The sequence below is a fragment of the Pantoea sp. JGM49 genome (assembly GCF_018257655.1).
Taxonomy (GTDB): Bacteria; Pseudomonadota; Gammaproteobacteria; order Enterobacterales; family Enterobacteriaceae; genus Pantoea; species Pantoea communis.
This window is the reverse complement of the sequence record NZ_JAERJM010000001.1, coordinates 514,483-572,153: the sequence shown is the minus strand read 5'-3', so window position 1 is coordinate 572,153 and position 57,671 is coordinate 514,483. Positions and strand designations below refer to the sequence as shown.

The following is a 57,671-nucleotide window of genomic DNA, read 5'->3' as shown; positions in this document are numbered from 1 at the left end:
TCTCGGCCGTTTTTCTTGTACACAATTTTCTGGCTGTCATTTTCGCAGTGACCCACTACCTGGCCGCCCGCTTGATCGGCCTGATCGTTAGGCACGATATCCAGCGTAAAGTCCGATTCGGCCACGCCGTTACTGACGATCTTCTTACTGATATCCGCTTTAACAGTTTCACAGGAAGCCTGCGCCAGCATCGGCAACGCCAGCATTGCCATCAACATCACTGCATTACGTTTTTTCATCACACTCTCCTTGGTTCTGAATTCCCTTGAAAACTATAGCAGCAACAGCGAATTAAGGGGCGATCGTACGGCCGGTACGACGATCAAGGCAGCGCAGAGTGTTCGGTTCCCAATACGCATTGACGTTATAGCTCTTCTCGCAGCTATCACGGGTGTCAAAAGCTTTATCGGTTTTATCGAACTCTTTCTCGACGCGCGTGTTGACCTTATTGCGCAGATTCTTCGTGTCGTTCCACTGTTCTTTGCTTTGACGCGCGGCTTCGTTGCTGGAAGCACTGTTGCCGTTCTCAATGATCAGGCGGTCAGTTTGGGCCGATGCCAGCGGTGCAGTCAGCAGCGCGCCGCAGGTTAACGTCACAGTCAGCAGGAGAGAAAACAGGTTTTTCATTGTGATTTCCTTTAGTTAACACCAGCACAGCCAGAAACCCGGCTGTCACAACCATGAGGGCTAGTATATCATCGCTGCAACTTTGCTCACCAGCGGTGAGCCTTTTGTTTAGGCGAGAGAGAGATTTTCTATGCTGGTGAAAACCACTTTACTGTTTTTTTTGACTGCGATTGCCGAAATTGTCGGCTGTTTTCTGCCGTGGCTGTGGCTGAAGAAGGGAATGACCGCGTGGCTTTTACTGCCTGCAGCGGCGAGTCTGGCGTTGTTTGTCTGGTTGCTGACGCTGCATCCGGCAGCAAGCGGTCGTGTGTACGCGGCTTACGGGGGTGTCTATGTGGTGACGGCGCTAATTTGGCTGCGCGTGGTGGATGGCGTCAAGCTCAGTACATGGGATTGGATTGGCGCGCTTGTAGCGTTTAGCGGCATGTTGATTATTGTCGCTGGTTGGGGCCGGGCGTAAGCGATGGGCGCAACCTGTGCGCCCGTGACAATATTCAGCCTTTATGCACTTTCAGACCCGCAAGCGTCTGGGAGACCGGCATGATTTCCAGCGTATTGATATTGACGTGTTTAGGCAGTGTCGTGACCCAATACACCGCTTCAGTGACATCTTCCGCTGTCAGCGCGGTGGTGCCTTCGTAAACGGCATCCGCACGCCCATCATCGCCTTTGAAGCGCACATTAGAAAACTCGGTGCCACCCACTAAGCCCGGCTCGATATCGGTGACGCGCAGCGCGGTACCGTGCAGATCGGTACGCAGATTGAGGCTGAACTGGCGCACGAATGCTTTGGTCGCGCCATAAACGTTGCCGCCCTGATAAGGCCAGCTGCCCGCGATGGAGCCGATGTTTACGATGTGACCGACATTGCGCTCCACCATGGCGGGCAGCACGGCACGCGTCATGTACACCAAACCTTTGTTGTTGGTGTCGATCATATTTTCCCAGTCTTCAATATTGGCTTTGTGCGCGGGCTCGATCCCTAATGCCAGACCGGCATTATTCACCAGCACGTCGATTTCACGCCACTCTGCGGGCAGCGCAGCGATAGCTTCATCGATAGCGGCGCGATTACGCACATCCAACTGAACGGTATAAAGGTTGGCACCCAACTCCTCTTTCAGCTCTTTCAGACGCTCTGCGCGGCGTCCGCTGGCAATCACTTTATGACCATTAGCGATGAAGCGACGGGTGATGCTTTCACCAAAACCGGCGGTGGCGCCAGTGACAAAAATAATCATCTCACTGTTCCTTAAACAATTGTACGTCAATGTTAACCAATTGATTTTAAATTTAAAAACCAACAATGAAACTCTACGAATTATGGGCGGGGGAAGCGAGATCATTTTGTGAGTGCCTGGTTGAGCAAATTTACCCGGCTGTAATCAGCTCTCCAATCCATAAACCGTATACATCATAAACCATCTATGCAGGCTCATGGTCTTTGTGCGTTGCGATAAATGTGGGATTAGCCGCTGTGGAGGGAATTTAACATGCGCAACAATCTGGCTTTGAGGAGGGCGGAGGCAAGGGCACAGCGCTGCGTAACATGGGTCAATTCATGCTAACAGGTTGCATGCTTTGGTTGATTCAAGACATGCTGCTGCTTTTATGACTTACCGAGCCTGACGTGTGCTATCTGGCTGGCGGTGAGAGGTATTCAATTCATAACCGGATTCGGCCTGCTGTTTGCTCAGCGTTGCGAACGAAAGCGAACCTGGCATCGCGGTTTATCACCACGATACCAGGCGCCTGTTTGGCTCAGTGAATCAGAAAGAACTCCAGTTATCCTCTGGGGAGCTTCCCGCTGTAGCCAGCGCTGTACGCGATTTTAGCGGAGAGAGAACCGGCTTTTTCACTTGGCTTTCAGCTTTGGGTATCACCGCATCAGCGCTCTCCATCAATTTAAACGTACTGACCAGTTCTGCCATTACGGCGGCCTGCTCGGACATGGACTGGGCTGCACTGGCTGACTCTTCAACCAACGCCGCATTCTGCTGCGTGGTGGTATCAATTTGCCCCATCGCGATATTGATTTGACCAATACCATCGCTTTGTTCGCGGCTGGCATGGGCAATTTCTTCAATCAGCTGCGTCATATTGTGGATATCAGACACAATACTGGTCATTCCCTGATCGGCTTTCACAACCAGCTCCCTGCCTGACGTCACGCGTGCAACCGTGTCATCAATCAGTGTTTTGATCTCGCGCGCGGCACCCGCGCTGCGCTGCGCCAGACTACGCACTTCGCTGGCAACCACCGCGAAGCCTCTTCCTGATTCTCCCGCTCGCGCAGCCTCAACAGCGGCATTCAGTGCCAAAATATTGGTCTGGAAAGCAATGCCGTCAATCACCTTAATAATTTCGGACATTTTCTGCGAATCGTTCGAGATTTCCTGTATGCGTGTCGAAACATCGTTCATTACGGCACCGTTGTCTCTGACCGCGGAGGCCACGCCACTAACAAACTGGCGCGCCTGCTCAGTATTACTGGCGGTATTGCTCAGCGTTGAAGTCAGCTCTTCTAACGTGGCGGCCGTTTCCTCCAGGCTTGCTGCCTGTTCATCGGTACGAGAGGCCAGATCATTGTTGCCACCGCTGATTTCACTGGAAGCAAGCGCGATGTTGTTGGCACCTTCACGCACGCGGAGCAGCACGCCCGAGAGTTTTTCAACAAAGCGGTTGAATGCCGCTGATATCTGCGCCAGCTCATCGCCGCCACGCACTTCCAGGCGACGCGTCAGATCACCTTCCCCTGAAGCAACGTCTTCCAGGGCGTCGCGTAAAATGGCGAGGCGACGCAACTGCTGGTTGAACACCAGCCCGGCAATCAGCGCGGTAATAATCAGACTCACCAGGGTGATGAGGATGCTTTCCCGCTGTAATGTCGTCAGCGATGCCGTCACTTCATCACGATCAACGGCGATCACCAGTGACCACGGCGTCCCTTTTACCGGAGAGGCGTAAACGAACTGCTGTTCACCGCCGATGATCAGTTCAGCATGCCCACCCTGACTGGCCAGATTTTGGATAACTTTGAGGTCGAGTGAAGGTGACAACTCAGTGACCGGCTTGAGAATAAGGTCAGACTTCGGCGCGGCAATCAATTTACCGCTGCTGTCCACCAGGAATGCAAAACTCTTCTCCAGTGGATGAATCGCATTCACCGTATTGGAGACGGTATCCAGGTGTAGATCGCTGCCGATCACACCCAATGTTTTTCCGTTATCGACAATCGGCTGAGCAAAAGTAATGGTCAGCTTGCCGGTTGAGGCATCAACATAGGGGTCCAGCAACACCGGATGGCCAGCTTTTACCGTTTCCAGATACCACGGACGCTGGCTGCCATCATAGGTGGCTGGCATAGGATGGACGAACACATGGGAATGAGGCTCAGGATAGACGATATAGGCATCATCAAACTCGCCAGCTTCGATCGCCGCACGCAGAAAAGGGACCGCATCGTCATGACGACCAAAAGCCGTTTTGATCGAACCGGTGATACGTTGTTTTTCTGCTGCCCAGCCAGCCAGTTCAGCCGCATGAACGCGGGAGAGCTGGCCAATGCGCTCATCAATGCTTTCAAGTGTCTTTCCACGCACGGTGGTGTAGGTAAAAGTGGCAAGTGCGATAAGAGATACTGCCGTGATGACCACGCTGATAGCGATTAAACGCGAGCGTATTGTTTTAAACATGTTTACCTTCCACCCAACTGGATCACATTAGAGGTTTGATTTTTCCAGAATGCGTCCTGCGTCACTGAAAATACGGAATACGTTCTCTGTTATCGGTAATCCCATCTAAAACTGTAGGGAACCGATTGCGCGTGGAAGAGTATTAAGGCACTAAAAAGGGAAGGGAGTCAGCGCGCCCGTCGTCCTGATAAAGAGAGACGGGCACACTATACTTAACGAAGCGAGCGCTCAAATGCACTCGCTGATACCGCTTAACTTAACGCGACGAGGGACAGCTGATGCGAGTCGGTATAACGGTCAGTGGCCAATGGCATCGCGTCCTCATCAACCTGGAACTGCGTCACCGACTGCTGCAAATTCACCACCTGCTGTTGCAGTGAGCTGGCAGCGGTTGCCACTTCAGCCACCAGTGAGGCATTCTGTTGTGTTACACCATCCATCTGCTGGATAGCGATGTTGATCTGCGAGATGCCGCGCGTCTGCTCGCCGGAAGCCAGCATCACTTCATCCATGATATCGACCACTTTTTTCACATCGAGCATCACTTCATTCATGGTGACGCCAGCATCTTTAACCAGTCCTGAACCCTGCTCAATATTGCTGAGCGAGTCATTGATCATCAGGCCAATTTCCTTCGCGGCGGTGGCGCTGCGCTGAGCCAGCACTCGAACTTCCGAAGCGACCACAGCAAAACCGCGTCCCGCTTCTCCTGCACGCGCGGCTTCAACTGCTGCGTTCAAGGCCAGCAGGTTAGTCTGGAAGGCAATGCCGTCAATCACACCGACGATGTCGCCGATTTTTGTCGAGCTTTTCTCAATAGAACTCATGGTGGTGACCACTTCAGACACCACTGTTGCACCACGCGAAGCAGAATCTGAAGCCTTCTGCGACAATGCGTTAGCTTTGCGCGTGTTGTCCTCATTGTTTTTCACTGTCGCCATAATCTGCTCCATACTGGATGCCGTCTCATCCAGTGAGGCCGCCTGTTGCTCAGTCCGGCTGGAGAGGTCGATGTTGCCCGTCGCGATTTCTTCAACGCCGGAGCCGATCGCATCGGTGCCACTGCGGACCATCAGCACCATGTTTGCCAGGCCATCGCGCATACGCTGTACCGCGGCAAACAATTGCGCAATTTCATTTTTACCGGAGATATCGATGCGCGCACGTAAGTCACCTTCGGCGATGCGATCAAACACGTTGATCACATGATTGAGCGGCTTAACGATAAGATTGGTCATCACCGACCAGGCCAGCGCGGCCAACACCAGCGCACAGGCGATACAAAAGTACAGCGTAAACGCCATATGCTGAACCCGATCGCTGGAGTCACTGTAGGCGACATCAATACTTTTAATTTTAAAGGCCACCAGCGCTTTAGAGGCTTTATCAAAGGCACCGTACAACGCCGTTGATTTCCCTGCACGCTGGCGGTATTCATCCAGTTTGCCTGCTTCGAGCGCGGCAAAAGCCGGATCGATAAACTCTTTCATCAGCGCATCGCGTGTGGTGGCCATTTCAGCCGCAATTGGCTTCTCCGCTGAGGATTGTGGATATTTCAGATATTCCTGCCATTTCGCACTGGCGTTATCTATTTTACCTCTGGCGCGCTCAAGCGCGACTTTGGCTTTTTCGGCATCGCCACTGCCCACCAGTGATTCATATAAACGCAAATCCAGTCGTCCACGTAATAAAAGTTCTGAGCTTTCATTGAGCGCCACCAGGCCCGGCAAAACTTCGGTATCAACGGTGGCAAAGGATTTATTGCCAGACTGTACGGCAAATAACCCTAAAATACCGACGAACAGCAATAATGCTGTTAATGAAAAAACCATGATGCTGAGGGCGGTGCGGATCTTTATTCTATGAAACATAACTATTCCCTGAGAACGTTTAATTGAAAAAGATGAAGGCGTAGTAACAATGATTTTTTTATTAAATGGGGAAGTCATGAGTGTGACTTCCAGTAAACAGGCGGATTTAACCCAAATACTAAGGCTTAGCGGTCTCGGCTAAGAAGGTCTGCAGTTTTTTATTATAAAACTTTGCTTGCATCATAGTGCCATGACCGCTGGTTTCAGCACTGGCCGGAATGAGCAGTAACTCCGCTTTCTTTATCTTGGGCAATTCACTCTGCAAAATGCCGGTTTCAACCGGATTACGTTCATCATCTGCTGAATTAATGATCAGCATGGGTGCGGTAATACGGCTCAATCCAGGCATGGCATTATAATTTGCCGACGAACCCCAGATATAAATGAAGTCGTTGGCATCCGCGGTGACAGGCGCAGCAAGACGTGCATCCACCAGTTTATCCGCCAGTGCGCGCGTCGGAGCTTTATGTTGATAAGCTAGCGTACCGCCGGTGGTGGCAATACTGAACATGATATTGGCGGTTTTAAGCGTAGGGGGTTGCTGCTGATAGTTGCCTTCAGCCCAGGCAGGATCGCCTTTGATCGATTCAATCAGCATGCGGCGAAGCATCCAGTTGCGGCCCGATAACTCATTCGGCTGCGACGCCATCGGGACCAGTGCATCCATCATGCCGGGATATTTTTCACCCCACAGCCACGTCTGCATCCCGCCCATGGAATAGCCCATCACCAGGCGTAAATGCGAAATGCCCAAACCTTCTTTAATCAGCCGATATTGTGCTGTCACCATATCGTCGTAATCGTAATGCGGGAAGGCCATTCTCAAGCCATCAGAAGGTTTGGATGATTTTCCTGAACCAATGCCTTCCGGGATGATAATAAAATACTTGCTGGCATCCAGCGCCTGTCCCGGGCCAAATAACTCCCCGGCAAATCCCGGTGCCAGTAAGGCACTCAGAGGTTGATTGGTTCCGTGCAGTAATAATACCGCTGGTTTATTCTTATCACCTAAAGTAATGTAGTGAATGCGCACATCTTTTAATTTTTCACCGCTATTAAAGCTAAATTCTTTTGCGATCCAGTCAGCTTCTGTCGGCGTGGGTAATGAACTGGCTGCGTGCGTTAAGGGTGATACAGTTAACAGAATGGCACTGGCCACTCCTGATATCATGCGATTAAACATAAAAGTCGCTCTTAAGTGATGATATTCCCTGGAAGGCTGATATTAGTTTTAATAGAGATAAATCCCAATTAATATCAACGGGGTTCAAGGAAAAGCAGACAATAATCTTCTTTTTTGAGTTTTAACGAGACGATTTTTATGCGGTTTTTCTTATGCTAATACATCCGCATGCCATGATGATGTTTAACATTTCTGTATTAATTCTCTTATTTCATCTGTCTCATCGTATTCCCTCTCATTTGTTTTCACTATCAGCGCTTATTAGCACACCCAAATCCTTCCTCTGCCACACCGGAATCTTCCTGAAGTAAAATCTGTGCACTACAAGCGTGCGGCGCTGCACTTAAATGGTGCGCAGTTCGTGTTGTCATTACGCTTATTTCCTCAGGCATCTCATACCTGACACGCTTTTTATCCCCATGCAATCGGTTGCTTATTTTCGCAACCGATTGCGCATTCGATTGCGGTTCCAAAGGGACATGAAATTGAATGTGTGGTTTTTAAGTTGTTGATATATAGCGATATTTTTATAAATCCTCATTGGCATAGCGTTTGCAATAAACCTTGAAGGCAACTCATTGCACTTTTACTTATCAAGGAACCGTTATGCCTTACGCCTCTGAAACGCTACTGCGCGCCAGCTTTTTTGATTTCACCGCACTGGCTTCTCAGCCCGATGATATCGCTGCGCATGCGCGCTACCTCGAAGACGGCTTGCTAACGTTGCGCGCGGGCAAGGTGGTGTCACTTGAAAGCTGGGAGATTGCAGAAGGGCGCGTTGATGCTGCCACGGTGATTGACCTGCGCGGCAAGCTGATCGTGCCGGGCTTTGTGGATACACATATTCACTATCCGCAAACGGAGATGATTGGCGCATTTGGCGAACAGTTGCTGGAGTGGCTAAACCAATATACTTTTCCGGTTGAGAGCCAATATCACTGCCCGGATCACGCGGCACAGATGTCGGCCTTCTTCCTGCAGCAACTGTTATCCAATGGCACCACCACGGCGCTGGTGTTTGGCACGGTGCACAAACAATCGGTCGATGCGCTGTTTCATGCCGCGCAACAGCTGGATATGCGTCTGATTGCCGGAAAGGTGATGATGGACCGCAACGCCCCCGCGTATCTGACAGAAACGCCGGAAGAGAGCTATCAGGATTCACGTGAACTGATTGAACGCTGGCATCAGCGTGGTCGTCTGAGCTATGCCTTGACGCCACGTTTCGCGCCCACCTCCTCGCCAGAACTGCTGGAGAAAGTCCGTCAACTGCGCAGCGAGTTCCCGGATACCTGGCTGCACACCCATCTGAGCGAAAATCAGCAGGAGATCGCCTGGGTCAAATCGCTGTTCCCGGAGCGGGACGGCTATCTCGATGTTTACCACCATCATCAGCTCACCGGAAAGCGCAGCGTCTTTGCACACTGTCTGCATCTGGAAGAGAACGAGTGGCAATGCCTGCACGACACCGATTCTTCTATCGCATTTTGTCCGACGTCGAACCTGTTTCTTGGCAGTGGCCTGTTCAATATTAAACGCTGCTGGCAGCAGGGCGTGCGCATGGGCATCGGCACCGATGTCGGCGCAGGCACCACCTTTAATATGCTGCAAACGCTGGGTGAAGCGTACAAAGTTGGGCAGTTGCAGCAGTACAAACTCAGCGCCTGCGAAGCCTTTTACCACGCGACGCTGGGCGGTGCGCATGCACTGGACATCGACGATAAAATTGGCAACTTCAATCCCGGTAAAGAAGCGGATTTCGTGGTGATCGACCCGGCGGTTTCGCCGCTGCAAAAGCTGCGTAGCGGTAATAGCAAAGATATCTGGGAGCGCTTGTTTGTGATGATAACGCTGGGAGACGATCGCAACATTGCGCAAACCTGGGTTAGCGGCAAACCGGTGTGGCAGCGCGATCGAGAAGAGGCAACGGTATGATCCAGTTTCTGCTGAATAATCGGTTGGTCACCGAAACGGCCTTAGACCCGAATCTGACCGTGCTTAACTACCTGCGTAGCCATCAACAGCGGCGGGGAACCAAAGAGGGCTGCGCATCAGGTGACTGCGGTGCCTGTACGGTGACGCTGGGAAAAGTGGTGGCGGGGCGAATGCAGTATCAGGCCATCAACAGTTGCCTGACGCTGGTTAGCAGCCTGCAAGGCAAACAGCTGATCACCGTGGAAGATTTGAAACAGGGCCGTGAACTGCACAGCGTGCAGCAGGCGATGGTGGATTGCCACGGCTCGCAATGCGGCTACTGTACGCCGGGCTTTGTCATGTCGCTGTTCACTTTGCAGAAAAATACACAGGGCTGGAATCCGCAGCAGGCTGAACAAGCGCTGGCAGGCAATCTGTGTCGCTGCACGGGCTACCGGCCAATTATGGCCGCCGCACAGCAAGCTTGTGAGCAACCCGCAGAAGATAATTTTACGGCGGATGAGTCGGCACTGGTTCAGCGCTTACAGGCGTTGGATAACCGGGAAGTACAAATTCTCGAAGCCAACGGCAGTCGCTGTTTCGTCCCGAAAACACTGGCACAGCTCGCGGCACTGTATCAGCAGTATCCTGAAGCGCAACTGTTGGCCGGCGGCACCGATCTCACATTGAAAATGACTCAGCAGTATCAACGTTTACCGCTGCTAATTGCGCTGGAACAGATTGAGGCGTTAAGCGTTTGTTCTGAAGATAAAGAGGATATTCATCTGGGCGCTGCTGCACCGCTTCACCATTGCTACCATTTCCTGGCAGCGAGAATTCCTGCATTCAGTGCCACATTAGAGCGCTTTGCATCATTACAGATCCGCAATCAGGGTACGCTCGGCGGCAATATCGGCAATGCTTCACCGATCGGTGATTGTGCGCCCATGTTGCTGGCACTCAATGCGCGATTGGTGTTGCAGCAGGGAGAAAGCCTACGTGAAGTGCCGCTGGACCAGTTCTTCACTGGCTACAGGCAAACCGTGTTGCAGCCAGGGGAATTCATTCACTCAATAGTGATACCGAAAGTGACGGTGTCACCTAATTTCGTGGCATGGAAAGTGGCAAAACGTCTGGATGATGATATTTCGGCGGTGTTTATCGCCATCAACATTCATCTTAAAGAAGGCGTGGTGGTGCAGGCACGACTGGCCTTTGGCGGCATGGCCGCAACGCCCAAACGGGCAACCGCAGCCGAGGCCGCGCTTAATGGTCAGCCACTGAATCAAGCTTCCATTGAGCAAGCCTGCGCGGCGCTCAGCCAGGATTTCCAGCCGTTAAGCGATTTTCGCGCCAGCGCCGACTACCGCTTGCAGGTCGCGCGCAATCTATTGCGTCGTTACTACGCGCAAACCTGTGGCGAACTGACCCTCACCGAGGTGGCGCGCTATGTCTCATAACCGACCCGAACTCAGCGAAACGCTGTTAAAAAGCCAGTTTGCCAGCGACATAAAAACCGGTGTGGGCCGCAGTCAGAAGCATGAAAGCGCCGATAAACACGTCACGGGTGAAGCGATTTATATAGATGATCGGCCGGATCTGCCTGGTCTACTGCATTTGTGCCCACGTCTGAGTGAGCATGCGCATGCGCGGATCACACATATCGATGTGCAGCCTTGCTATGCCGTGCCCGGCGTGGTGAGCGTGCTAACCTGGCGCGATGTGCCGGGTCTGAATGATGTGGGTCCGTTAGAGCCGGGCGATCCGTTACTGGCAATGGATATCGTGGAATATCTGGGGCAGATCGTGATTGCGGTGGCAGCGGATTCACCCGAAGCCGCGCGCGCCGGTGCTGCCGCCGCCATCATCGAATATCAGCCACTGCCGGCGATCCTGGATGTGCGTGAAGCCCTGGAACAGCGTCACTTTGTGCAGCAGCCGCACGTCCATCAACGGGGTAATGCTGAAGCGGCACTGGCGCGTGCGCCGCATCGTATTCAGGGTGAATTTCATATAGGCGGTCAGGAGCACTTCTATCTGGAAACCCAGACCGCGTTAGTGATCCCAGGTGAAGACGACAGCCTGCAGGTTTTCTCATCGACGCAGAACCCGACGGAAGTGCAGAAGCTGGTGGCCGAAGTGATGGATATCACCATGAACAAAGTCACCATTGATATGCGCCGGATGGGCGGCGGGTTTGGCGGTAAAGAGACGCAGGCTGCGAGTGTGGCCTGCTTGTGTGCGATTGCCGCGCGCCAGACGCTGCATCCGGTAAAAATGCGTCTGGCGCGACGCGATGATATGCGTATCACCGGTAAGCGCCATCCCTTCTTTGTGCGTTACGATGTGGGCTTTGATGATGAAGGTCGTTTCTGTGGTGTCAAAATCGATTTGGCGGGAAACTGCGGGTATTCCCTCGATCTGAGCGGATCAATTGTCGATCGTGCGATGTTCCACGCCGATAACGCCTATTACCTCGGCGATGCGCTGATCACCGGTTATCGCTGCCGCACGCACACCGCGTCTAACACCGCCTATCGCGGTTTTGGCGGGCCTCAGGGCATGGTGGCGATTGAGCAGATCATGGACCATATCGCCCGCGAGCGCGGTTTGGACCCGCTCGAACTGCGTAAGCGAAACTATTACGGCAAGCAAGATCGCAACATCACCCATTACCATCAGCAGGTGGAGGATAATCTGCTGATGGAGATAACGGAACAGCTGGAAGCCAGCAGCGATTACGCCACGCGTCGCGCGGACATCACAGCGTTTAACGCCAGTCATCGTTATATGAAACGCGGTCTGGCCTTAACGCCGGTGAAGTTTGGCATCTCCTTTACCTCCAGCTTCCTCAATCAGGCCGGTGCCTTAATTTTGATCTACACCGATGGCACGGTGCAGCTCAATCACGGTGGCACCGAAATGGGTCAGGGACTGAATACCAAGGTGGCGCAGATTGTCGCGGAAGTGCTGCAAATCGATATCAGCCAGATTCAGGTCACGGCGACCGACACCGGAAAAGTGCCGAACACCTCACCCACGGCGGCCTCCAGCGGGGCCGATCTTAACGGCAAAGCGGCGCAGAATGCCGCGCAGATATTGCGCGATCGCATGACGGAAATGCTGTGTCAGCAGCATCACTGCACGGTCGACGCCATCTCCTTTAGCAATGGCATTGTGCGCGTTGGCGAGTTGCACTTTACTTTTGCGCAGGTGGCGCAGCAGGCGTGGCTGAATCAGGTGCCGTTATCCGCCACCGGATTTTACAAAGTGCCCGGCATCCATTACGACCGCAATGCCGGACGCGGCAAACCCTTTTATTACTTCGCTTATGGCGCGGCGTGCTGCGAAGTGCTGGTGGATACCTTAACCGGTGAATATCGTTTGCTGCGCGCGGATATCCTGCATGACGTTGGCGCCTCGCTCAATCCGGCGCTGGATATTGGGCAAGTGGAGGGCGGTTTCGTGCAGGGCATGGGCTGGTTAACCTGCGAAGAGCTGGTGTGGAACGATCAGGGCAAGCTGCTAACAGACGGCCCGGCGAGTTACAAAATCCCCGCCATCAGCGATGTCCCACATGATTTGCGCGTCACGCTGGTAGAGAACCGTAAAAATCCGCAGGACACGGTATTCCATTCGAAAGCCGTGGGTGAGCCGCCGTTTATGCTGGGCATTGCGGTGTGGTGTGCGTTACAGGATGCCGTAGCCAGCGTGGGTAACTACCGCCGCCATCCGCAACTGGATGCACCCGCCACGCCGGAGCGCGTTTTCTGGGGCGTTCAGCGCCTCTCAGGAGCGGATGATGATTTATCATGACTGGATCGCCGTACTGCACAGTTTACGTGAGAAACGTGAGAGCTGCGTTTTAGTCACCGTGCTGAGCCAGCGCGGATCGGTCCCGCGCGATCGCGGCAGTAAAATGGTGGTCAGCGCCAGCGATACTTATCTCACCATCGGCGGCGGTCATCTGGAATATCAGTGCATTGCGCTGGCGCGCGAGATGCTGGAGCAGCGTTGCCAGCAGCCGCGCAGCGAAGAGTTTGCGCTGGCTGCGCGCCTCGGCCAGTGCTGCGGCGGGCATGCCACGCTGCTGTTTGAACCGCTAATGCAGCAGCAACCTGAAATCCAGCTTTACGGCGCAGGCCACGTCGGTCAGGCGCTGGTAAACCTGCTGGCAACGTTACCCTGTCACATTACCTGGATTGATAGCCGCGCCGCCCAGTTTCGCTATGTGCCACCGGGTGTCACGGTGCGTCAGGTAGAGGACCCGATCGATTGCGTCAAAGAGGCCGCGCCCGACAGCTACTTCATTGTGATGACCCACGACCATCCGCTCGATTTGGCGCTAAGCGAAGCCATTTTGCGGCGCGGTGATTTTCGCTATGCCGGCGTTATTGGTTCGGCTACCAAAGCGCAGCGCTTTCGCTATCGGCTGGAAGGCAAAGGGATCGCTGCGGATGCAGTGGCGCGGCTGCGCTGTCCGCTTGGCCTGCCGGATGTGAAAGGCAAACTGCCAGCGGAAATCGCCGTGGCGGTAGCGGGTGAAATCATCAGTGTGTATCAGCGCCAGCAGAGCGGTTGTTGAGTGACGTTGAAACTGCCAGGATAGAAGCATCCCGCCGCACCGGTTGCGGCGTTGCTGATTATCAGGAGCGATAATGACTTCACGAGCCAATCCGTTTTTCACCGTCAGTGCATTGCCCTATCAAACTCCGCCTTTTGACCTGATTCAGGAAGCCGATTTTCTTCCGGCGCTTGAAGCGGGTATTGAAGAGAAGCGTCAGGAAATTGCCGCCATCGCCACTAATCCTGAACCGGCTACTTTTGCCAACACCTATGAAGCTCTGGAGCGCAGTGGACAGTTGTTAAACCGCGTCAATCTGGTATTTGGTGCCATGACGTCAGCCAACACCAGTGATGTGTTGCAGGAAGTTGATGAGCTAATCACGCCTAAACTCACGGCGCTAAATGATGAAATCCATCTCAACAGCCAGCTGTTTGCCCGTCTCGATAACGTTTACCAGCATCGCGGCTCTGCCTGTCCGGATGCGGAATCGATGCGTTTGGTGGAAGTGAGCTGGCAGCATTTCCAGCTGGCTGGGGCCAGCCTGAGCGACGCAGATAAAGAGCGGCTGCGTGCCTGCAATCAGGAACTCGCCACGTTGAGTACCCGTTTTGGCAATAAGCTGCTGGCGGCGACCAAAGCGGGCGCGTATACGGTGAGCAGCGCAGCGGCGCTGGCGGGATTGAGTGAAGAAGAGTTAGCGCATGCCAAAGCCGCAGCGGAGGCGCGTGGATTGCACGGCGAATGGCTGCTGCCGTTACAGAACACCACGCAACAGCCTGCGTTGCAGTCACTGGAAGTGCGCGCCACGCGTGAGGCGCTGTTCAACCAGGCACTCACGCGCAGCGAACAGGGCGACGACAACGACACGCGCGCGATTGTGTTACGTATGGCGCAGCTGCGTGCAGAGCAGGCGAAGCTGTTGGGTTTCAAGACTTATGCGGAATGGAGCATGCAGGATCAGATGGCGAAAACGCCGGATGCTGCCTTTGCGTTTATGCGAAATATCGTCCCGGCGGCGCGGGCACGCGCTGAACGAGAAGCGTCAGACATCCAGCAGATCATTGAACAACAGCACCACACTTTCCCGCTGCGTGCCTGGGACTGGAATTTCTACGCTGAACAAGTGAGAAAAGCCAAATACGCTCTGGATGAGAGCCAAATTCGCCCGTACTTTGAGCTGAATAATGTATTGGAAAAAGGCGTGTTCTGGTCTGCCAGCCAACTGTTTGGCATCCGCTTCCAGCAGCGTCACGATCTGCCGGTGTATCATCCGGACGTCAACGTTTATGAAATCTTTGATGCTGACGATACGCCGCTGGCGCTGTTCTATACCGACCTATACAAGCGGGATAACAAAAGCGGCGGCGCCTGGATGAGCAACTTTGTTGACCAGAGCACGTTGCTGGGCACCAAGCCGGTGATCTACAACGTCTGCAACTACACCAAACCGCAGGCGGGACAACCCGCGTTACTCAGCTGGGATGAGGTGATTACCCTTTTCCACGAATTCGGTCATGCGCTGCACGGTCTGTTTGCCACCCAACGTTATCCAAGCCTGTCCGGTACCGCTACGCCACGCGATTTCGTCGAGTTTCCTTCGCAGATTAACGAGCACTGGGCCAGCGATGAAAAGGTGTTTGCCAACTATGCCCGTCATTATCAGAGCGGTGAGGCGATGCCCGTGGAACTGCGCGAGAAGATGGTGCGCGCATCTAAGTTCAACAAGGGCTACGACATGACCGAACTGCTGGCGGCGGCTTTGCTGGATCTGCAATGGCATTCGCTGACCACGCATGACAACCCGCAGGATGTCAGTCACTTTGAATTACAGGCGCTGGCGGCGGAAAACATCGCGTTAACCACGGTGCCGCCACGTTATCGCTCCACCTACTTCCGTCATATCTGGGGCGGCGGTTACGCGGCTGGTTATTACGCCTATATCTGGACGCAAATGTTAGCCGATGATGGTTATCAGGCTTTCGTTGAACGTGGTGGGTTGAGTCGTGAGAATGGTCAGCAATTCCGCGATCATATCCTTTCACGCGGTAACAGTAGCGATCTGCAACATCTGTGGCTGGCATGGCGTGGAAAAGCACCGGAGATTGGTCCGATGCTGAAGAATCGCGGTTTAGAAGAGGCGTGATAAGCAGGGCGCACGGCGTGCGCCCTGGCATTAACCCAACGGGCCACCTTCAATGGTGTCGCACATGCCGGCCAGCACTCGCTCGCCGGTTTCGTTTTTCAAATCGGCGTACCACGCAGCGGTGATTTCGGCATCTTTGGCATGCGTCACGTCGCAGCGTTTACGTGCTTTCAACACCAAATCTTTGGTGCGTTCCACGCGGCGCGCCTCGTAGCGCTGCAATCCATCTTCGATACCCAGCGAATGCGAGGCCAGCGTCTGCGCCAGCACCACCGCATCTTCCATCGCGGCGCAACCGCCCTGGCCGATATCTGGCGTGGTGCTGTGGGCGGCATCGCCGAGCAAGGCCACACGACCTTTGACGAAACGGCTAAAGGGTTCGATATCGTGGATTTCGACCCGGTTGGTGGTGTCGGGATTAATGCTGTCGATCAGGCGCTGCACCGGATCGGCCCAGCCGGTAAAGTAATTCTTCAGATCCTGGCGCAGGGTGGAACGATCTTCTGCTAAGCCTTTGGGCAAAGGTACGTCGAAGAAGAAGTAAAAGCGGTTGCAGCTCACTGGCATCAGGGAGACGCGCTTGCCTTCACCGACAAAGGTTGTCCACTGATCGGCTGGGGCGATGCTTTCATCTATGGTCACTAAGCCGTTCCAGTTAACGTAACCGGCGTAGCGTCGTTCTACATTTTCACCTAGCACATAGTGGCGGATCACGGAATGCGTACCGTCGGCGGCGACCAGGAAATCGCCTTCAGCCTGACTACCATCATCAAACCAGGCGGTGACGCCGGTGGTGCTTTGCTCGACGTGGGTCACGCGTTTACCGAACTGAATGCGTGAGCGACCATAGGTATCGATCAGCATCCCCTGTAACTCGGCGCGAGCGACCGGATAAGGGTATTCGCCCACCTGCTGCACCAGGGGTGACAGGCTAAAGCGGGTCAGGGTGCTGCCACTGTGCGCATCGTTATAGGCCATAAACGCCATATTGCCGCCCAGTGCCTGCAGTTGCTGTTTCATGCCAAGTGCGTTCAGGCACTTTACGCCGTTGGGCCAGATCGAGATCGCCGCACCGACTGGCTTCATCTCTTTGACCGCTTCAAAAACGGCAGTCTCGAAACCCGCTCTCTCCAGCGCAATCGCCGCGCTCATGCCGCCAATGCCCGCTCCAATCACAATCGCTTTCATCACTGTCTCCTTTGTCTACCTGATTAACCCTGCAACTTTCGTACCATCAGGTTTGTTGTGAACTATTTCTTCGTAAGGAATTGATTATTAATGGGTGTTTTTAATGGTCTGATGCGTGCATTGCACCGTTAGTGCGCAACGCTTTGCACAACAAGAGGGCGGTGAAAGCAGGGCTTGAATCAAATGTTCCAATATGGCGTTTGGCAGAGAAGAGGCCATACTGTTTAGAACCTTTTCGCGAGGAATTTCCCATGAAGTGGATAATGGTGTTGATGATGCTGTTCAGTGCGGGTGCAATGGCGCAAACCCAGTGGCAACCGGAAAGAAAAGCGCCCGTGGTGCAACTGACGCCGGTGGCGGCCAAATGCGATCTCTCGTCCTGCCAGCAAAACTGTTATGTACAGCAATCGCAATGCAAAAATGACAACGGCGGCGGCTGTGGATCGCTCGCACAAATTTGCGTACAAAACTGTTCGAACGAGTGCCGATGAATGAAATAAATCTGTCATAACAGGGTGCTAGCGTGTTTCCCCGGCAAGGTAATATTCTGATAACAGGGGAAAATAATGAAAACCCGCTACACACTGATTGCAACGGTTTTACTGCTCGCTCAACAGGCCCATGCGACAACACTGCCGCAGGCGGCCGCACTGGCTGCACAAACGTCTACCGGTTCAACCCCAGGCTATACGCAGCTGGAGCAACAGTCGTTGCAGGCTCAGCGCACCTGGCTGCAAGGCGACAGTGCGTCACTGAAACGTGAGCAACTGGAAAAAGCCAAACAGACCAGCACGCAGGCAGACAAAGCCTGGCTGAAAAGCAGTGGCTATGATTTCAACGTGAAGCAAAATCAGCAGGCTGGCATCGCGCTGTTATCAGGTTTCAGCACATTGCCAGACAGCGTATTGACGGCTAACCGCGCCACCGTGACTGATATCAACCTGAATGCCACGCAGAACGTGCGTCATCAGGCGTTGCAGGATGCGGAAGCGATCGGCTCGCTGTATTTCCTGTCTGATGCCATGGGACCGCGTCTGGGTAAAGCCTTCATCGCGGCTTATGACAAAGGCGAACTGAGCAAAGCTGCTGCGCTGATTAAGGCCAGTGAAGTCAGCACCAGCGCTGCCAAAAAACACTTTAACTATCCGCGCCCGTTCCTGCATGAAGGCAATACCATCCATCTGGTACCCGATGATGTGGTGGTGAAAGACAATGTGCGCTATACCGCGGACGGCGGATCGTTCCCCAGCGGGCACACCAATACCGGTTATACCGATGCGCTGCTGATGGCCGAAATGGTGCCGGAACGCTTTGAGGCACTGGTGACACGCGGTGCGCGTTATGGATATTCGCGTCTGGTGTTAGGCGTGCACTATCCGCTGGACGTGATGGGTTCACGTATGGTGGCAGAGCGCAACGTGGCGACTTATCTCAACGATGCACGCTATCAGGTGCTGTTCAAAGAGGCGCGCGATCAACTGCGTGCCGCGCTGGAGAAGGAGTGTGGTACTTCGCTAGCTGAATGCGCACGCACAACCGGCAAGGACGATCCTTACCGCGCGCCGGATATGAAGCAATTCTATCGTTTCACGCTGAGCTACAATCTGCCAAAAGCCAATGTGAAAAATACGCCGATTCAGGTGCCGCAGGGCGCAGAGATCCTGCTGAAAACGGCGCTGCCGCACCTGTCTGACGCGCAGATTCGTCGCCTGATGGTGAAAACCGCCTTGCCAAACGGTTATCCGTTGTCGGGTAATGCTGAGCAATCCTTCTGGCAGCGCGTCGATCTCACCGCCGCGTACAGCATGGCGAAGTGATCCTGACGCGGGCACTAACGTCGTCAATACGTCGGTGCCCGCAACTCACGGATTTGCGTTCTTGTTATGGTGATCAAACGCAAAGAGCGTAGAAAGGATTAACGCTGACTGCGGCAACAGCGGGATAGTCAGGACAAACCGCACATTATCTTTTCAGACTACCGTATTCAGCATGATGATTCGCAGTGTATAGCCACGGCCCGAGAGCTAATCGACGATGAATAGCTTCGCACCGTACGTCGTGGAGGAACGATGTGCTTCGGCATTATCGGCAACCTGATAGCTCACGCCCGGGGTCAGGGTAAAAGTGCGGCCATCTTCCAGTTCGGTGATCATTTCGCCTTCCAGACACAGCAATATATGACCTTTGCTGCACCAGTGATCGGCAAGATAACCTGGCGAATACTCCACCATGCGCACACGAATATCGCCAAAACGCTGAGTGCGCCACAGCGCAAACCCGCTGTCGCCCGGATGTTTTTCGGTCTCGAGGGTGCTCCAGTCGGTAATGCCAAACGGTAGTTGATTGATCTGCACGACGCTATCCTTATTGAATTCGACGAGAACACAACATTACCGCCTGGCAAAAAAATAACCAGTGAATTCAACCAACTTCATGCCACATTTCGCTCATCGCCAGCTCCAGCCTTTTAAACACCCGATAACGTGCATCATGAAACGCAAAGCGTTCCGGGCGTGGCTGTAACTCGCCGGGATTAAGGCGTACTGCTTGCTGTGCCGCCATGGCCAGATCGGGCCAGACACCTACGCCGACGCCCGCACAAAGCGCAGCACCCAGCGCGCCAGTCTCTTTGCACTCAGCCACGCGAATCGGAACGCCCAACACATCAGCAAACATTTGCGGCCAGATGCAGCTGCGCGCCGCGCCACCAGAAAGGGTCGCGTGGGTAAACGAAATCCCTGCTGCGCGTAAGCGATCAATGTGTGCGCGATGGGCAAATGTCACGCCTTCAAACAGCGCAAACAGCATATCTGCGCGCGTATGCCAGCCGCTCAAGCCATAAAACCCCGCTTTTGCGGGTTCAGATTTACGACCGGAATAGAGGTAAGGATGATAGAGCGGCAACTGCGGGTTGGGTTCAACATGGGCCACGGTATCACTGCTGTGCGCCGCGCCGTTGCCAGCGCGTCCATCATCAAACTCACGCAGGAACCAGTCGAGATTGGCGGCCGAGGTGGCGCTGGCTTCAATCGCCATAAAGCGATCATTTTCAATAATTGAATTCATAAACACTGGCCGCTGGTAATCCGGTTTATCGACCACCACCTGATTGATGCTCCAGGTTCCTGCGACGATGGAAGCCTCTCCGGTTTTCACCACGCCAGAACCAATGGCGCTGGCCACCACATCAAAAATGCCGGCCACCACCGGAATACCTGACGGTAATCCGGTGAGTTGCGCGGCGCGCGCGGTCACGTGTCCGACCACCGCACAAGACTCGCGCAGAGGCGGCAGCAGATTAAGCGCCTCTTCAATGCCATACAGCGCCATCAACTCGTGGCTGTAATTGCGCTGTCGATAATCGATTAATCCGGCTCCGGCGGCATCGGAAACCTCAGCGCTGATAGCCCCGCAGAGGAAATGGGCGATGACATCTTTAGCACACAACAAATGGCCGATCTGCGCCCAGCGATCGGGCTGATGCTGTTTAATCCAGCTGATCAGCACGGGCGTGGCGGCGGGCCAGGGCTTCTGCAGCGAAAGTTGATAGATGGCTTTATCGTTACCGCTGGCTTCCAGGCCCTGCACGGTTTCGATGGCACGATGGTCGATGGATTGAATGCCGAACAACGGCTGCTGCTGCTTATCAAGTGCATACAAGCCGTTACCGTGACCCGCCGCGCCCACGGCAATAACCTCATTCGCCGCGCTGCCCGCCTGTTGCAGGCAGCGCGTGACGGCCACGCTGACCCCGTGCCAGATATCTTCTACCGGACGCTCCGCATAACCTTCTTGCGGCTGGAGGGTTTCTCCCGCACATTCGGCAACCGACAGTACGCGGCCACTGAGATCGAACAGTACCGCTTTGATCATGGTGTTTCCGGCATCTATGCCGAGAAGTTGACTCATATCCGACTCCGATTCACAGACGAAGACGGCGCAGCGCTTAAGCGCCGGTGCAGGTAAAACTCAACCCTGCTGATAAATGTCCAGGGCTTCCGCGCCGCTGGCGCCCCGGTGAATGATCGCCATCAGCGCTTTCACCACGCGAGACGGATTATCGTGTTGATACACGTTCCGGCCGTACACCATGCCGCTGGCACCTTGCGCCATTAACGCCGCGCTTTTGGCCAACACCGGTGCCAGTTCCCCTTTGCCGCCACCGCGCACCAGCGTTGGACAGCGCGCCGCTTCCACCACGCGGTGAAAATCTTCCACCTTCTCCGTGGGGTCGGCTTTGATGATGTCGGCGCCGAGTTCACGCGCCAGACGCACCAGTGGCACGATTTTCTCTACATCACCGATCGAACCGTAAGCCGCGCCTTGTCCTGCCGGCGCCATTACCAGAGGTTCGATCATCAGCGGCATCGCATAACGATCGCAAGCCTGACGCAGACGGCCGATGTTCTCCACGCACATACGGAAAATGCCGGGTTCATCGGGGATCAGATAGAGATTCACTACCACCGCAGCCGCATCCATCTGCAACGCGGCGAGGATTGGCTCATCCGGGTTGTGCAAAACCGCCCACATTTCGCGATGGCGCGCCGCGTTATAGGCGTTGCCGACATCCGTGCGCATCACCAGCGCCGGTTTTCGTCCCGCGACCTGCTGCAACAGATCGGCCTGGCCGTAATTCACCTGAATGGCATCCGGTTGCGCGGCGATCAGGTTCTCCATCACACCTTCGATGTTCTCTAATCCAATCAGAAAGTCGGGCTCATTCGCAATACCGTGGTCGATAGCCACATCAAGGCACTTACCGTGTTGAAACAGACGATTCATGCGGACTTTATTGCTGACTAACATGGCGTGTTTCCTCCTGGAAAAGAGTGGGGTTGAGATCGGTCAGGCCGTGCTGTCGCGCCAGACTGGCGCAAGTGTTTTGCAGATGGTTTTGCAGTTGAGTGACATTCCAGCCGCGCAGATCCGCCATCAGTTGAGCAATTTCTGCCACCAGTGAGGGGGTCAATTCGCCGCAAATCGCCAGCGACGTGCGGCGCACCAGCAGGTCTTCAAGTTGTTGAACCTGCTCATGCTCAATAAGGTAACGAAGTTCCAGCGCGCTATACCCCGCATGATGCTGTAGCGGCTGTTCCCCCTGTTGCTGGATCAATTGCAGGATTGGCAGGGCGCGGCTGCCATAACGGCGGACTAACTGCGATACGCGGGACAAGGGCAGTGAATGCAGATGCGCGAGTTGGGCAAGCCACGCGGTTTGCCCGGAAGGTGCAGGGAAGTCGCGTCCACCGCCGATGGGCAGATCGCCGCTCGACACACGGCGCTTTTCTCCGATCAGACGCAATACCCGATCCGCGGCCTCTTCACCAAACTGACGAAAGGTGGTCCATTTGCCGCCGACCAGGCATAGCAAGCTGTAAGCATGTGCGGCATCAGGCGGCAGCAGCACCAGCGAGTGATTGCGCGAGATTTGCCCGTTAACTTTGGCGTTGCTGGCCGGAAGCGGACGCACACCGCAAAAGGTATAGAGAATCGACGATTCCGGCACCACGACGTCAGGAAAAACAAAGCGCAGCGACTCAAGAATGTAGGCTTTTTCCTCCTCTTCACACACCACGCTATCGGGATCGTCCACGCGGATATCCGTGGAACCGAGCAGCACTTTGCCAAACCACGGAAACATAATGCAGACGCGGCCTTCCTGGTTTTCGAAATAGACCATTTCCCCATCGAGCATCTGTAACAGTTTGGGGTGATCAATGATCAAATGCGAACCCTTGGTCCCGCCAATCAGTTTGGTGAAATGTTCCGTGGGCGCCAGATGCTGATTGAGCTGATCTATCCACGCGCCGCCGGCATTCACCAATACATGCGGCTGCAGAGTAAAGTGCTCACCGCTGAGTGCATCCTGTAACGTAACGGATTCGCCATCGGCGCTCACCAGTTGCAAATAATTCAGCGCCAGTGCCTCCGGACAAGCACGCTCGGCATCTTCAATCAATTCATAACCCAGTCGTTCCGGTGCACTGATCCAGGCATCGTAGTAGCTGGCGCTGTATTTCACCCAGGGGGCAAATCCTGGCCAGCGGTCGCGCGTGGCTGCCTCACCGCGCACCTGATGTTTGGGCATCGATCCGTACTGCCTGGTGTAGACATCGTAGAGACTGAGGCCAGTTTTGATCAGCAGAGCGCCGCGGCGAGTGGGTTTGTCGCTCAGACGCAAAAAACGCCGCGTGGCATTGAGCAGTCCGCCGCCGAGGTTGTCGATCGGGACAGTGGTACGCAGCGGAAAAACATAGTGCGCCGCGTTTTTCAGTAGCCGGTCACGCTCCATCACCGACTCTTTGACCAGCGTAAACTCGCCGGTTTCCAGATAGCGCAGTCCGCCGTGGATCATACGAGAAAGCGCACCGCTGGCCGCCTGGCACCAGTCACCTTTTTCCACCAGAACCGCCGGAATACCCTGCAATGCCAGTTCGCGAAAGGTGCTGATGCCGTTGATGCCGCCACCGACAATCAGCACTGGTGTGGACGTGCGCTGTCGTAAAGCGCTGAGTCGCTGCTCGCGTGTTGCATTATTCTCCATGGATTGCTCCCCGGCTCTTGGCCATTTCGAGTACGCCTGCTGCGGTGGATTCGTCGGTGACCATGCCTTTTAGCCACTGGCCTTGCAGCGCACAGTGGATGGGATCCACTTTGTCGCGTCCGGCCACCACCGCCATAGAAAAGGGAATACGTTGTAGCTCCGATAAGGTCAGCCCAACCAGCCGCTGATTGGCGTCAAACGGCGCGGGCTGGCCTTGTGCATCGAGTAACCAGGCTAGCAGTTCGCTGCGTGCGCCACTGGTTTCGATGCTGGCGGATGCATGACGAGCTGCCAGATTCAAATCGTAGTAGCTGGAACTGTCGCTGTGAATAGAACCAAGACCGACCACTGCCAGCGTAGCGTTACGCGCTTTATCCAGCACCCGGTCTACGGCACTGATTCTCATCAACATGTCACGTTCAGCAGCAGAGTCAGTGAAGAGCGGGGCATGAATCTGCCAGGCATGGCCGCCAAGCCGAGCCGCCATTTCAGAGGCAACATGATTCACGTCGGTATAGTGCTTTCCTTGCACGCAACCCAATGCAGGCACGACCTGAACATCGTATTTGCGCGAAGGACGCAGTGCCTCCACCAGAGCGCTCACGCCTTTGCCACCGGTGATCGCAATAACGTCGCCATCTTTCAGACGTGATAGCAAATAATCCGCCGCCGCCGCGCCCACCATCTGTAAATTCTGCTCATCACTGCGCGCGACATTGGGTGCCACCACCACCTGTTGCAGTTGACCCCATTGCTGCAGATCACTTTCGAGTTGGTGGGCCGACAGCCAGGGCGATTTAATAGTGATTTCTACCATGCCGCTCTCTTTGCCCTGACGAATCAGGCGATTCACGCTGGCGACCGACAACCCGGTTTCCACCGCAATCTCCGACTGCTTTTTGCCGTCGAGGTAATACATCACCAATACCTGATAGATCTGGCGTGCACTGTGAAATGCTGGATGTTCGCTGGCGAATTCCATCGATGATGCGTCCTTATGCTGCCCGATATTTGTTCAGCAGGTGGTCAATCGACACCGCCGCCAGCAGAATTAAACCTTTGATCAAGTCCTGCCAGTAGACGGAAACATTAATCAGGATCAGTGAGCTGGTCACGATGGAGAGCAGTGCGACACCTAAAACCGCGCCCAGAATCGAGCCAGTGCCGCCTTTCAGGCTTGCGCCGCCTATCACCGCCGCCGCTATCACGTTCAGTTCCATCCCTACGCCAAAGGTCGGGGTAGCTGAGCCTAACCGCGCCATATAAATAATGCCGGCTACACCTGCTAGCGTTGAGGTGAGTACCGTGACCCACAGTTTTATGCGGTTGATGTTGATGCCGGAATAGGCCGCTGCACGCTCATTACTGCCGGTATAAAATACTTTGCGGAACAGCGTGGCTTTGCGCAGCAGGAAATCGAACAGGGCGACCAATACAAAGAACAGCAGGATGACAAACGGAATGCCCCACATGGCACCCTGGCCGATAAATTTGAAACTGACGGGAAGTGTGAACAGCGACAGCGGCGTGCCCTGGGTGATGATCATGCAAAGCCCGCGCACAATCACCATCGCTGCCAGCGAGGCAATAAAATGACTCAGGCCGATTTTGGTCACTGTTAAACCCATCAGCAAGCCTACCAGTGCGGCGGCCGCTATTCCTCCCAGGCTGGCCAGCCAGGGATCCACCCCACTGAGAAACAGTTGTCCCGCGACCACCATAGAAAGGCACACCACCGCGCCGACCGAGAGATCGAGACCGCCGACGATCAACAAGATCGTCATACCGATCACCACAATGCCTTCAATCGAAAACGACAACAGCATCGCTTTCATATTGGCCCACGTCAGGAAGTAGGGTGAGGTAAAACTCATCACGATAAAGATTAACGCGATGATCGCAATCAAGCCGATTTCCCGCTGCTTGTGCAGGCCGCCAAACAATGACAGCCGGGATTTGCCTGCTCCGGGCAAGGTCGTATTCATGGTCATAGCGCCTCCACTTCAGGGGGAATGCCAGCAGCCAGTCTCATCAGATTCTCCTCGGTCATTGCATCGCCGGTCACTTCACCGGTGATGTGACCTTCATGAATCACGATAATGCGGTCACATAAACCAATCAGCTCAGGTAACTCTGATGAAATCACCACCAGTCCGACACCGTTATGTGCTAATTGGGCGAGGATCTGGTAGATCTCTGCCTTGGCGCTGACATCGACGCCGCGCGTCGGTTCATCAAGAAAGATGATTTCGGGGTGCACCGACAGCACGCGCGCTAGCGCCACTTTCTGCTGATTGCCGCCAGAAAGCGATGACACCGGGTCGCTCAATTTGCCGCGTTTCAGTTTGACCTGATACGCCAGCGCTTCCGCTTGCGCACGCTCGCGTCTTGGGCTTAGCGTCAAACCGCGATGGCTAATCGCGCGGACATCCAGCGCCGAGATGTTCCAGTCAATTGGCATTGCTAAAAACAGCCCGGCGTCCTTACGATCTTCGGATAAATAAACCATGTGATGTTGGATACTGGCGGCGTAATTTTTCAGTGTTGCTGGCTGGCCTTTGATACGAACAGTGCCGTGAGTTACCGGCTGCAATGCGCACACGCCCTGAGCGATTTCGCTACGGCCCGCGCCCATCAAGCCACCAATGCCGAGAATTTCGCCGGGATACAGCTCGAAGTTGATATCGTAAAAACGCTGACTATCGCTAAGAGATCGTACCTCCAGCAGCGGTGCGGCACGATGAGAGGGGCGTTTATCGGGATAGAGTTGCGACAATTCGCGACCGACGAGGCGCGTAATGACTTCATCCGGTGTCATGCTGTTCAATGGCGCACTGTGCACCGTCCGGCCATCGCGCAGAATGGTGATGTGCTGACAAAGCGCAAAAATCTCGGCCATACGATGACTGATATACACCACCGTGATGCCCTGATCGCGCAGTTGACGCACGATGGTGAACAGCGTCTGCGCTTCTGGTTCCGTGAGCGCTGCAGTGGGCTCATCCAGAATCAGCAAACGACAATCCAGCGTCAGTGCTTTGGCAATCTCTACGAGTTGCTGTTGTGACAACGACAGTTCACTAACCTTTTTACTCACTGGAATCGGCGCAAGACGATTCATAACCTGCTGCGCTTTTTCCCTCAAGGTTTTATGCGGTAATAGAAAGCCGCGCTGCTGATGCGCCATCCAGATATTTTCATAGATAGTAATATCCGGGCACAACGCGATCTCCTGATGCACCAGCCCGATGCCTAACCGCTGCGCCTCACGCGGCGAGCGTATGGTTACGGATTGCCCCTCCAACACTATTTCACCGCTGTCGGGGCGCAGAATGCCATCAATGATATTCATCAGAGTAGACTTACCCGCGCCGTTTTCACCGGCCAGCGCATGAATTTCACCGGACCTTAGCGTAAGATCAACGTCCTGTAACGCCTGTACTGCGCCGAAGCGTTTGCTGATGCTGCGTAACTCAAGCAGTGCCGTCATCATCTTTCCCCTTACTCGTTGATGCCTTTGGTTCCACGACGTTTCAGGTAACGGTCCCAGCGGAAATCATCGGCATTTTCTTTAGTCACCACGGCATAACCATTGTCGAGGATTGGGAACGAGAAGGGATTCACACCGTTGCGTTTGGCATCATTCATGGGGTCAATCAATTCTGGGTGGGCGGCAAGGAACAGCGTCATAAAGCCCATGTAGCCCTGTATTCCCTGATTGGGGTTGATAGCACCAAACACCTCGCCGCTTTTGATCATATCCAGTACTTTGGCGTTGACGTCCACCGTCATCACTTTCACTTTGCCACCGTTTTCCACCACTGCCTGTGCGGCACCGATTGCGGAACTGGCTTCAGGCATGAAGATGCCTTTCAGGTTTGGATTCGCTTGTAGCATCGACAGCACGGCGTTGTAGGCTTTTGATGGATCCTGATTAGTGGCGGCGCGCGCAACCAGCTTGCTGTCAGGAAACGCGGTTTTCATCTCATTGATAAAAGCCGTAACCCGACGGTCATGATTATCCTGCCCTGGATTTTCCAGCACCGCATACTCCGCGCCTTTGCCCATGGCTTTACCGAGTTCATCGGCGGCGGCTTTACCTTCACGGAAGTTGTCTGAGGTGATGTAAGCGACACGCTTGCTGTTGGGGGAATCAGCGGCAAAGGTTACCACCGGAATGCCCATCTCTGCCGCACGATTAATTGGCTCGATAAAGGGGTCGGGATTCATCGGATGGAGGAAAATCCCGGCGGGTTTCTGCGCCAGAATCTGTTCGAAACTGGCTAACTGCTGGTTGACGTCATAAGCGGGCGTGCCACCATAAACGGTTTTGCAGCCCAGCTGATGCGCAGCTTGTTTAAACATCTCGTACACCGGAAACCAGTATTCAACACCGGTCACCATGACGTTCATGTAGTAAGTTTCGCCAGGTTTGCAACGGAACTGTGGTGATTCATCGGCGGCACGTGCGGTGCTGGAGAGTGTGCCCGCTAACGCAAGGCTGGAAAGAAGGATGGCGATTTTTTTCATGTTTTTCCCCGGAGCAGACGCTGAATTTAGAGGCTCAGCCGTGACGACTTAACGCGGAAAAACGAGCCGGGGTACGTTTTGAAAATTATTTCTGATTCGTGAAATAATTTTCATAAGCTATAAAAGCTGGCGGGGAAAAGATCAATTAATGGTTAATGAAATGTTTCTCGCTTGTGATCGCCTTCACTTTCCCGCAGATAGCAGAATATTTGGTTAGGTGAAACCGTGACGGAATTTTATAATCACGTGCTGAAATTGTGGCTTAACTGAAATAAAAGGAATTTTCATGCGCTTATCTCTTACTGCGCTAACGCTGCTGGCAAGCACCAGCGTCCTCGCACAAACCCCTTCACCTGACGCCATCATCAAACCGTTGATGCAGCAATATCAAATCCCTGGCATGGCGGTGGCTATTCTGCACGATGGCAAAACCGAGTTTTACAATTACGGTGTGGCATCCAAAGAGACTCAGCAGCCAATTACCGCGCAGACCTTGTTTGAAATCGGGTCACTCAGCAAAACCTTTACCGCTACCTTAGCGAGCTATGCGGCTCAGCAGAAAAAACTGCAGTTTAGTGACAAAGCCAGTACATGGTTGCCCGACCTAAAGGGCAGTGCGTTTGATCAGGTGTCACTGCTTAACCTTGCTACTCACACCACGGGCACGCCGCTGTTTGTGCCAGACGATGTCACCAATCAGCAGCAGTTGATGAACTGGTACAAAAACTGGCAACCGCCGGCTCAGCCGGGCACTCAGCGTGTCTACTCCAATCTGGGGATTGGTATGCTCGGCATGATTGCCGCCAAAAGCTTGCATCAGCCGTTTATCAGCGCGATGGAGCAGCAACTGTTACCCGCGATGGGCATGAAGCACACTTATATTCAGGTGCCTCAGTCAGAGATGGGCCAATATGCGCAAGGTTACAATAAACAAGACAAGCCGGTACGTGTGACGCCAGGCCCGTTGGATGCTGAATCGTATGGGTTGAAATCGACATCCGCTGATCTGATTCGCTGGCTGGCGATTCAACTTGATGAACAGAAGGTCGCGACGGAGTGGCAGCAGGCGATCGCCACCACGCATCAGGGCTACTTCAAAACCGAGGCGTTTACGCAGGCGATGATGTGGGAATACTATCCGTTGCCTGTCTCATCAAAGCAGTTGGTGGAAGGCAACAGCGGTCAGCGCATCATGAAAGGGATGTCGGCCACGTTGATCACGCCACCGCAGGCTGCGCCACAACAGGCGTGGTATAACAAAACCGGTTCGACCAATGGTTTCTCAACCTACGCGGTGTTTATTCCGTCACAGAAGATTGCGGTGATTATGCTGGCGAATAAATGGTTCCCGAATGACGATCGCGTCATCGCGACGGACAAAATCATTCAGATGTTGGCTCACTAACGGATTGTTGGGCGCGCCCCGACGCGCCCAATTAAATCGCAACTTACTTTCGTGCATCCAATGCGAGTTTGACGGCCATGCCCGCCAGCACCGTGCCCATCAGCCAGCGCTGCAAACGCTGCCAGCTGGGGCGCGTCAGTAAAAATGTCGACACCTGGCCAGCGGTAGTAATGAAAATCGCATTGACCGTCAGGCTAATCACAATTTGGGTGACGCCCAATATCAGCGACTGCATCAGCACACTACCGTGATGCGGGCTAATAAACTGCGGTAATAGCGACAGAAACATCATGGCGATTTTTGGGTTCGCGAGGTTGGTGAGGAAACCCATGGTGAACAATTTACGCGGGTTGTCGGCAGGGAGATCGCGCACGGCAAATGGCGAGCGGCCGCCAGGCTTGAGTGCCTGCCACGCAAGATACAGCAAATAGAGTGCGCCACTAAAACGCAGCGCATCATAGGCCCATGGAACGGCAAGCAACCACGCGGTGATACCCAGCGCCGCGCACAGCATATAAAACACAAAACCTAACGCCACGCCGCCGAGGGAAATATAACCCGCCCGCTTGCCCTGACACAGCGAACGCGAAACCAGGTAGATCATATTGGGGCCGGGCGTAAGCACCAATCCCAACGCCACCAATGCAAAGGCTAACCAACTCGACAGTTCTGGCATGCAACACTCCTTGCGTTATTTTCGCGATTATGGCGCGAACCAGGCATATCAGGCAACGCACGTTTTCAGACTGACAACAGGAATAAGCTGCGTTAGTTTGGCTTGGCTTATTGTATTTAAAAGGGAGATGAAAATGACCGTTCCTGTAGTGGCATTGCTAACGGCAAAACCGGGTTGCGAAGATAAAGCTGAGCAATTATTTCGTGGTGTGATTGAAGAGACGCTACGCGAAGAAGGGTGTATTACCTATCAGCTAAACATTGATAGCAAAAATCCGCGCCGCTTTGTCTGGACCGAAGAGTGGGCGAGCCAGGAATTACTGGATAAGCACCTGAATGCCCCGCATATCGTTAAATTATTCGCGGATCTTGAACCGCTGTTAGAACACGCGGAAGTGGTGGCATTACGCAAAGTCGCGGGTGGCAATGCGTGATAAAGAATAAGCAGACTTCGGTCTGCTTTTTATTTGTTGATATCCAGATGAGATTTCGCGTCAGAATATAAAGGAAACCAAAATGAGAACACAAAAGCGTTGCATGGGTTACGTCGCTATTGTGGTCGATGATTATGACCGCGCGATTGAATACTATACGCAAAAACTGGGGTTTCATTTAATCGAAGATATCCCACAGCCGGGCAAGCGCTGGGTGGTGGTCAATCCTAATCCGCAGAGCGATTGTAACTTGCTGCTGGCGCAGGCATCGAATGAGCGCCAGCAAGGGTTTATCGGTAATCAATGCGGCGGCCGGGTGTTCCTGTTTTTACAGACGGACGACTTCTGGCGTGATTACCAGCAAATGAAAGCCAATGGCGTCACTTTCTGTGAAGAACCCCGCGAAGAAGAGTATGGCACGGTTGTGGTTTTCGAGGATTTGTACGGCAACCGTTGGGATCTTTACCAGAACAAATGATCGACCGGTCTGACTCGCTTCAAAATCCAGGTTTCATACACCGGTTAAGCGGCCGATAATGGAAGCCTGAAATGACCTGGTTTCCCACTTTAAACAGGTAGATGCGGGCGGTGAAATTCTCGTCCGCCAGCGGATCAATATATTTTCCGATAACGGGATCCTGCGTATCAGGACCCGCAATACGAAAAGATTTGCGAGTGGAAACCGTTACGGAATCAGGATGGTAGTCATAATCAAGATTCACGGTGCGATCAACATTAATCCTGCTTTCAAGCCCCTGCGGCGACATAAATGCCAGATAAGCATTTAAATGACCTTCACGACTGCCGCTCAAAATATCCCAGTAGCCATGACTGACTACGGTCCGGTCAGGTTCGTCATAGATGATATAGGTCTCGGCCCGGCAATCGCCAGAAAATGGCCGTACAAAATAGGGCAGCGAAAACCAACCCAGCAACAATGCCAAGAGGCAACATGCCGCGGAAACAGCCATTCTCATGGATGGTTTCTCCCGATAACCGCAAATGTCTGGCAAGAGGTTGTCGCCAGTGCAATTTCGCCTTTGCACACAAAGAAATTAATCGCGTTGCCACGATCGGCATTAATGTAGATTTTGCTGTGCGGCGTAATAGAAACCTGCATTTTGTTAAGCCAGTAACTCACGCGTCTTGCCGAGTCATGTTTGTCATTTTCCACGTATTGCGAAAACAGAAAGCTGTGCCCATCAAGCAGAAGTGGTTCGCCATACCGCAATGGGTGGATAAGTTGTTGGCCACGAATCACAGTGCCCACGATAAAAAACAGGCAGCAAAGCAGCAGCGTAAGTACCCTGAGTTTTATCTTTGTCGGTTTATTCTTAAGCGCTGATTTCGATGTATCAGAAACAGAGATCGCTGATGTTTCTTGTTTTTGATTCAAACCATCCTGGCGTTCCGGTAACGAATAATTGTGTGAGTCTGAAACGAGAGTGATGCAACCGGGTTTTAAGCGATATCCCATGTATCCCAGTGTTTCAAGAATTTCGCCTTCTACTTCCAGTGAGGCGAGTGATTTCCGGATGCGAAAAAGGGTTTGTCGTACAGTATTATCGGAGACCACAGCACCATGGTTTCTCCAGCAAGCGTCATGTAATGCTTCTTTGGAAACGATATTACCTTCATGCTCACACAGGTACGTCAGGCATATTTTACTTTGCCTGCTAAGAATAATCTCTTTATCTTCCAGCCTGATCAGACCGGTATCGGTAAAAAAAATAATGGTCACTTCTGCCTGATCCCCACGGCGCATCTTCAACGCACACTTTTCATGCGGCTGATTATAACACGGTCTGACAAAAGGGCATGCTGATGATGACAATCAGGTAGGTAACAGCTTTGTCACAGGGTTATCTATATGATTAATATGTGAATTATCTCCATGCTGGTGACTTTTAAGTGACATTTACGGCAGTATGTTGAAAGCCTTCAATCTAGCCAATAATATCCGCATCGGATTAATCGCATGGCATCGGCTAATATCGTTCAGATGAATCTGTAATAATTGCATATTGGCGTGATCACAATTGAGGAACATCACCAATGCATAGCGCCATTAAAATAACGACAAGCAAAATCAAAAATAAAAATATCGCTATTATGACACCCAGCGCGATCACCTATTATGGTATTCGCGCCATGTTGACAACATTGAATGCTGTGACGGTGACTCACCATCCCATCCAAACCCATGATGAACAGATCAACATCATTGATAGAGATTTGGATCTGATTATTATCGATACTGAGGTTGGCAATGCAGATGTTATTTCTATGCTGATAAAATCTTACTTGCCCACAGCATTAGTGATAATTTTAACCCGCGCATCGGATATCAGGCTATTACAAAAATATAAAAAATCAGGTGTGCAAGCCATATTAAACAGGAAAAGCAATCAGCGCGAGGTTGAAGATGCGGTGACGGCAGTACTTGAACATCGAGTCTGGGGATTTGAAGTCAAACCCACTGCACCGCAAAAGGGTTCATCTCTACGACAGGTATTCTCATCAAGAATGTATGAAGAAGCGATGCTTTCACTCAGTACCACGGAAAGAACGATCATCCGCTCCATCTATCGCGGCCGTACCGTAACGGATATTGCTCTTGCCAAAGACAAAAGTATTAAAACCATTAGCAGCCAAAAACAGTCTGCAATGCGCAAACTCAATGTAAAAAATCTGGCTGAACTCCATCAGCGGTATCACGCCTGGCTGGAATAGTACCTGCCAGGCCATTTCCTTCCCACATACCACCGTCTTTTTCCTCTTGATTTCCCGACATTTTTCCTCATTTCCCGGCACCGGAGAGCCACTCCGGTGCACCTTCGGTTGGACGTTGTTCTTAATTTTTTTGTGATGGGTTTCTTAAAATCGTGCGCTGCAGTTAGGTGAAATGCCGACAGATTGTTATGAATGAAGCTAACTTAGGTTTCATTCGAAACAATCGGAGCGACAAAATGAATACATCCTTTACCTCTTTACAACAACCTGAAGATGCAAAGCAGCATATCCGCTTGATGAAACAGGTGCTCAGAGCGCAAATCGGCGATGTTGAGGGCCTGTTTGAGCAGGTCAGAAGTAAAATCCTCAGCGAAATTGCTGTAGCTCGTGAGGAAGAAGCGCGAAACGGCACGGCATGGCCACAGGTACGTTGGGATGACATCGCCGCAGGGCGCATTTCCGATGAAGTGAAGGATCGCATTCGTCGTCGCGGCTGTGTGGTGGTGAAACAGACCTTTACGCGCGAGCAGGCGTTGGGCTGGGATGCGTCGATGCTGGAATACCTTGATAAAAATGATTTCGATGAAGTCTATAAAGGGCCGGGTGACAACTTCTTTGGCAGCCTCGATGCCTCACGCCCTGAAATCTATCCGATCTACTGGAGCGAAGCACAGATGTCGGCGCGTCAGAGCGACGCCATGGCACAAACCCAATCCTTCCTGAATCGCCTGTGGACCTACGAATCCAACGGAACGCGCTGGTTTGACCCTGATGTCAGCATCATCTATCCGGATCGTATTCGCCGTCGTTTACCGGGCACCACATCAAAAGGGCTGGGCGCGCATACGGATTCCGGGGCGCTGGAACGCTGGTTACTGCCAGCTTACCAACAGGTGTTTAGCAAAATCTTTAATAATCAATTCGATCAATATAATCCCTGGGACGCGGCACATCGCACAGAAGTGAATGAATATCAGGCTGGCACCACTACCAAATGTTCAGTCTTCCGCACTTTCCAGGGGTGGACTGCGCTGTCAGACATGCAATTGGGTCAGGGCTTGCTGCATGTGGTGCCGGTTCCGGAAGCGATGGCGTATCTGTTGCTGCGTCCGCTGCTGAAAGATGTGCCAGAGGATGAACTCTGTGGTGTGGCGCCAGGCAAAGTGCTGCCCATCTCAGAGCAGTGGCATCCGGAACTCATCAAGGGACTGTGTTCCATTCCGGCAATGGAAGCGGGTGATTCTGTCTGGTGGCACTGTGATGTTATCCATTCGGTTGCACCCGTTGAGGATCAACAGGGTTGGGGCAATGTGATGTACATTCCGGCTGCACCCCTGTGCGAGAAGAATGCCGCTTACGCCACTCAGGTTGCTGAGGCGCTGGCAACCGGTGCCTCACCGGGTGATTTCCCGAAAGAGGACTATGAAGCCAGCTGGCGCGATCGGTTCACTTTGGACGCGTTAAACAGCAACGGTCGTCGCAGTCTCGGCTTAGAGTAAGTTTCTGGTAAGCTGGATAAAATTTTAATTAAAGCAGGCACTATGAACGCACGTCATCAGCACATTATCCAACTGGTCAGCGAACGCGGCAGCGTCAGCGTCAGTGAACTGGCGCAAACCACCGGCGTTTCCGAGGTGACGGTGCGTCAGGATCTGAATGTTCTGGAAAAGGGCGGCTTTCTGCGCCGCGTGCACGGTTCAGCCGTGGCGCCAGAAAGCGACGATGTCGGCGCACGCATGCAAACGCGTTTTGCCGTCAAAAAACGTCTGGCGGAGTACGCCGCTTCGCTGGTTAACGCGGGTGAAACGGTGTTTATTGAAGGCGGCAGCACCAACGCGTTGCTGGCACGCGAATTGAGCGAACGCGGTGATATCACGATTATCACCGTCAGCCATTACATCGCGGGATTGCTGCGGGAACAGGGCGGTGATGTGATCATTCTTGGCGGGCTGTTCCAGAAGAGCAGTGAGTCGGTAGTCGGGCCGCTGACGCGATTGTGCATCCAGCACCTCAACTTCCATAAAGCCTTTATCGGTATCGACGGCTGGGATGCCATCACCGGTTTTACCGGTCGTGATATGCTGCGCTGCGACGTGGTCAACGCCATCATGGAAAAGCAGACGCACACTGTGGCGCTCACCGATTCATCAAAGTTTGGTCAGATACATCCCTTCGCTCTGGCACCGACCGTGCCCTTTAAGCAGGTGATTACAGATAGCCAACTGTCGCCGGTGTATCAGGAAATATTGCGCCAGCAGCCAATGGAGTTAACGCTGATTTAGGGGCACTTTTCATCAGCGTCGACAATCATCATTGTCATAATGAAGGATCACATGTTCCCTAACATCACCTCTAAAAGACTGCACTATCGCCAGTTAGTTACCGATGACTGGCGATTCTTTCTCTCGCTGCAACAGGATGAGCGTGTGATGCGCTATGTGGCCGATCCGCAGCCTGAAGAAGAGATTCGACGTGACAGGTTCGAGATAAGATTGCCCCACTGGCAGAAAGGCAGCACCCATTGGCTGTGTCTGGTGATGATGGAACAGGGGCAATCAGCGCCGTTAGGCGTCACCGGATTTATCGATCGCGGTGACGGCGTAGCGGAAGTCGGTTTTTTGCTGGCAGCAGAAGCTCAGGGCAAGGGATTTGGTACGGAATCACTTCACGATATTGCGCGTTATGCGCTGAATGAACTGGGCTTTCGCAAGCTAATTGCCACTGTGACCGCAGGAAATGAAGCCTCATGCAGGACACTATTAAAAGTGGGATTCCAGCAGGAGGGCACCTTGCGGAAAAGCTATCATCTCGCGGGTGAGTGGCGCGACGATTGGGTATTTGGATTATTCGCGGACGAATGGAGGCCACTCTAACCTGCGATTAACGCCTGTGCCGTTAATTCATCGGTAATTAATCCCGTCACCAACCCGCTGGCCAATACCGCGCGGATCGCGTCGACTTTGCTTAATCCCCCCACCAGCGCCACAATCTCGGCGCGGTGGGCAAGCTCTAAATCCACCGAGAGCGTACGCGCTGTCAGGCTGTTGTGAATCATCTGCCCGCTGGCGTCAAAGAAATGACCGAGCAGCTCACCGACAGCGCCAGAAGCCGAGATATCATTGATCTCGGCTTCATCAATCATACCGGCTTCAACCAATTGCGCGGCCGGTTCCACAGTACCGATCCCCACCAGTTTCACCTCACTCTGCGCCGCCATGGCAAACACTTCGCTGACGCCACGCTGTTTAAGCAGCACGTCGCGGTCTTCCTGAGTATTGGCGAAGAACGGCACCGGCATCATGTAAGCTTGCGCACCGGTTTTTTCCGCTATGCGATGCATAACATCGTGGGGATTGAGCGCGTAGTTGCGCGTCAAACAGCCCAGCAGCGAAACGAAGCGCATATGCGGGGCGTCAATGCGCGAGAGTTGGTGAATAGCGGCGGAAAGGGTGCGGCCGTGTCCCAGCCCCAGGGTGATCGCAGGCTGCGACGTGAGGAGATTGCGCAGATAATCCGCGCCCGCCATACCCAGCGTTCGCACTGGCAATCCCTCTTCACCAAGGTCAGGCGCAACGTGGCAAAAACGCAGTCCGTGCTTTTCGCGCAACTGATCTTCCAGCGCCACGCACGCCATGATATCGCCATCAATCGACACCTTCACCGCACCCTCCGCGACCATCTTGGCAATCATGCGATGGGTTTTGACAGACGGTAATCCCAGACGTTTGGCGACTTCAGCCTGGGTCAGGCCGCCCACGTAGTGCAGCCAGGCGGCACGCAGGGCTAAAGAGTCATCGCGTTCAGCGGGAGTAGGAGCCGGTTTCATGTTTCATTTCCTGATCAATAGGCTTAGGAAGCCAGATGCAAATCCTGCACGCCCGTATCAATGTGCGATGCCCAAAACGCAACGCTTTCCGCGATATCCGCCACCACCTGGCGGTCAGTGGGTTCACGCTCTTTAAAACTCAGTTCGAGGCAAATTTCGTTATCCTGCGCGCCACCGCGCGCCAGCGCGTCCAGCAGCGGCTGGGGCTGAATACGGCCGCCCGCATTGTACTGCAATGTGAAGGGTCTGTGGCCGCCTTTGTCCATCATGCTTTGTTTTATATGAATAATCGGCGAATAGCGCGGCACCGCTTCAGCCCACGCGTAAGGGTCGTAATCACGCGGGTCGATTGAAGTGACATCGCCGTGATCGATATCCGCCATCATCCACATCGGCAGGGCAAAGGACTCACTGCTCAAACGCTGCTGCAGTGCGAGGCAAGCCGGAATGGTCTCACCAAACTCGCGTCCGATGCTCATCGGTTCCCAAAACAGGTATTTCAATCCGGCGGATTGCGCATGCTCCGCCACCTCGGCCCAGCAGTCTATCGCGATATCGATCAAGGCATCCCGCCTCGCCGCATCGTTGAAATCCTGCTGGGTGAAAATGGCGAACTGCGATCCAACCGCCTCGCCCCCCAGTTCTGCGGTGATATCGGCGAAGGTTTTGAACCAGTCAACGTAGTAGCGTCGCACGTCAACGTCCGGATGACCAAAATGATTGAGGCGGCCATAGGGACCAGTCATACCCGATGTCACGCGCACCCCGGTTTCCCGCAACGCCTTCTGCATCTGGCGCGACATGCGGTTGATGGTGGCGGCTGGCCAGCCAGGATTGATAAATTCATGGGTTAACTGCAGATCGCGGATACGGATCTGTTGTGCCACGGTGTGAATCAGATCCTGCGGATCGGCAAAACGATTCACCAGTGGGTTGGTATTGAGCGAAAGCGTTAAGGGCATGATTACGCCTCCTTACGCAGCGGCACGGCCGCAGCATAGGTCGCGTCAAACCATTGGCTAAAGGCCTGCTGCTGAACTTCGGTCAGATGCAACTTGTGCTTAGTGCGACGCCACAGCACATCCTCCACCTGCTGCGCCCACTCATTTTCTACCAGGTAGCGCACTTCGGCTTCATACAACTGTGCGCCGAAATGGCGGCCCAGATCGTTTATCTCACGGGCGTGACCCAGCACTTTCTCAATGCGCGTGCCATACAGGCGCGCATAGTGTTTGCGTAGCGGCGCTGGTAACCATGGCCAGCGCGTTTTCACTTGCTCAAGGAAGCTCTCGAAATCGCCATTTGCCATATCACCGCCCGGCAAAGTGGCCTCGCGTGTCCAGTCTTTACCCATATCAGGGAAGAAGGGCGCAAGCTTCTGGATAGCGTGTTCTGCCAGCTTGCGGAAAGTGGTGATTTTGCCGCCAAACACATGCAGCAGCGGGGCGTTTTGCTGATCGTCGAGATCGAACACGTAGTCACGCGTGACGGCAGAAGGGTTGCCTTTGCCATCGTCAAACAGCGGACGCACACCCGAGAATCGGGTAATCACATCGCTGGCGCGCAGTTTTACTTTGAAGTAGCGATTGACCACATCGATAAGGTACTGCTGCTCGCTGTCATCGGCGGTCACCGCTTCCGCTTTGCCCTGCCACGGAATATCGGTGGTGCCGATCAGGGCTTTATCGCCTTCATAAGGGTTGATGAAAATGACGCGTTTATCGGTGTTTTGCACCAGATACGCCTGCTGGCCTTCCCAGAATTTCGGCACGATGATGTGTGAACCTTTAACCAGCCGCACGCTGCGGTTGCTTTTGGTCTGGGTGACCTGATTTACGATATCCAGTACCCACGGGCCGGCCGCATTCACCAGCACTTTGGCATAAACCGTGCGCTGTGCACCGCTGGTCTCATCCTGAATCGTGACTTCCCACTTGCCGCTGATACGTTTGGCCGACACACAGCGGGTACGCGGCAGAATCGTGGCGCCGCGTTCCGCAGCATCCACGGCATTCAGTGCGACCAGGCGTGCATCATCGACCCAGCAATCGGAGTACTCGAAGCCCTTGCTGTAGCTATCGAGGATTGGGGCGCCTTCGGGATCGCGCATCAGATCAAGCGATCGCGTGCCGGGCAGCTTTTTGCGCCCGCCTAAATTGTCATAGAGGAACAGCCCTAAACGCACCAGCCACGCCGGACGATCGGTCGGGCTATGCGGCAACACAAAGCGCATCGGCCAGATAATATGCGGTGCGGCATTCAGCAACACTTCTCGCTCGATCAGCGCCTCGCGTACCAGTCGGAATTCATAATATTCGAGATAGCGCAGCCCGCCGTGCACCAGTTTGCCCGAGCGCGAGGAGGTACCCTGTGCCAGGTCATCTTTTTCACACATCATCACGGACAAGCCGCGCCCGGCCGCATCACGTGCGATGCCCGCGCCATTAATGCCACCGCCAATGACAAACAGATCCAGCGTATTTTCACTCATGGTGTACTCCTTAAAACTTATTCAGTGCATGCCAGGCGGCAGGGAGATCGCTGCGGATCTGCTGATAATGGGGAAACAGTTGGTTATAGCGCTGCGACAGTTCAGCGGAAGGCGGTTCAGGCGCATCCAGCAACGGGCGCACCCAGGTTTCCACGCATTGCGCCATGGAGGGATAGGCGCCAATCGCCACCGCTGCCATCATCGCGGCGCCCGCTGCACCGGCTTCATCACGCTGGCTGATACGCACTGGTGCGCCAATGCAGGCAGAGAGGATCTGCCGCAACGGCTGAGAACGCACCGCGCCGCCGGTAAGACGAATTTCACCCGGCAAAGTACTGCCCATCGCCTGATAACAATCACGCGCGGCCATGCCGATGCCTTCAATCACGCCGCGCACCAGGTCGGCAAAATTGTGCTGATAGTTAAGTCCGGTGAAGCTGGCGCGCGCGTCGGCGTTGACGAACGGCCCGCGTTCACCGGCAATTGAGATGTAGGGATGGAACAGCAGGGTGCCGGGTTCGGCTTTGTTGAGCCACTGGTCGATATGCGCCACCAGCCGCGCATGATCGATTTCACAGCCGAATCCGCTCAGCAATTCACTCGCCACGTTCAGCAGCCAGTCGAGATTAAGCGTTGAGGCCATATTGGTTTGCACCTGCGTCACATAGCCCGGCCAGGGCAGAGGAATCACATAGCCAGTTTGCGCTGGATTCAACCACACCTCATCAATGGTCACACTGCGCAGATGCACCCCGGTAGAGCCGACAATTGAGCAGGCGGTATGGGCTTCGCCGGTGTGCACGCCTGCGCCCAGCGCGGTCATTGCCATATCCACGTAACCCAGCGAAATCGGTGTACCCGCGCGCAGGCCGGTGAGCGCAGCGGCCTCTGCTGTTAACGAATGAGTGATTTGCGTGCCATCGATAATTTCCGGCAGCAGATGACGTCGATGTTCCAGTCCCAGCGCTGCGATGACGGTATCGTCATAACGCTGGGTGCGGAAATTACCAAAAGTGAAGCTGGCCTCAGAAGGATCGGTGGCACGTACGCCAGTGAGATTCAGGTAAAGCCAATCTTTGCAATGCAGCGCCACTTCACTCTTTTCCAGCAGCTGCGGAAAGTGCTGGTCCATATGCGCCATCTGTGAACCCTGCTGGCAGGTGTTCAGCCCGGTACCGGTCGCCTTGAATCGCTCGGCCGCAAGCGCGTGTTGGTTTAAAGCATCCACGGTGTGAGCTGCACGCGCATCCAGCCAAATCCAGGCATCCTCTACCGGCTGATTATTGGCGCCCACCAGCCAGGTGCCATCCCCTTGTGCGGTGACGGCCACGGCCACCACGCGGGAAGAGAGATTTTCCACACGCTCGCCCAGTTTCCGTATCGCGTCCACGGCATCTTGCCAGGTCTGCGACATGGATTGCTGCGCGGCACCACCTTCGCTGCGGTAATAGCGGTTACGCACGGAGGCGCACGCCAGCTGTGTGCCTTCCAGATCAAACGCCACCGCTTTCACCACGGAGGTGCCGGAATCCAGACCCAGAATGATATCGCTGTTACCCACGTACACCTCCGAAGGGAAGAAAAGTTGACCCATCACGTCGTGTTAATTCCTTGTGATGAATTTGCTAAATAATGTCTTACACCACTTCTCATGGAGATAACATATCCAATGTATTATTTTTCGATAAAACGAATAAATTTCACTTCAGTTAGCGAGTTTGATCACGAAAATGGCGGTAGTACACGACAATATGAAATGAGATATCACATGAATAAGGCTTGTATTGCGGGCTTTTATTAGCGATGAAGGCGTTAGGGTGTGAATTTAGCGATCCAGATCGCGCTCCTGAAAAATTCGTGAACCCCCTGTTGACAATTTAGTCACATCAGCACAATCCTCATCACAAGAGTTATCACATTTATAACATTTAATGCGGCGATTATCGCAGCAGATAACAGTGAGAGGTCACGTTATGTCCGATGTCTCAATGCTGGCACAGCAGCTCTCCCGCAAGCGCATCCGCCGCTACAGCATCATCGGTGTTGTGGTGGTTGCGGTGATTGCCGCCATGGCCATTGACACAAAAGTGGTGAAAATCGGTTCCGAGCAAGATGTGCAAGAGCAAGGTTTCTCGCCGGATAGCTACGGGGAGAAAACCTTCCCCGGTATTCAGCAGGATGTGGAAGCGCGTGCGGTGGATGCCAAAACCCTCGCCGATGCGCTGAAAGCCAATCAACAGGAAGCGGTACAGAAATACGGTGTGGGTTCGCCGCTCCCGGTGATCCCCGTCAAGCTGGAAGGCGTGGTGCAGCCCGGTCAAATGGGCATTTTCCCACTGAAAGTGGCCGGTTTACCGGAAGGAAATGTGATTCGCCTGCAAACGGGCCCGGCCATTACCGGCACCGATTTACGTGATGCCAGCGGAAAAATCCAGTTCGGCGATTTTACCAACCAGATTGAGTATCAAAACGCCGGTTCGGCGATCAATCGCGCCATGAAAGCCAAAGTACTGGATAAGTTGGATCGTGATGCGCTGCCCGGGAAAACCGTGCAGGTGGTCGGGGTGTTCCGTTTGCTCGCGCCGAATAACTGGATGGTGACGCCAGTCAGTCTGGAGGTGAAATGAAACCATTCAACGTTAACCCGGCGCTACTAAAAGGCGAAGTGATCCTTGAAGCGCGCAACATCAGCAAAATCTATGGATCGACCCATGCACTTAAAGGCGTGAATTTTGAGATCCGTCGCGGTGAAGTCACCACGTTGTTTGGTGAAAACGGCGCAGGTAAATCCACGCTAATGAAAATTTTGTCGGGCGTCATTACGCCAACATCCGGGGAAATTCTCTACAACGGCGAAGAGAAAGTGTTTCGCTCTGCCACTGAAGCACGCGATTGCGGCATCTCGATTATCCATCAGGAGCTGAATCTCGCTCCCAACATGAACGTGCGCGACAACATCTTTATGGGGCGCGAAATCATGAAGCCGGGTGGGGTGGACTACGCGGAAGAAGCCCGCATAACCGCCCATCTGATGGCGGCGCTGGAGGAGGAAATTGATCCGCTGACGCCGGTGGAAAACCTGCGTCTGGGCCAACAACAGATTGTCGAAATCGCCCGTGCATTGTCGGTGAATTCACAGATTCTGATCATGGATGAACCGACATCGGCGCTCAGTGCTGCGGAAGTCGCGGTGCTGTTCCAGGTGATCCGCGATCTCACCAGTCAGGGTGTAGCCATTGTATACATCTCACATCATCTCGAAGAGGCACTGGAGATCACCGATCGCGCCGTGGTGCTGCGTGATGGCGTGATGACCGCGTACGCGAAACGCGATGAGATCGATCTCGAGTGGATCGTGCGCAATATGGTGGGCGATCACTTTGACCTGGGTTCGCCGCCGCAAGGGTATGAGTTTGGTGACCAGGCGTTGACCGTGCAAGACCTAACGGTGAAAAGCAAAACCGGGATTCGGCTGGTGGATAACCTCTCACTGTCAGTGAAAGCCGGTGAAATTGTCTGCATCTATGGCCTGATGGGCGCGGGGCGCACCGAACTGCTGGAGTGTATCGCCGGGCGTATTCATCAAAGCCAGGGCCGCGTTCTGCTGCAGGATACCGATGTCAGCGGCTTAACCATTCAACAACGTATTCAAATCGGCCTTGCGTTGGTGCCCGAAGATCGGCAACGCGACGGTTTGGTGCAAACCATGTCAGTGGGCGAAAACCTGTCGCTCGCCAGTATCAACGAATTTGTGCGCGGTTTGGTGCTGTCACCGCGACGTGAAAAGCAGCTGGTGACGGACAGTATTCGCAACGTCACGGTGAAAACCGCTGGCGGCGAGGCGGCCATCGGATCGCTCTCCGGTGGCAATCAACAAAAAGTGGTGATCGGCAAAATGCTGGCCACCCGTCCCAAAGTGATTCTGCTGGATGAACCCAGCCGCGGCATTGATATCGGTGCCAAAGCGGAAGTGTTTCGTCTGCTGGCGGAAAACGCCAAAAAGGGGCTGGCGGTGGTGTATACCACCTCGGAAGTGGGCGAATGCCTGAGTATTGCGCATCGCATTGTGGTGATGAGCAAAGGGCGCATTAACGCCATTTTCGATTCCAGCGTGAGTAAAGAACGCATTATGGCCGCTTCAGGCGAGTCTCTGGTGGCATGACATGAAAAACGGAGCAAACGGTATGACAGACAGAACACACACGCTGGATTCGCCACCCGTCGCGAGTAAAAAGAAAACCGATAAAAGTCTCAATCTGGCGCGATTGCTGCTGGAAGGGCGCGCGTTTATTGCGTTGCTGGTGATTATTATCACCTTTTCCTTGCTCTCACCTAACTACTTCACCGGCGCCAACTTCCTGACCATGGCTTCGCATGTGGCGATTTTTGGCTTACCTGCCATTGGCATGTTGCTGGTGATCCTCAATGGCGGTATCGACTTATCCGTCGGTTCAACGCTGGGTCTGGCTGGCGTGATGGCCGGCTTTATGATGCAGGGGATTAACCTCGACGCGCTAGGTGTCGTGCTGTATCTGCCCGTATGGGCGGTGGCGATATTGACGCTGGTGATTGGCGCGCTGGTGGGATTGGCCAATGGCGTGTTGATCGCCTGGTTCCGCGTTCCGGCGTTTGTTGCCACGCTCGGCACCATGTATGTGGCACGCGGTATTGCCCTGCTGATCACTAACGGACTGACCTACAACAAACTCTCTGGCACTGAAGCGCTGGGTAACACCGGCTTTGACTGGTTGGGCTTTAATCGCATCTTCAACATCCCGGTCGGTGTGCTGGTGCTGGGTGTGGTAGCACTGGCCTGTGGTTTCCTGCTGAGTCGTTCGGCGTTTGGCCGCTGGCTCTATGCCTCGGGTGGTAATGAACGCGCCGCCGATCTCTCCGGCGTGCCGGTGAAACGCATCAAAATCAGCGTTTATGTGTTGTCGGGTATCTGTGCCGCGATGGCGGGGCTGGTGCTCTCTTCACAGCTCACTTCAGCCGGTCCAACGGCGGGCACCACTTATGAACTGACCGCGATTGCCGCGGTGGTGATTGGCGGTGCGGCCTTAACCGGTGGTCGCGGTAACGTGCGCGGCACGCTGCTGGGCGCTTTTGTAATCGGTTTTCTCTCTGATGGCTTAGTGATTATCGGCGTCTCTGCCTACTGGCAGACGGTGTTCACTGGCGCCGTGATTGTGCTGGCGGTATTGCTCAACACCCTGCAATACGGCAAACGCAGTCGCTAACTCACGCGCGCTGTCTGGCAGCGCGCGGTTATCCGTAAAACCTGTACCCTAAATAATAACGGAGCACCTATGTTCACAAAACGTTTGTTTATTGCTGCCGCAGCGATGGCGATCACCACCTTCGCTGCACCGACCTGGGCGGATAACGGGTTGATGACCATCATCGTCAACGATCCATCCAACCCTTACTGGCTGACAGAAGGTCAGGTCGCGCAAAAAGCCGCTGAAAAACTTGGCTACAGCGCAAAAGTCAGCGCGCACAAAGGTGATACCAACACCGAAAGCCAGCTGATTGATACGGCGATCACCAACAAATCAAAGGCGATTATTCTTGATCCGGCTAACGCCGATGGTTCTGTCGGTTCAGTGAAAAAAGCCATCGCGGCGAATATCCCGGTGTTTATCATTAACGCTGAGCTGAATCAGAGCGGATTGGCCAAAGCGCAGTTGGTTTCTAACAATGCGCAGGGCGCGGCGGTGGGCGCGATGGAGTGGGTGAAACAGGTAGGCGATACCGCCAACTATGTTGAATTAGTGGGCCCGCCATCCGATAACAACGCGGCAACGCGTGCCAATGGTTTTGATACCGTGTTGTCACAGTACCCGACGCTGAAGAAAGTGGGTCAGGAAGTCGCCAACTGGGACCGTACCCAGGGCTTCAACAAGATGCAGTCACTGCTGCAGGCTAATCCAAACATCAAAGGCGTGATCAGCGGCAACGATGAAATGGCGCTGGGGGCGATTGCCGCACTGAAAGAAGCCGGCAAGCTGAACCAAATCAAAGTCGGTGGTTTTGATGGCTCGCCGGATGCCGTTGATGCCGTAAAAGCCGGTACGCTGGCGTATACCGTGATGCAGCCCGTGGCGCAATTCGCGCAGAAAGCGGTAGAGCAGGCTGACAGCTTCCTGAAAACCGGTAAAACCGGCGCAGCATCGGAAAAACAGTTGTTTGACTGCATTTTGATCACCAAAGAGAACGCGGGCAATTTCGTATCACCGTTTGTGTTAAAGCAGTAATGCATGACGTGCGGCTTTCGGGCCGCATACTGCTCAGCGGACGCACTCCGGTGCGTCGCTGTAACCCTTCTCGTGAGTCCAAACACCACACCATTTGCAAAAGGCGCGTTTCCGCGTTGTAATCACCTGGAACCCGCATTTCTGCATCACTTTCTGGACGAAATATGGCGCACAACCCGCAGGACTCTTCTCTCAACGTCTTCATGGCCGAACCCTTACCCAGCGACAGTCGTCAGGCGCGGCAGTTGGCGCGACGCCAGTTGATCGCGGAAGCCGTGATGGCAGAAGGCGCTATTCGCATTGAAGATATTACCGACCGTTTCGGCATCAGTCTGATGACCGCGCACCGTGATATTGATGAGATGGTCGAACGCGGATTGCTGCATAAATCGCGTGGGGTGGTCTCCGCCACACCAACCAGCCTGGTCGAGTCCAGCGATATCTACCGCGCGACGCGTCAACTGGAAGAGAAGCAAGCCATCGCTGAGGTGGCGGCCACTTACCTGGAGCCAGGACAGGCGATCTTCCTCGATGATTCCACCACGGTATTGCAGATGGCGCGCTTGTTACACGCGCGCGCCCCGTTAACGGTGATCACCAACTCACTGACGCTGATGAATGAGTTGCGCAACGGGCGCGATATCACGCTGATGGGATTAGGCGGTCAGTTTTATCATTGGTGCAATGCGTTTATGGGCCGCATGACGCGAGAAGAAATTGCCAGTCTGCGCGCCGATGTGTTCTTCGTCAGTATGTCAGCGATCATTGATGACACGGTCTTTCATCAGTCAGCGGAAACCGTCGAAACCAAACGAGCGATGTTTGATGCTGCACAGAAACGTATTTTGATGATGGATAACACCAAATTTGAACGCCGGGCGCTGCATCGTTTTGCCCATCTCAGCGAGTTCGATGTGGTGATTGTCAACCAGGGTACGCCGGTGCCGATTCTGCGTCGTCTGCAGGATCTGGGAGTGAATGTCGTGGTTGCACCGATGAAGACCCACGCTGGATCGCGCGAAGAATCCTGATTCACCTGTAAACTTATTCTTTCAGATAACCTGAGGCACTCACTGTCGGCCGCGGCAGTGGTGCATCGGCCTGTTCAAATGCGTTTGACAATGCAATCTACCTACTAGTAGATTGATTACTCTACCGCCGTGAACGAAGACGGTGCAATTAATTGCCACGCGCTAATCATTCAGCTCGGGTAACTGCCTTGTCTTAATTTATGCCATGTTGAGCGAATCTATGAACAAGCCTTCTCTGACGACCGGCCAGACACTCACCCGTCTGGCCGCTATTGCAGTGGTACCATTGATAGTCATCGCGTTATTTCTCTGGGTTGGCGGCTGGTTAACACCGGATAAGTTGACCTCCGATAAGCTCATTACCGTGCTACAAAAATCAGGCGGGGAGCATCCCGGCTACCGACGCAATCATGCCAAAGGCGTCTGCATCAACGGCAGCTTTGTCGCTAACGGCAATGCCAGCGTGCTGTCGCGTGCCGGGCTGTTTGCACCGGGCGAAACCCCGGTGATCGGGCGCTTTGCTATTGCCGGTGGCAATCCAAACGCCCCGGATTATGCCGTGCCGGTGCGCAGCATGGCGTTAGCGTTTTACCAAAAAGATGGTCAGCAGTGGCGCACCGGGATGAATGCCATGCCGATGTTTCCGGTGAAGAGCGTGGAAGGGTTTTACGATCTGCAAATCGCCACGCTGCCGGATGCCAAAACAGGCAAGCCCGATCCCGCCAAGATTCAGGCCTTTGTAGAAAAACATCCCGAAATCAAACCGTTCTTCGGCTGGGCGCAGCAGTATGTTCCTTCCTCTAGCTGGGCCAGCGATCGCTACAATAGCCTTAACGCCTTCAACTTTATTGATTCGGCCGGCAAGAGCCATGTGGTGCGCTGGAGTATGGTGCCGCACAGCGAGTATCAGCCCATCAATGCCGCCGATAAGAATGACAGCGACTTCCTGCAGAACGATCTGCAACAGCGTCTTGCCAAAGGGCCGCTGCAGTGGGACCTGATCATCACTGTCGCAGACGCGCAGGATAAAAGCAGCGATGCTTCGATTGCCTGGCCAGCGGACCGGCAGACCATCAATGCAGGAACCCTGACTATCAACCAAACCACGCTGCAGCAGCAGGGCGCCTGTAACGATATCAATTACGATCCGCTGATTCTGCCCGAGGGCATCACCGCCTCGGATGATCCGATCCTCAATGCACGTTCATCGGCTTATGCCAAATCCTACAACGCCCGTACCCGTGAACAGGCAGGAGCACACTGATGAAACACACAGAGACTTTCCATCCGGCGTTGCGCGCGATTCACTGGCTGATGGCTGCCGCTATTATGACCATGCTGTTTATCGGCGTGGCCATGGTCGCCACCGTCTCGTCACTGCACAGCTTGCTCGTGGCGATCCATAAGCCGTTGGGCTTAATGATATTGCTGCTGGTGGTGGTGCGATTGTGGCTACGTTTTACCACCGCCAAACCGGCCTTGCCGGAGACGTTATCAAACGGGCAAAAAGCGCTGGCACACCTTTCGCATTGGGCGTTGTACGCAATGATGCTTGCGCAACCTCTTATCGGCTGGGCGATGCTGTCGGCGGCAGGCTATCCGATCAGTCTGGGAGGCAGTCTGGTGCTGCCCCCCATCACGCCAATCAGTAATGATCTGTATGCCTGGTTGCGTCCGCTGCATAGTTGGGTGGCTTTAGCCTTGTTCGTTACGGTGATGCTGCATCTTGCCGCCGCGTTGTTCCATGCGCTGATTCTGCGTGATGGCGTCTTCAGAAGTATGACCGGTCGCCGTAAGCGTCCTGAAGCGCCTTGACATCACCGCTGCAGGTCAGTAGGTTCAGTGCCAATTTACTGATTTGCAGCCATTTCATCTTTGCTGCCGGAGCCCTGCATGACCGTTGAACGTTCGCCTAAAGCCACTGAAATCATTAACCACACCCGAGCGCTGCTCACAGCTGGTGGTTATAAAAGTTTCAGCTATGCCGATTTGGCAGAACGCGTACAAATCCGTAAAGCCAGCATTCATCATCATTTTCCGGGCAAAGCCGATCTGGTGCTGGCGGTGGTCAATGATTATCGTGAGGAGGCGCGAGCCGGCATGGCCGCGACCAGTGAGCATTTCAGTGATGATCCGCTGGCTGAGCTGAACGGATATGTGAACTTCTGGGCAACCTGCATTAAGGAAAACAGCTCACCGTTCTGTATTTGCGTGATGCTGGCAGTGGAGCTGCCGACCTTACCGGAAGAGGTGGCGGCTCAAGTCACCGGACATTTCGCCGATCTGTCCGCGTGGCTGGCCGGTGTGCTGCAGAAGGGGGAAAAGCGCGGGGTGTTTATTCTGCGTGAAGGGGCGGAAATGGAGGCCAAATCGCTGATGGCGACGGTGCATGGTGCGATGATTGCCGCGCGCGCGTTTAATAACCCCGAACTGTTCTTACCCATGATTAAACCGGTGCTTAACAGTCTGGTTATTTCCGTTTAATGGCTTTGCGGCCATTTATCTTCGCGACTCTTTCATCAACAACAGAATCACTTTATCCACCAGATAAGGTGCCTGCTTATTTAATTCAGGATCGTTGCGTAATTGCGCAGCAATGTTCAACGCAAATTCGCGAACCTTCTGTTTATCCGCTTGCGTTGATTCACAATCTGAAGGACGGCTGTCAGGATATTGGTTAGGAAAATGAATCACACTCACAATGCCCCCTGAAATCGTTGCTAAGGTCAGCCGAATAAATATTAATCTACTAGTTGGTAGGCTGGCAGTCAAGGGAGGAATTTGCAGTAAAGCACAGCAGGTTTAAACCTCCGTGAGAGGCCGGGTAGGGGCGTTTCGCGCGCTTTCTCACCGCTTCGCCAGTACCGCCTGAAAATAGGAATTTTTACCTTTCGTCGTTTCACAAATCCTCTTAAATTAGCGCCGACGAGCAGTGCAAGTCGCCAACGATTTGGTGTCTTAACAACAATCAAATTAAAAACAATTGCATTCCATTTTTTAATGGTAATGAGGATTTCGATGCTTTTAAAACGCAGCTGCAGTATCGCCATTGTCGCTTTAGTCTGTTTATCAGTTACCGCCTGTGGTATGTCCCATCGTGGTCGTAATACGGCAATTGGTGCGGGTGTTGGTGCTGTGGGTGGCGCGGTATTAACCGGCGGCAGTACCTTTGGTACGCTGGGTGGTGCAGCCATCGGTGGCTTGATTGGTCATGAAGTGAGTCGTTGATTCATCCTGCTGATCTATTTCGTCGCGCACTCAATGCGCGACGAAATAATAACTTTTATACCTTCGTTTTATTCCCCGATTAAATTTTCTTTAACTGGCCAAATACCTGTTTGCCGTTATGGAAGGTTGCTATCACGGGTGCAACATGCGCCACCGCTTCAGCAGAACAACTCGCCGCCACTAACATCATCGTTGCGCTATCCTGCGCCTTCGGCCACTGTTGTTCACCCTGGTCATTCAGCGGCAGCACTTCATGGGTGGCGATACCCAAGGCGCGACTCAATGAGAACTCATCCGGGCCACGATACAACTGCGCATAGACGTTGGCTTTTTCCAGCATGCTGCCGCTGCCAAAAGGTTGCCAGTGGTCGGCAATGGTATCGGTGCCGGACCATACCGGTACGCCCGCCGCACGCAGTTGCGGCAATGGCATGATCACGCGCCCAATCGGCACGGTGGTGGCGATGCTGAACTGCTGCGCTTTGAGTTCCTCGATCATCGCATCCAGTTCATTCCCCGATAACGTGCCCAGCGCAAACGCATGGCTGATGGTGACTTTGCCTTTTAGCTGCGGATTCTCACGCACCGTTTTCAGCATATAGCGTATCGCGGCGACGCCGTGCGGCTCGGTTTCGTGCAGGTGGATATCCACCGGCGCAGCAAAATCGAGTGCGATGCTGAACATCGTATCCAGCGATTTCTCCATCGCACCATCAACGTTGGTCGGATCCAGGCCGCCGACAAAATTGGCGCCCATTTTCATCGCTTCACGCATCATGCCTTCGCCCCTGGACCGCAACAGTCCATGCTGCGGGAAGGCGACAATCTTCACGGTAAAGTCCTGACGGTGGTTAGCAATCGCCTGTTGCAAGTGCGCCAACCCGTCCAGTTTGCTAATCGGGTCGATATTGCAGTGGCTGCGCGCTTCGGTGCTGCCTTTCGATTGCAGCAGGCCAATCAGCTTCTCGGCACGCATTTCGGAGGTCGGCACGATCTCAGGAAGAATCTGCTCTTCCTGATGAATCATATCAATCACGCTTTTACGCGGCAGCGGGGCGCGCCAGCCATCACCATAGAAGGTTTTATCGAGATGGATGTGCATATCGCGCGTTGCAGGCAGCAAAATATGACCCGCCGCGTCCCAGGTGGGAAGAGTGCTGCTGAAACCCGCTGAGTGTATACCCGCAATATTCTCGCCGTTGACTTCAATATCGTACAACCCGGTGCGTGTCGCGGTGATCACGTCGTGATGACGTACAAAGGCTTCTTCCAGCCGCACATTGCGCAGCAGATAGTGGCTAACGTCAATCTGCATCAGGTTTTCAGGGGGACAGGCAGCGGCCGCAGCGGAACGGCTACTTAATCCGGCACCGAGCAGCGTACCTGCCGCCGTGAGTTTGATGCCAGCGGAAAGAAAGTCCCGGCGGTTGCCGGAAGTCATGAGGCTCATCGATTATGTTCTCCTTGTAGGGGAGATTCACCCTAGAGGAGCGATAAGCGCTGTGCTGTGATTTTTTCCACTGATAACTATGGAGAAAAGTAATGACGCATCGGACAGCATCGCTATCCGATGTTCTGTAGAAGGGTTAATGATTTTGCGGTTTGGGCATCGGCGGTGTGCCATGAGTATGGAACGTCTCAATGGTTTTCAGGCCCCACGCCTGGCCTTTCTTGCGTTCGCTTTCCGTCCAGACCACCGTCTGCCAGTCTGGCGCGAGTATCAGTCGGGCCCCGGAATTGGCCAGCTCGACGCGATTCCCCGCCGGTTCCCAGACATACAGGAAAAACGTGCCCTGGATGGCATGCTTGTGTGGGCCGGTTTCAATATGCACGCCATTTTCCAGGAAGATGTCGGCCGCGCGCAGTATGTCTTCTCGCGTATCGGTGGCGTAGGTCACATGGTGCAAACGTCCGTTGCCGCCACCGTGCTCTTCAGTACAGGCCAAATCATAGGTTTTATTATTGACGGTGAACCAGCAGCCACCAATCCGCCCATTATCCAGCTGAATCATCTCTGTGACGCGGGAGCCTAAGCAGGTTTCCATAAAGCGCTTGAATTCACTGACATCTGCAGCCAACAGATTGAGGTGATCCAGACGACGCGGACAGGCGCCACGCGCATGGTAACGCTGAGACAGGTTTTTCAGCGACGGGCGTTGGTCATCGGGTGCCTGATAACGGACCGTGTCGTAATAGATCTCAAAAATGTGGCCAAAAGGATCGGTAAAGCGAAATGCCTGTCCGTGACCCTGATCGTCGTTGACCCAACCAAGCACTTCATAGGGGCTGGCTTCAATCGCCGCAACACGCCGTTCCAGCGCAGCCTGTGAAGCGGCGCGATAGGCAATGTGCCCCACGCCAGTCGTGTGATGACGCGTAAGCTTCAGGCTGTGAAACTCATAATCATCCCAGGCGCGCAGCCAGGCGTGATCGTTGTCTTGCGCGGTGACCGTCAAGCCATAAACATTGACAAAGAAGTTGAGGCTCTCTTCAAACTTGTCGGTGTAAAGCTCCACGTGAGCCAGATGCGCAATATCGAAGCAGGGTTCAGAAAGTTGAGATGTCATGATGCCATTCCTATTTATTGAGGGTTTGTGACAGCGCCGGAAGGTCATCCAGTGCTGCGCCCTTTATTTTCAGAGACAGAGAAACATTGCGATGAAGCACAATGCTGATCGCAGCCAGTAACGCGGGTAGCGCGAGAATAAAGAAAATCGCCGACTGCGCCGGGAACGCACCCATCAGCAAGCCGCCAATCGAAGAACTGAGAATCGCACCGGTACGGCCTATGCCGTGCATCCAGCTCACGCCGGTGGCGCGCATTTCGGTAGGATAATAAGCAGGGGAATACACCTGTAGACCATTCTGTGCGCCATTAATACACATGCCGATAATGAAAATGAATACGCCCAGCGCCACCCCGGAAAACGTGAAGATGCCTTGTGCTAACAAGCAGAGCCAACCCAGCAGATAGACCACGCCAATCACTACTCTGGCGTTGCATTTATCCATCAATGCACCGACCAGAATACCGCCCAGCGGACCACCAAGCTGGAATAACCCCGCCAGAATCGCCGCTTGTTCGAGGGAAATACCGCCCGAGCGCATAATGGTCGGCAGCCAGCCGTTAAGCAGAGCAGCAATCTGCGCGCGAGGTGCCCGGCGCACCACCAAATTTAACGCGGATTCGGGCAGCAGATAACCTAATAAGGGCAACATAAGCAGCGGCAGTGCACCGCCGAAAATCAACACCGCATTCCAGTGATAGTGCGCCAGCAACGCGGCCGCGATAAAGCCCCCCAGACCGGATCCGATATTAAAGCCGCTGAACATCAGGGTAATCATCACGCCCTTACGACGCTCAGGCATATATTCTGCCAGCAGCGTGACGCAGTTGGGCATGACCGCGCCCAGCCCGAGCCCGGCAATGAATCGCATCATCGCCATTTGCAGCGGCGTGGTGGCGAAAGCGCAAATCAGACTGAAAGCGGAGAAGATCAGTACTGCCAGCAGGATGATTTTTTTACGGCCAAATCGATCGGATAAGGGACCCGCGATCAATGCGCCAATCGCCACGCCAAACATCGCCGCGCCAAGGATCGGCCCCATCGCGGCGCGAGAGATATGCCACTGCTCAATCAGCGCAGGCGCAATAAATCCCATCACGGCAGCATCGTAACCGTCGAACATAATGATGATCAGGCAGAGGAATAACACGCTCCACTGAAAGGCGGAAATGGGTCGCGAATCAATCCAGGCTTTGATGTCGACCAGCTTATTTGTATTCATACGTTCGCTCTCTCTTCGGGCACGCAAAGTCTATTGAATGACAAGTCATGATTAACTCATCCAGCTCCACGGTAAGCACCGTGTGGCAGGCTGTCTGTCAAAAAAGGCTTTTAGCGGTATGAGTTACGTTTATATTGTGAGCGAGTTGTCATAATCCACGGTGTCAGTACGGGTTTGTGGTGCCCGGTAGAAAAGCCCTATACGTAAACGGCGTGCAATCTTTGTATGAATTTCGTTTAGGTCGCTGTTGGATGAGCTTCGGCGCTGATGCACTCAATCAGCGCCAATGTAGCCGGGGAATGCAGCGCACCCGCGCGCAACGTGATGCCGATATCACGACGCGTATCGGGTAGGGTGAAGGACAGAGGTTGGAGCACACCTGACTTCAATTCGTACTCCAGCTGGTGCCATGACACTGCCGCCACCATATCGGAGTCCATTAATAAGCCGCGCACGATGGCGAGGTCACCGCTCTCAACCACCGGTTTGGGTACCGGAATATCCAGCGTCGCAAAGGCGTGTTCTAGCAGATGGCGGGCCGGACTGTTTTCTCGCGGCAAAATCCACTGTGTGTCGGCGAGATCGGCAGCGCTTAACGTTCGACCGGCTAACGGATGTTGTGGCCTGGCGAGCAGCACAAGTTCTTCGCTGAACAGCCGCCGATTATCGATATCAGTAACGTTGCTGTCATGACGCAAAGCCCCGACAATCAGATCAACGTCACCTGCACGGAGTTCGGTAATCAGCGTGCTAAAGGCACTTTCGTTGGTCACGACTTTGATCGCCGGATGTGCCGTCACCAGGCGGGTGATCGCGCGGGGCAATAACACACTGCGGCACAAAGGTAGTGCGCCAATATGAACGGTGCCCTGCAGAACACCTTGCTGGGCGGCAAGATCTTCCGGGATATGGCGAATTTCATTCAGGGCGCGGCTAATGTGTGGCGCCATTTCACGCGCGGCAGCTGTCGGCTGCATACCTCGCGGCGAGCGCTGGAACAGCACGATGTTGGCCCCTTTCTCCAGCACCTTTAGCGCGGCACTGACGGCGGGCTGGCTGATGCTCAGCGAACTGGCCACGCTTTGCGTATGCTGCAAATGAAACAGCCTTAAAAATATCTGCAGGCGCCTGACGTTGAATAACCAAATCGGTTCGGCGTCATCCCGCATGGACTCGCGCAGTTTAAATCGAGCGAGAAGTGCAGGTATCTGTTTGAGTTCCTGGAGGGCGCGCTGTGCGCGGGGCAGTACACATTTACCATTCTCGGTGAGCAGCATCCCGCTGGCATGACGTTCAAACAAAGGCGTGGTGAGAGTGTGTTCCAGATCACGTATCGATCGCGTCACCGCCGATTGCGTGCGAAATAAATCTTCCGCAGCCTCCGAGACGGTTCCCCGTTCTGCAATCATACAAAGTGACCTTAGCTGCATGATTTTAATGTGATTAGTGTCTTCCTGTTCCTGCATGCCCTCTGCCCCTGAACCTCTGATAATGATCACAACATAAATAAAAATCATAGCTCGCACAATGAAAGGCATTATTCGGTCACGGTGGTGCGTGTCAGGATGAAAAAAACGTAATAGCAGGGGAACATAATGGAAAACGCAGTGAAAAAGAGTGCCTTGGTGGTCAGTGCCCATTCCGCTGACTTTGTCTGGCGCGCAGGCGGGGCCATCGCGTTGCACAGTGCGAGCGGCTATGACGTGCACGTCGTCTGCCTCTCTTACGGGGAGCGCGGTGAGTCGGCAAAACTGTGGCGCAAAGGCAATATGACCGAGCAGACCGTCAAGCAGCATCGTCAGGCCGAGGCCGAACGGGCCGCGGATGTGTTAGGTGCCAGCATTGAGTTCTTCGATCTCGGCGATTATCCCCTTCGCGCGGATAAGGAAACGCTGTTTCGCCTCGCCGATGTGTTTCGCCGCGTACAGCCTCACTTTGTGCTGACGCACTCGATTGCCGATCCTTACAACTACGATCATCCCCTGGCGGCGAATCTCACCCAGGAAGCACGCATCATTGCACAGGCAGAGGGGTATCGCCCGGGAGAACCAATTATCGGTGCACCGCCGGTTTACTGTTTTGAACCGCATCAGCCTGAACAATGCCTGTGGAAACCGGATGTGCTGCTGGATATCACCTCGGTTTGGGAAAAGAAATATCAGGCGATTCAGTGCATGGCCGGTCAGGAACACCTGTGGGAATACTACACGCGCGTGGCGCTCCAGCGCGGCGTACAGGCCAAACGTAATACGGGGATTGCATCCACGCGCGTCATCACCCACGGCGAAGGCTATCAGAGTCTGTTCCCACGGGTGACGGAGGATCTCTCATGATTGCGGTCAATCAGAAAGGCATCGTTGTTAAGCAGATTGAACGGACCGATTCGGCTCTGATTGCACAATTTGCCCGTGCCGGAGTGGCGACTGTCCACGAAGCGCAACAGCGGCAAGGTCTGCTTGATGTGCGGATAAGACCCATTCAGCAAGGTGTCTCGGTAGCCGGTAGCGCGGTCACGGTGCTGGTTTCTCCCGGCGATAACTGGATGTTTCATGTTGCAGTCGAACAGTGTCAGCCGGGCGATGTGCTGTTAGTGTCGCCGACCTCGGATTGCCATGACGGCTTCTTCGGTGATCTGTTGGCCACTTCGCTGAAAGCGCGCGGCGTGGTGGCGCTGGTGGGCGATATCGGTATCCGTGACAGCCAGACCCTGCGTGAGATGGGTTTCCCGGTCTGGTCGCGTGCGGTGTTTGCTCAGGGAACCGTTAAAGCCACGCTGGGGTCGGTGAATGTGCCAATTCTCTGTGCCGGTCAGCTGGTTTATCCCGGCGACATTGTGGTCGCCGATGACGACGGCGTGGTGATTGTGCCGCGAGCGGATGCGAACATCGTTGCCGAGGCAACCCAACAGCGGGTCGCCAATGAGGAGAGTAAACGAGTAAGACTGGCTGCGGGGGAATTCGGGCTGGATATTTATCAGATGCGTGGCGCGTTAGCGGAGAAGGGATTGCGCTACGTGGAGTCTCTGGATGCCCTGCAAAAGAGTTCGCTATGAAACAGACGCTGATACCCTGTGTCTTAATGCGAGGCGGCACCTCCAAAGCCGCCTGTTTCCTGGCCAGCGATCTGCCAGAAGCGGCGCCGCAACGAGATCGCGTGTTGCTGGCCGTCATGGGTTCACCCGATCCCCGTCAAATTGATGGCATCGGTGGGGCTGATCCGCTGACCAGTAAAGTGGCGATAATTTCTCCCTCCACTCGGCCTGATGCGGATATCGATTACCTGTTTGCACAGGTTAACGTGCATCAAGCAGTAGTCGATTATGGACAGAACTGCGGCAATATCCTCGCCGCCGTGGCGCCTTTTGCCATTGAGAAGGGCCTGATAAGGGCACAGGGCGACATCACGCGCGTGCGCATCTTTATGGTCAACACCGGGCAAATCGCAGTGGCGCAATTTGCCACGCCCGATGGCACGGCGGAATATCAGGGCGATACCCAGATAGACGGTGTGCCCGGTTTTGGCGCAGAGCAAATTTTG

54 protein-coding genes (2 of these 54 only partly in view) are annotated in these 57,671 nt (G+C 54.1%); 27 read left to right on the top strand and 27 right to left on the bottom strand.

The window, feature by feature from the left end:
• Together JK231_RS02805 and JK231_RS02800 are read right to left on the bottom strand one after the other, a co-directional pair.
• Window positions 1-239, bottom strand: partial view of a DUF1161 domain-containing protein gene (locus tag JK231_RS02805; protein WP_034823436.1) — the 5' portion only. 58 nt of this gene lie to the left of the window's left edge; only the first 239 of its 297 coding nucleotides appear in the window; its start codon is at window positions 237-239; its stop codon lies off the left edge, out of view.
• A gap of 52 nt (window positions 240-291) precedes the next feature.
• The gene (locus JK231_RS02800; protein ID WP_160832952.1) at window positions 292-627 is read right to left on the bottom strand and encodes a DUF1283 family protein; all 336 of its coding nucleotides are present in this window, start codon (window positions 625-627) and stop codon (window positions 292-294) included.
• Between the two features lie 130 nt (window positions 628-757).
• Between JK231_RS02800 and JK231_RS02795 the strand changes: the two genes are divergently transcribed.
• Window positions 758-1,087, top strand: coding sequence for a YnfA family protein (locus JK231_RS02795; protein ID WP_176505722.1), 330 nt, complete (start codon window positions 758-760; stop codon window positions 1,085-1,087).
• A 34-nt stretch (window positions 1,088-1,121) separates the two neighbouring features.
• Here the strand turns inward: JK231_RS02795 and ydfG are convergent, their stop codons facing one another.
• From ydfG to JK231_RS02775, 4 genes are all read right to left on the bottom strand, one after another.
• Complete coding sequence (gene ydfG / locus JK231_RS02790; protein WP_097117098.1) at window positions 1,122-1,868, bottom strand: bifunctional NADP-dependent 3-hydroxy acid dehydrogenase/3-hydroxypropionate dehydrogenase YdfG; 747 nt, start codon at window positions 1,866-1,868, stop codon at window positions 1,122-1,124.
• 528 nt (window positions 1,869-2,396) lie between these two features.
• On the bottom strand, window positions 2,397-4,322 hold the full coding sequence (locus tag JK231_RS02785) for a methyl-accepting chemotaxis protein (RefSeq protein WP_211727943.1): 1,926 nt from the start codon (window positions 4,320-4,322) through the stop codon (window positions 2,397-2,399).
• A gap of 251 nt (window positions 4,323-4,573) precedes the next feature.
• Entirely contained in the window at window positions 4,574-6,193 is a 1,620-nt protein-coding gene (locus JK231_RS02780) for a methyl-accepting chemotaxis protein (RefSeq protein ID WP_211727942.1), read from the bottom strand.
• 118 nt (window positions 6,194-6,311) lie between these two features.
• Entirely contained in the window at window positions 6,312-7,376 is a 1,065-nt protein-coding gene (locus JK231_RS02775; RefSeq protein WP_160832949.1) for an alpha/beta fold hydrolase, read from the bottom strand.
• A 606-nt stretch (window positions 7,377-7,982) separates the two neighbouring features.
• On the opposite strand from JK231_RS02775, the gene guaD reads away from it, so the two are divergent.
• The 5 genes from guaD to dcp all read left to right on the top strand — a co-directional run bounded on the left by guaD (window position 7,983) and on the right by dcp (window position 16,000).
• On the top strand, window positions 7,983-9,311 hold the full coding sequence (gene guaD, locus JK231_RS02770) for a guanine deaminase (RefSeq protein WP_211727941.1): 1,329 nt from the start codon (window positions 7,983-7,985) through the stop codon (window positions 9,309-9,311).
• The gene (xdhA, locus tag JK231_RS02765; RefSeq protein WP_211727940.1) at window positions 9,308-10,750 is read left to right on the top strand and encodes a xanthine dehydrogenase small subunit; all 1,443 of its coding nucleotides are present in this window, start codon (window positions 9,308-9,310) and stop codon (window positions 10,748-10,750) included. Before guaD ends, xdhA begins: the two co-directional genes overlap by 4 nt.
• The gene (gene xdhB, locus JK231_RS02760) at window positions 10,740-13,106 is read left to right on the top strand and encodes a xanthine dehydrogenase molybdopterin binding subunit (RefSeq protein WP_211727939.1); all 2,367 of its coding nucleotides are present in this window, start codon (window positions 10,740-10,742) and stop codon (window positions 13,104-13,106) included. Before xdhA ends, xdhB begins: the two co-directional genes overlap by 11 nt.
• Window positions 13,093-13,875, top strand: a complete 783-nt coding sequence (gene xdhC / locus JK231_RS02755) for a xanthine dehydrogenase accessory protein XdhC (RefSeq protein WP_211727985.1) — start codon at window positions 13,093-13,095, stop codon at window positions 13,873-13,875. The genes xdhB and xdhC overlap by 14 nt, the downstream gene beginning before the upstream one ends.
• Before the next feature lie 73 nt (window positions 13,876-13,948).
• Complete coding sequence (dcp, locus tag JK231_RS02750) at window positions 13,949-16,000, top strand: peptidyl-dipeptidase Dcp (protein ID WP_211727938.1); 2,052 nt, start codon at window positions 13,949-13,951, stop codon at window positions 15,998-16,000.
• 30 nt (window positions 16,001-16,030) lie between these two features.
• Here dcp and hpxO read toward each other — a convergent pair whose 3' ends face one another.
• Window positions 16,031-17,188: an FAD-dependent urate hydroxylase HpxO gene (hpxO, locus tag JK231_RS02745; RefSeq protein ID WP_211727937.1), complete on the bottom strand. Its 1,158-nt coding sequence runs from the start codon at window positions 17,186-17,188 to the stop codon at window positions 16,031-16,033.
• Window positions 17,189-17,439: 251 nt separating this feature from the next.
• On the opposite strand from hpxO, the gene JK231_RS02740 reads away from it, so the two are divergent.
• Together JK231_RS02740 and JK231_RS02735 are read left to right on the top strand one after the other, a co-directional pair.
• Window positions 17,440-17,679: a hypothetical protein gene (locus tag JK231_RS02740; RefSeq protein ID WP_058960503.1), complete on the top strand. Its 240-nt coding sequence runs from the start codon at window positions 17,440-17,442 to the stop codon at window positions 17,677-17,679.
• Between the two features lie 75 nt (window positions 17,680-17,754).
• A complete protein-coding gene (locus JK231_RS02735; protein ID WP_097117107.1) occupies window positions 17,755-19,005 on the top strand; it encodes a phosphatase PAP2 family protein in 1,251 nt (416 codons plus the stop codon).
• 207 nt (window positions 19,006-19,212) lie between these two features.
• Here JK231_RS02735 and JK231_RS02730 read toward each other — a convergent pair whose 3' ends face one another.
• The 8 genes from JK231_RS02730 to JK231_RS02695 form a co-directional block, all read right to left on the bottom strand.
• Window positions 19,213-19,542 (bottom strand): DHCW motif cupin fold protein, encoded by a 330-nt coding sequence (locus tag JK231_RS02730; protein WP_058960505.1) that lies wholly within the window; start codon window positions 19,540-19,542, stop codon window positions 19,213-19,215.
• A 67-nt stretch (window positions 19,543-19,609) separates the two neighbouring features.
• On the bottom strand, window positions 19,610-21,097 hold the full coding sequence (locus JK231_RS02725) for an FGGY-family carbohydrate kinase (protein WP_211727936.1): 1,488 nt from the start codon (window positions 21,095-21,097) through the stop codon (window positions 19,610-19,612).
• 60 nt (window positions 21,098-21,157) lie between these two features.
• Complete coding sequence (locus JK231_RS02720) at window positions 21,158-21,997, bottom strand: aldolase (RefSeq protein ID WP_211727935.1); 840 nt, start codon at window positions 21,995-21,997, stop codon at window positions 21,158-21,160.
• Window positions 21,981-23,735 (bottom strand): glycerol-3-phosphate dehydrogenase/oxidase, encoded by a 1,755-nt coding sequence (locus JK231_RS02715; protein WP_097117110.1) that lies wholly within the window; start codon window positions 23,733-23,735, stop codon window positions 21,981-21,983. Before JK231_RS02715 ends, JK231_RS02720 begins: the two co-directional genes overlap by 17 nt.
• Complete coding sequence (locus tag JK231_RS02710) at window positions 23,725-24,717, bottom strand: sugar-binding transcriptional regulator (protein WP_160832941.1); 993 nt, start codon at window positions 24,715-24,717, stop codon at window positions 23,725-23,727. Before JK231_RS02710 ends, JK231_RS02715 begins: the two co-directional genes overlap by 11 nt.
• A 13-nt stretch (window positions 24,718-24,730) precedes the next feature.
• Window positions 24,731-25,726, bottom strand: a complete 996-nt coding sequence (locus tag JK231_RS02705) for an ABC transporter permease (protein ID WP_097117112.1) — start codon at window positions 25,724-25,726, stop codon at window positions 24,731-24,733.
• Entirely contained in the window at window positions 25,723-27,225 is a 1,503-nt protein-coding gene (locus JK231_RS02700) for a sugar ABC transporter ATP-binding protein (protein ID WP_160867460.1), read from the bottom strand. The genes JK231_RS02705 and JK231_RS02700 overlap by 4 nt, the downstream gene beginning before the upstream one ends.
• 11 nt (window positions 27,226-27,236) lie before the next feature.
• Window positions 27,237-28,265: a substrate-binding domain-containing protein gene (locus tag JK231_RS02695; protein ID WP_034823457.1), complete on the bottom strand. Its 1,029-nt coding sequence runs from the start codon at window positions 28,263-28,265 to the stop codon at window positions 27,237-27,239.
• Between the two features lie 286 nt (window positions 28,266-28,551).
• On the opposite strand from JK231_RS02695, the gene ampC reads away from it, so the two are divergent.
• On the top strand, window positions 28,552-29,670 hold the full coding sequence (gene ampC, locus JK231_RS02690) for a class C beta-lactamase (protein ID WP_211727934.1): 1,119 nt from the start codon (window positions 28,552-28,554) through the stop codon (window positions 29,668-29,670).
• 43 nt (window positions 29,671-29,713) lie between these two features.
• On the opposite strand, the gene JK231_RS02685 is transcribed toward ampC, so the two are convergent.
• Window positions 29,714-30,346: a LysE family translocator gene (locus JK231_RS02685; protein WP_097117115.1), complete on the bottom strand. Its 633-nt coding sequence runs from the start codon at window positions 30,344-30,346 to the stop codon at window positions 29,714-29,716.
• 133 nt (window positions 30,347-30,479) lie between these two features.
• Between JK231_RS02685 and JK231_RS02680 the strand changes: the two genes are divergently transcribed.
• Both JK231_RS02680 and JK231_RS02675 read left to right on the top strand, forming a co-directional pair.
• Window positions 30,480-30,779, top strand: coding sequence for a putative quinol monooxygenase (locus JK231_RS02680; protein ID WP_038646947.1), 300 nt, complete (start codon window positions 30,480-30,482; stop codon window positions 30,777-30,779).
• Between the two features lie 82 nt (window positions 30,780-30,861).
• Window positions 30,862-31,257, top strand: a complete 396-nt coding sequence (locus JK231_RS02675; RefSeq protein ID WP_211727933.1) for a VOC family protein — start codon at window positions 30,862-30,864, stop codon at window positions 31,255-31,257.
• 19 nt (window positions 31,258-31,276) lie between these two features.
• Here JK231_RS02675 and JK231_RS02670 read toward each other — a convergent pair whose 3' ends face one another.
• Entirely contained in the window at window positions 31,277-31,756 is a 480-nt protein-coding gene (locus JK231_RS02670) for a hypothetical protein (RefSeq protein WP_141399001.1), read from the bottom strand.
• A complete protein-coding gene (locus JK231_RS02665) occupies window positions 31,753-32,544 on the bottom strand; it encodes a helix-turn-helix domain-containing protein (RefSeq protein WP_097117117.1) in 792 nt (263 codons plus the stop codon). Before JK231_RS02665 ends, JK231_RS02670 begins: the two co-directional genes overlap by 4 nt.
• Before the next feature lie 290 nt (window positions 32,545-32,834).
• On the opposite strand from JK231_RS02665, the gene JK231_RS02660 reads away from it, so the two are divergent.
• From JK231_RS02660 to JK231_RS02645, 4 genes are all read left to right on the top strand, one after another.
• A complete protein-coding gene (locus JK231_RS02660; protein WP_160832938.1) occupies window positions 32,835-33,512 on the top strand; it encodes a LuxR C-terminal-related transcriptional regulator in 678 nt (225 codons plus the stop codon).
• Between the two features lie 236 nt (window positions 33,513-33,748).
• A complete protein-coding gene (locus JK231_RS02655; protein ID WP_211727932.1) occupies window positions 33,749-35,011 on the top strand; it encodes a DUF1479 domain-containing protein in 1,263 nt (420 codons plus the stop codon).
• Between the two features lie 42 nt (window positions 35,012-35,053).
• The gene (locus tag JK231_RS02650; RefSeq protein WP_034823463.1) at window positions 35,054-35,794 is read left to right on the top strand and encodes a DNA-binding transcriptional regulator YciT; all 741 of its coding nucleotides are present in this window, start codon (window positions 35,054-35,056) and stop codon (window positions 35,792-35,794) included.
• A gap of 51 nt (window positions 35,795-35,845) precedes the next feature.
• Window positions 35,846-36,385: a GNAT family protein gene (locus JK231_RS02645; protein ID WP_211727931.1), complete on the top strand. Its 540-nt coding sequence runs from the start codon at window positions 35,846-35,848 to the stop codon at window positions 36,383-36,385.
• On the opposite strand, the gene JK231_RS02640 is transcribed toward JK231_RS02645, so the two are convergent.
• The 4 genes from JK231_RS02640 to JK231_RS02625 are packed head-to-tail and all read right to left on the bottom strand — an operon-like array spanning window position 36,382 to window position 41,423.
• Entirely contained in the window at window positions 36,382-37,338 is a 957-nt protein-coding gene (locus JK231_RS02640) for a sugar-binding transcriptional regulator (protein ID WP_097117121.1), read from the bottom strand. The two genes, JK231_RS02645 and JK231_RS02640, sit on opposite strands and share 4 nt — an antisense overlap.
• A gap of 23 nt (window positions 37,339-37,361) precedes the next feature.
• The gene (locus tag JK231_RS02635; RefSeq protein ID WP_097117122.1) at window positions 37,362-38,300 is read right to left on the bottom strand and encodes a TIM barrel protein; all 939 of its coding nucleotides are present in this window, start codon (window positions 38,298-38,300) and stop codon (window positions 37,362-37,364) included.
• Window positions 38,301-38,302: 2 nt separating this feature from the next.
• Window positions 38,303-39,829 carry a glycerol-3-phosphate dehydrogenase gene (locus JK231_RS02630; RefSeq protein WP_211727930.1) on the bottom strand — a complete coding sequence of 509 codons (1,527 nt, stop codon included), beginning with the start codon at window positions 39,827-39,829 and terminating at the stop codon, window positions 38,303-38,305.
• 10 nt (window positions 39,830-39,839) lie between these two features.
• Complete coding sequence (locus tag JK231_RS02625; protein ID WP_249221608.1) at window positions 39,840-41,423, bottom strand: FGGY-family carbohydrate kinase; 1,584 nt, start codon at window positions 41,421-41,423, stop codon at window positions 39,840-39,842.
• 379 nt (window positions 41,424-41,802) lie between these two features.
• Between JK231_RS02625 and JK231_RS02620 the strand changes: the two genes are divergently transcribed.
• From JK231_RS02620 to JK231_RS02585, 8 genes are all read left to right on the top strand, one after another.
• Complete coding sequence (locus JK231_RS02620; RefSeq protein WP_160832933.1) at window positions 41,803-42,456, top strand: DUF2291 domain-containing protein; 654 nt, start codon at window positions 41,803-41,805, stop codon at window positions 42,454-42,456.
• Entirely contained in the window at window positions 42,453-43,991 is a 1,539-nt protein-coding gene (locus JK231_RS02615) for a sugar ABC transporter ATP-binding protein (RefSeq protein WP_097117125.1), read from the top strand. Before JK231_RS02620 ends, JK231_RS02615 begins: the two co-directional genes overlap by 4 nt.
• 22 nt (window positions 43,992-44,013) lie before the next feature.
• Window positions 44,014-45,069 (top strand): ABC transporter permease, encoded by a 1,056-nt coding sequence (locus JK231_RS02610; RefSeq protein WP_211727929.1) that lies wholly within the window; start codon window positions 44,014-44,016, stop codon window positions 45,067-45,069.
• 69 nt (window positions 45,070-45,138) lie between these two features.
• Complete coding sequence (locus JK231_RS02605; RefSeq protein ID WP_034823484.1) at window positions 45,139-46,086, top strand: D-ribose ABC transporter substrate-binding protein; 948 nt, start codon at window positions 45,139-45,141, stop codon at window positions 46,084-46,086.
• A gap of 164 nt (window positions 46,087-46,250) precedes the next feature.
• Window positions 46,251-47,117 (top strand): DeoR/GlpR family DNA-binding transcription regulator, encoded by an 867-nt coding sequence (locus tag JK231_RS02600; protein WP_211727928.1) that lies wholly within the window; start codon window positions 46,251-46,253, stop codon window positions 47,115-47,117.
• 220 nt (window positions 47,118-47,337) lie between these two features.
• A complete protein-coding gene (locus tag JK231_RS02595) occupies window positions 47,338-48,381 on the top strand; it encodes a catalase family peroxidase (RefSeq protein ID WP_211727927.1) in 1,044 nt (347 codons plus the stop codon).
• Window positions 48,381-48,932, top strand: coding sequence for a cytochrome b/b6 domain-containing protein (locus JK231_RS02590; protein WP_211727926.1), 552 nt, complete (start codon window positions 48,381-48,383; stop codon window positions 48,930-48,932). The genes JK231_RS02595 and JK231_RS02590 overlap by 1 nt, the downstream gene beginning before the upstream one ends.
• A gap of 78 nt (window positions 48,933-49,010) precedes the next feature.
• The gene (locus JK231_RS02585) at window positions 49,011-49,601 is read left to right on the top strand and encodes a TetR/AcrR family transcriptional regulator (RefSeq protein WP_097117131.1); all 591 of its coding nucleotides are present in this window, start codon (window positions 49,011-49,013) and stop codon (window positions 49,599-49,601) included.
• 15 nt (window positions 49,602-49,616) lie between these two features.
• Here JK231_RS02585 and JK231_RS02580 read toward each other — a convergent pair whose 3' ends face one another.
• The gene (locus tag JK231_RS02580) at window positions 49,617-49,817 is read right to left on the bottom strand and encodes a hypothetical protein (protein ID WP_211727925.1); all 201 of its coding nucleotides are present in this window, start codon (window positions 49,815-49,817) and stop codon (window positions 49,617-49,619) included.
• Between the two features lie 318 nt (window positions 49,818-50,135).
• Between JK231_RS02580 and JK231_RS02575 the strand changes: the two genes are divergently transcribed.
• Entirely contained in the window at window positions 50,136-50,345 is a 210-nt protein-coding gene (locus JK231_RS02575; RefSeq protein ID WP_034823502.1) for a glycine zipper 2TM domain-containing protein, read from the top strand.
• Window positions 50,346-50,424: 79 nt separating this feature from the next.
• Here JK231_RS02575 and JK231_RS02570 read toward each other — a convergent pair whose 3' ends face one another.
• From JK231_RS02570 to JK231_RS02555, 4 genes are all read right to left on the bottom strand, one after another.
• Window positions 50,425-51,795 (bottom strand): amidohydrolase, encoded by a 1,371-nt coding sequence (locus JK231_RS02570; protein WP_211727924.1) that lies wholly within the window; start codon window positions 51,793-51,795, stop codon window positions 50,425-50,427.
• Between the two features lie 136 nt (window positions 51,796-51,931).
• Entirely contained in the window at window positions 51,932-52,912 is a 981-nt protein-coding gene (locus tag JK231_RS02565; RefSeq protein ID WP_182057821.1) for a VOC family protein, read from the bottom strand.
• Between the two features lie 10 nt (window positions 52,913-52,922).
• Window positions 52,923-54,134: an aromatic acid/H+ symport family MFS transporter gene (locus JK231_RS02560; protein ID WP_211727923.1), complete on the bottom strand. Its 1,212-nt coding sequence runs from the start codon at window positions 54,132-54,134 to the stop codon at window positions 52,923-52,925.
• 236 nt (window positions 54,135-54,370) lie between these two features.
• Window positions 54,371-55,600, bottom strand: coding sequence for a LysR family transcriptional regulator (locus tag JK231_RS02555; RefSeq protein ID WP_211727922.1), 1,230 nt, complete (start codon window positions 55,598-55,600; stop codon window positions 54,371-54,373).
• A 129-nt stretch (window positions 55,601-55,729) separates the two neighbouring features.
• On the opposite strand from JK231_RS02555, the gene JK231_RS02550 reads away from it, so the two are divergent.
• The 3 genes in view from JK231_RS02550 to JK231_RS02540 are tightly spaced (each overlapping or abutting the next) and all read left to right on the top strand, a layout consistent with a single transcriptional unit that may run on beyond the window.
• Window positions 55,730-56,467, top strand: a complete 738-nt coding sequence (locus JK231_RS02550; protein WP_211727921.1) for a PIG-L deacetylase family protein — start codon at window positions 55,730-55,732, stop codon at window positions 56,465-56,467.
• Complete coding sequence (locus JK231_RS02545; protein ID WP_211727920.1) at window positions 56,464-57,186, top strand: 4-carboxy-4-hydroxy-2-oxoadipate aldolase/oxaloacetate decarboxylase; 723 nt, start codon at window positions 56,464-56,466, stop codon at window positions 57,184-57,186. The genes JK231_RS02550 and JK231_RS02545 overlap by 4 nt, the downstream gene beginning before the upstream one ends.
• Window positions 57,183-57,671, top strand: the 5' portion of a protein-coding gene (locus JK231_RS02540; protein WP_211727919.1) for a 4-oxalomesaconate tautomerase. 582 nt of this gene lie beyond the right edge of the window; the window shows 489 of its 1,071 coding nt (coding positions 1-489); the start codon lies at window positions 57,183-57,185; its stop codon lies beyond the right edge, outside the window. Before JK231_RS02545 ends, JK231_RS02540 begins: the two co-directional genes overlap by 4 nt.

Coding starts and splice junctions, on each gene's coding strand:
- JK231_RS02800 (WP_160832952.1), bottom strand. CDS start 627: ATGAAAAACCTGTTTTCTCTCCTGCTGACTGTGACGTTAACCTGCGGC.
- JK231_RS02735 (WP_097117107.1), top strand. CDS start 17,755: ATGAAAACCCGCTACACACTGATTGCAACGGTTTTACTGCTCGCTCAA.
- JK231_RS02680 (WP_038646947.1), top strand. CDS start 30,480: ATGACCGTTCCTGTAGTGGCATTGCTAACGGCAAAACCGGGTTGCGAA.
- xdhB (WP_211727939.1), top strand. CDS start 10,740: ATGTCTCATAACCGACCCGAACTCAGCGAAACGCTGTTAAAAAGCCAG.
- ampC (WP_211727934.1), top strand. CDS start 28,552: ATGCGCTTATCTCTTACTGCGCTAACGCTGCTGGCAAGCACCAGCGTC.
- JK231_RS02695 (WP_034823457.1), bottom strand. CDS start 28,265: ATGAAAAAAATCGCCATCCTTCTTTCCAGCCTTGCGTTAGCGGGCACA.
- JK231_RS02550 (WP_211727921.1), top strand. CDS start 55,730: ATGGAAAACGCAGTGAAAAAGAGTGCCTTGGTGGTCAGTGCCCATTCC.
- JK231_RS02605 (WP_034823484.1), top strand. CDS start 45,139: ATGTTCACAAAACGTTTGTTTATTGCTGCCGCAGCGATGGCGATCACC.
- JK231_RS02705 (WP_097117112.1), bottom strand. CDS start 25,726: ATGACCATGAATACGACCTTGCCCGGAGCAGGCAAATCCCGGCTGTCA.
- JK231_RS02570 (WP_211727924.1), bottom strand. CDS start 51,795: ATGAGCCTCATGACTTCCGGCAACCGCCGGGACTTTCTTTCCGCTGGC.
- JK231_RS02780 (WP_211727942.1), bottom strand. CDS start 6,193: ATGTTTCATAGAATAAAGATCCGCACCGCCCTCAGCATCATGGTTTTT.
- JK231_RS02590 (WP_211727926.1), top strand. CDS start 48,381: ATGAAACACACAGAGACTTTCCATCCGGCGTTGCGCGCGATTCACTGG.
- JK231_RS02665 (WP_097117117.1), bottom strand. CDS start 32,544: ATGCGCCGTGGGGATCAGGCAGAAGTGACCATTATTTTTTTTACCGAT.
- JK231_RS02725 (WP_211727936.1), bottom strand. CDS start 21,097: ATGAGTCAACTTCTCGGCATAGATGCCGGAAACACCATGATCAAAGCG.
- JK231_RS02560 (WP_211727923.1), bottom strand. CDS start 54,134: ATGAATACAAATAAGCTGGTCGACATCAAAGCCTGGATTGATTCGCGA.
- JK231_RS02620 (WP_160832933.1), top strand. CDS start 41,803: ATGTCCGATGTCTCAATGCTGGCACAGCAGCTCTCCCGCAAGCGCATC.
- JK231_RS02625 (WP_249221608.1), bottom strand. CDS start 41,423: ATGGGTCAACTTTTCTTCCCTTCGGAGGTGTACGTGGGTAACAGCGAT.
- JK231_RS02650 (WP_034823463.1), top strand. CDS start 35,054: ATGAACGCACGTCATCAGCACATTATCCAACTGGTCAGCGAACGCGGC.
- JK231_RS02595 (WP_211727927.1), top strand. CDS start 47,338: ATGAACAAGCCTTCTCTGACGACCGGCCAGACACTCACCCGTCTGGCC.
- JK231_RS02675 (WP_211727933.1), top strand. CDS start 30,862: ATGAGAACACAAAAGCGTTGCATGGGTTACGTCGCTATTGTGGTCGAT.
- JK231_RS02795 (WP_176505722.1), top strand. CDS start 758: ATGCTGGTGAAAACCACTTTACTGTTTTTTTTGACTGCGATTGCCGAA.
- JK231_RS02740 (WP_058960503.1), top strand. CDS start 17,440: ATGAAGTGGATAATGGTGTTGATGATGCTGTTCAGTGCGGGTGCAATG.
- JK231_RS02600 (WP_211727928.1), top strand. CDS start 46,251: ATGGCGCACAACCCGCAGGACTCTTCTCTCAACGTCTTCATGGCCGAA.
- JK231_RS02715 (WP_097117110.1), bottom strand. CDS start 23,735: ATGGAGAATAATGCAACACGCGAGCAGCGACTCAGCGCTTTACGACAG.
- ydfG (WP_097117098.1), bottom strand. CDS start 1,868: ATGATTATTTTTGTCACTGGCGCCACCGCCGGTTTTGGTGAAAGCATC.
- JK231_RS02575 (WP_034823502.1), top strand. CDS start 50,136: ATGCTTTTAAAACGCAGCTGCAGTATCGCCATTGTCGCTTTAGTCTGT.
- xdhA (WP_211727940.1), top strand. CDS start 9,308: ATGATCCAGTTTCTGCTGAATAATCGGTTGGTCACCGAAACGGCCTTA.
- JK231_RS02565 (WP_182057821.1), bottom strand. CDS start 52,912: ATGACATCTCAACTTTCTGAACCCTGCTTCGATATTGCGCATCTGGCT.
- JK231_RS02700 (WP_160867460.1), bottom strand. CDS start 27,225: ATGACGGCACTGCTTGAGTTACGCAGCATCAGCAAACGCTTCGGCGCA.
- JK231_RS02635 (WP_097117122.1), bottom strand. CDS start 38,300: ATGCCCTTAACGCTTTCGCTCAATACCAACCCACTGGTGAATCGTTTT.
- JK231_RS02610 (WP_211727929.1), top strand. CDS start 44,014: ATGACAGACAGAACACACACGCTGGATTCGCCACCCGTCGCGAGTAAA.
- JK231_RS02585 (WP_097117131.1), top strand. CDS start 49,011: ATGACCGTTGAACGTTCGCCTAAAGCCACTGAAATCATTAACCACACC.
- JK231_RS02655 (WP_211727932.1), top strand. CDS start 33,749: ATGAATACATCCTTTACCTCTTTACAACAACCTGAAGATGCAAAGCAG.
- hpxO (WP_211727937.1), bottom strand. CDS start 17,188: ATGAAAGCGATTGTGATTGGAGCGGGCATTGGCGGCATGAGCGCGGCG.
- JK231_RS02645 (WP_211727931.1), top strand. CDS start 35,846: ATGTTCCCTAACATCACCTCTAAAAGACTGCACTATCGCCAGTTAGTT.
- dcp (WP_211727938.1), top strand. CDS start 13,949: ATGACTTCACGAGCCAATCCGTTTTTCACCGTCAGTGCATTGCCCTAT.
- JK231_RS02615 (WP_097117125.1), top strand. CDS start 42,453: ATGAAACCATTCAACGTTAACCCGGCGCTACTAAAAGGCGAAGTGATC.
- JK231_RS02685 (WP_097117115.1), bottom strand. CDS start 30,346: ATGCCAGAACTGTCGAGTTGGTTAGCCTTTGCATTGGTGGCGTTGGGA.
- xdhC (WP_211727985.1), top strand. CDS start 13,093: ATGATTTATCATGACTGGATCGCCGTACTGCACAGTTTACGTGAGAAA.
- JK231_RS02775 (WP_160832949.1), bottom strand. CDS start 7,376: ATGTTTAATCGCATGATATCAGGAGTGGCCAGTGCCATTCTGTTAACT.
- JK231_RS02785 (WP_211727943.1), bottom strand. CDS start 4,322: ATGTTTAAAACAATACGCTCGCGTTTAATCGCTATCAGCGTGGTCATC.
- JK231_RS02630 (WP_211727930.1), bottom strand. CDS start 39,829: ATGAGTGAAAATACGCTGGATCTGTTTGTCATTGGCGGTGGCATTAAT.
- JK231_RS02660 (WP_160832938.1), top strand. CDS start 32,835: ATGCATAGCGCCATTAAAATAACGACAAGCAAAATCAAAAATAAAAAT.
- JK231_RS02545 (WP_211727920.1), top strand. CDS start 56,464: ATGATTGCGGTCAATCAGAAAGGCATCGTTGTTAAGCAGATTGAACGG.
- JK231_RS02710 (WP_160832941.1), bottom strand. CDS start 24,717: ATGGAATTCGCCAGCGAACATCCAGCATTTCACAGTGCACGCCAGATC.
- JK231_RS02720 (WP_211727935.1), bottom strand. CDS start 21,997: ATGTTAGTCAGCAATAAAGTCCGCATGAATCGTCTGTTTCAACACGGT.
- JK231_RS02670 (WP_141399001.1), bottom strand. CDS start 31,756: ATGAGAATGGCTGTTTCCGCGGCATGTTGCCTCTTGGCATTGTTGCTG.
- JK231_RS02555 (WP_211727922.1), bottom strand. CDS start 55,600: ATGCAGGAACAGGAAGACACTAATCACATTAAAATCATGCAGCTAAGG.
- JK231_RS02640 (WP_097117121.1), bottom strand. CDS start 37,338: ATGAAACCGGCTCCTACTCCCGCTGAACGCGATGACTCTTTAGCCCTG.
- guaD (WP_211727941.1), top strand. CDS start 7,983: ATGCCTTACGCCTCTGAAACGCTACTGCGCGCCAGCTTTTTTGATTTC.